This is a genomic window from Tahibacter aquaticus (assembly GCF_004363655.1).
In the GTDB taxonomy this organism is placed as follows: domain Bacteria; phylum Pseudomonadota; class Gammaproteobacteria; order Xanthomonadales; family Rhodanobacteraceae; genus Tahibacter; species Tahibacter aquaticus.
This window is the reverse complement of the sequence record NZ_SNZH01000004.1, coordinates 1-55,951: the sequence shown is the minus strand read 5'-3', so window position 1 is coordinate 55,951 and position 55,951 is coordinate 1. Positions and strand designations below refer to the sequence as shown.

Below are 55,951 nucleotides of genomic sequence, written 5' to 3'. Positions count from 1 at the left end.
CGGATCTCCCGATGCAATCGCTATCTGCAGTACGTAGTGAGCGTGAAGGTCATTGTCCCGAACATCTCCGGCAAAATACGCTGCGCCGGAACCGATCCACATGGTGCCGCTCCACCGCCTCGACATGGTTCCCCCCAAGGGTCGGCTGGTAGCCCATCCTGGCAAGCGCTCACGGTTCGCGCGATGACCTGAACATTACAAACGTGTCATTTTCGCGAGCGCTGTCCGTTTTACCAATCACCTTTATGCGAGACGTGCACGACGATTTCGCGGACGCGCTTCCGCTACATGCAAGCGCCGCCGATGGTCGAGTGCGAGCATCGGAACGACGAAACCACAGGAGCCACGTCATGGAGTTGACATCTGAACAAGTGCATTGGCTCGGCGGCGGCGCGTTCGTTGCCGTCGCGACGCTCTCGATTGGGCAAGGCCTAGGGTTTTGGTCTACCCGCTGGATACCGTGGCTACTTCCTGCCCTGATGATCGGCTACGGGATTGAGAGCGGCGCAGACTGGTGGATTCACGGCGAAGCAAGGCCCGCGAACTACTTCATGCAGGCGTTGCAACACGTCGCCCAAGGAAGCGCCATGCTTGTCGCGGGTGTCGTTGAAGCACTGCGCCTGCGTGGCACACTCAAAGCATCCGCGTGGGGCTATGCGTTGCCGATTGCGCTCGTCGCTGTCGGCATCGGTTTCTGGTTACATTCGCAACATAACACCGGCGTCGATCCGATGGTCCTGATGGTGCAGCACCGCGCGATTGCAATCAGCCTTGTGGTGACGGCTGGCGCCCGCGCCCTTGATGTCGCTCTTGCGGCGCGCAGTCACGCTCTGACGGTCGGCTGGTGGTTGCCGCTCCTGGCGTTCGGATTGCTGATGCTCACGTACACGGAGTCGAGTATGCCAGGCATGGTGGGACACTGAGCCTGTCGCCCAGTACACCTATGTCTCCTGAACCGCGCAAGCCGGATCGCCGCCTTTCGGTGCTGACCTACGCGCAGCGCGCACACGCCGCCGGCTGGATTCTGGTGCTGCACAGCATCGTCTTGCGATTGGCAATGGGACGTAGCAGTGCTGCGTCCGACTACCTCATGGCGTCGGGCGCGGCGTGTTTCATCGTCGGCTTCGTCGTGACGGTATGGCCGTGGCTACGGGGGGGATGGGGAAGTACCGTAGCCCAGTTTTTTCATATTGTTCTGCACGCGATCATTCTGGTGATTTCTGTCATCGTCGCGTGCACCCGCCGTCAAGGCGGCCCACGACACGCGCGAAGCGGCGAAAAAGTACGCCAAGAAGAGGGGCGGCGACGCTGCCAAGGCCGAACACGAGCATTGATGGACCAAGCCGTGAGCGGCTTGCCCGCCGACGGACTACGCTTTTCTAGCAAGGTTAAGTAGTGGATCAAGAGGCGTGTTGACGGTTCCAGCAGAGCGCATGCCGTCAGTGTCGTCGCGCCTCGGCGCAACCTCTATGTACTTCTTTTCCCTATTAGGTACGCACCCACAGGACTCGCACAGTCACCACGTCGGGCGGCTTGGTGACCGGCGAACGAGTTCCGTTGCTTACTTTGTGTAGCCCCGCAACAACTCGACGATCGTCGCGGTTTCCCGGATACGCACGGCTTCGTCCCGCTCGGCCACAACGTGCTCCGCAAGATGGCCGGTCAATACCTCCATCATCAGGCTATGCATTGCGCCTTTCGCAGCGGCGATCTGGATCAGTACCGCCGAGCAGTCGGCATCGGCTTGCAGTGCCTGCTCCAGCGCAGCGACTTGGCCGGCGACGCGCCGGACACGGCTGAGGAGCTTCTTTTTGTCTCGATTGACATGTGCCATGGGTCGGTATGATATACCCTAGGGGGGTATATTGCTAAGGGCACACCAATGAACCTGGATTCCCTTGCCGCGTCCCGGCGGCATTCCCACGCCTTCAACGACGGCAATCCTATTGCGGAGCACAACACGCGGCGGGCGATGGCTCTGACGCTGGTCATGATGGTGGTGGAGATCGCCGGGGGCTGGTGGTTCAACTCTATGGCCCTGCTTGCGGACGGTTGGCACATGAGTTCGCACGCGTTGGCTCTAGGACTTTCGGCGTTTGCCTACGCGTGCGCCCGGCGGTATGCGGAAGATCACCGTTTCGCCTTCGGTACGTGGAAAATCGAGATCCTCGGCGGTTACACCAGCGCGATCCTGCTGCTGGGCGTGGCTGCGCTGATGGCGGTTCAGTCCGTTGATCGGCTCTTCCACCCGAGCGCCATCCACTACCCGCAAGCGATCACCATCGCCATCGTCGGGCTTGCGGTGAACCTCCTGTGCGTCTGGTGGCTCCGCGACCATCCCGCGCACAGCCACGGCCATCACGACCATGGACATGGCCACCACCACCACGGGCACGATCTGAACCAGCGCTCTGCTTATTTGCACGTCGCAGCGGATGCGGCGACGTCGGTGCTGGCGATCGTGGCCTTGTTCGGCGGTATGTATTTCGGCGCCGTCTGGCTCGACCCGGTCATGGGTCTGGTCGGTGCGGCGCTGGTTTCGCTGTGGGCTTGGGGTCTGATCCGCGATTCCAGTCGGATCTTGCTGGACGCTGAAATGGATGCTCCGGTTGTCGCAGAGATTCGTGAGGCGATCGAGGGAGGCGAGGTTCCAGCCCGTATCAGCGACCTCCATGTCTGGCAGGTTGGCCGAGGCAAGTTTGCCTGTGCAGCGGAAGTGGTGACGCCATCGGCTGTCGATTCGGATCACTTTCGTCGGGCGATCTGCGTCCACGAAGAAATCGTGCATGCGACCATCGAGGTGCGGAATGCGCCCATCGGTGCAGTGGCGGCGTGACGTCGGTGCGGACTGATTCGACCGGTCGAAGCGGGAGGTATTGTTGCGTTGTGGGGGGCGTCACCCGCGCAACGTTGCCGGCGAAGCAGTGCATTGTTCGACCGTACCACTGTTCCATCTTTTCCGCGGCACTTTGCTGATTTGCGCACTGGGTTCGTGCCCTCAGGTGCGAAGCCGTAGGCTCGGCGCGAGTGCGGCTCGGCGCTCCGTGCTGATGAAGGCAGCGGAATTGAAACGGGGCATTGAGACCAATGGTGAAGAAATCGAGCGCGCTTACGGCAACGTGGGGCGGGAAAAGGGGGGGCGCTGAGCCGCATTGAAGTCGGCAGCGTGAACGAACTTCTGGGTACCATTCAAAAAAAGCGAACGAAATGAACGCTGAAGTACCGATCCTCTTGCACATCGAAGCGCACGGAACACACCAGGGTGTCGAAACCGCGGACGGTGGCATAGCGACGTGGCTTGCACCACGTGATCCCTTGCGCACCTCAACGCGGCTTGCGTTGGAAACCTCTGTCCATGGTGGCTGTCTTGAGTTACAGCACGTAAAGTGGCGGTCTCAGTCGCCGAATTGCCTCACTATGAGAGACGAGGGCGGCGTGGCGGAGCGCCGATCGGTTTCCGCTTTTGAAGGTGCGATCGCACCCCCTGAGCCTCTCGCCAAGCCCTGAGTTGTGGCATGCGCTCGATCACTGGTGCAGGGAGGTTGGCCGCCGCTTGATCTCGCTCAGCCTCGTCCACGTGCAGCGCCAGTGCGTCCAAAACGGCGATGCAAAACAGTGTGGATATGTCGTCGAGCTTATCACCACCTGCCGCAGCACGAGCTCGCGCGTCACGAAACACTGACAACGCGTCACTCACTGGAATGAGTTCTGCCACCATCTGTTGATTTCCGCTAGCAGCCGCCCACCGTAGCGCTTCGCTGTTCTTGGATCGCGGATCACTGACAGGGATCAGCTCTCGAACGATTTCGAGATGGTCTTGTAGGGCGGCCCAGCGCAGGGCTGCGCTATTGTCGGCTTTGGGATTGGTGAAAGGGATCAGCTCACGCACAACATCAAGGTGCCCGGCCTTCACGGCGGCGCTCAATGCTTCACTATTCTTGCCTCTGGGATTGCTGACCGGGATCAGTGTGCGCACGACCTCTACATGGCCTGCAACCGCCGCTAGTTTCAAGGCCATGCTGTCGTCGGCTCTCGGATAACTTACCGGAATGAGTAAGCGCACGACTTCCAGATGTCCCTCCTCGGCGGCTCTGCACAGTGCGGCGCAATTGTTGGTAGCGGCTTTCTTCGGGTCGCCCGCCAGAAGCAGGGCACGCACGGCATCACTGTCGCCGCGTTCGGCCGCTGCGATCAGATCGTGGTAGTTGTCGGGCGTCGATGCTATTTTCTTACCCATATCTCACCGGTACGTTTAGCTCTAACTCCCATCAAAACAGATTCCTGGCGCTTCGCAAGTGAACTGCCGGTAGCTGCTTCGCGTCGGCCGACAAGGACCGGTCACGCTTATCCAACGGCCGATCCAGGCATTGTCAGGAGCTGCTCCCAGCTGTTTGAGACCTTCGGACCAGATGTTGAGCTCTACGGCCCGACCCTTCCAGGGTGCGAAGTTGATGAACAGGTAGGGAGTGCCGCGCTTCGTCCGGTTCTTGCTCACTTCGACGACGAGTTCGCTCTTGTCGCCGACGTAGGCAAGACATCCGTCGAAATCGCGAGTGTCAAGGTAAGTGGACGCCCACCCCATCTACTGCCGCTGCTCCGACGCGTCAATGCTCGCCTCTCCACATGTAGAGGTGCTAGGTATGGCCACACAGAAGGCAACTGCTGCGACAACGCGGCGATGGAGAACTGGGACCACAGCTTCAAAGGTCGAAGCGAACGGCGAGCACCCAGCGCCACGCGAGCAGGCCAAGTCGCACGTGTTCGAGTACATCCGCCAATAGGGAGCGGACTTGCTCGGCTTCCATGTTTCCATCATAATAGAATGATGGAAACGAAGTTCGCCCTCAAAGCCCTGGCCGCGCTGGCCCAGGAAACCCGCCTGACCATCTTTCGCCACCTCGTCGAGGCAGGGCCAGAGGGGATTCATGCGGGCGCCATCGCTGAAGCCCTGGGCTTGCCAGGAGCGACGTTATCGTTCCATCTCAAAGAGTTGCATCACGCGGAGCTGGTCGACAGTCGGCAGGAAGGCCGATTCGTCCGCTATACCGCCAATCTGACGACGGTGCAGGCGATGGTTGGGTATCTGACCGAAACCTGCTGTGGCGGCAAGCCCGAAATGTGCGTGCCGGTCGCGGTGCCGCTGCCGATGCCCACCGTCAAGCGCAAACCAGGACGTCCGCAATGAATGCTGCCCTGTCACCACGGGTCTACCGGGTTCTGTTTCTGTGCACTGGCAACTCGGCACGCAGCATCCTGGCCGAGGTGCTGACGCGCCAAATCGGACACGGTCGCTTCGAGGCGTTCAGTGCGGGCAGTCAACCCCGGGGCGAGGTCCATCCGATGGTGCTGGAGCTGCTGCGCGGCGTTGGACTGCCGATCGAAGGGCTGCGCAGCAAGGGCTGGAATGAGTTCGCAGCGCCCGATGTGCCGCCGATGGATTTCATCATCACGGTGTGCGACCGGGCGGCTGGTGAAGTCTGCCCGGCCTGGCCCGGACATCCGGTTACGGCGCACTGGAGCATTCCCGATCCGGCGCTGACCGATGGTGCGAACAAGGCAGCTTTCCGGGAAGTGATGTTCCTCTTGCAGCAGCGCATCTCGCTGCTGACCGAACTGAAGCCGGAATCACTGGATCGCCTGGCGCTGCGCACGCGGCTGGAAGGCTTGCTCCCGGATGCCGACCGTGTAGCTGACGGTGACGCGCCGGCTTAATAACGCTTTTTCCTTCCTGGTCGAGAAACACCATGGCGATTCGTGTAGGCATCAACGGCTTCGGCCGCATGGGACGGCTGACCCTGCGGGCCGCGTGGGGCAATCCCGATCTGGCGTTTGTGCACATCAATGACCCGGCGGGCGATCCCGCAACCCTGGCTCATCTCCTGAACTTCGATTCGATTCATGGCCGTTGGGTGCATGAAGCGCAAGCAGAAGGCAGTGCCCTCGTCGTGGACGGGCAGCGTATTCCGGTCACCCGCAACAAGGCGATTGGCGAAACCGACTGGTCAGGATGCGACGTGGTCATTGAAGCGTCGGGCAAGTTCCGCAAGACAGAGCTGCTGCGTCCCTATCTCGACAAGGGCGTAAAACGCGTTGTGGTGACGGCACCGGTGAAAGAACCCGGTGTTCTCGATTGCGTCGTTGGCGTCAATCACGACCGCTTTGATCCGGCCATCCATCGCATCGTTACGGCGGCATCCTGCACGACCAACTGCCTGGCCCCCGTAGTGAAGGTCATTCACGAGAATCTGCGCATCCGGCACGGCAGTCTGACGACCATTCATAGTCTGACCAACACTCAGGTTATCGTCGATGCACCGCACAAGGACCTGCGCCGCGCGCGCGCCTGCGGTTCGAGCCTGATACCGACATCAACGGGTTCGGCGACTGCGATTGCCGAAATCTTCCCTGAGCTGAAAGGTCGCTTGAACGGACATGCTGTGCGTGTGCCGTTGACCAACGCTTCGTTGACTGATTGCGTGTTTGAAGTCAAACGGGCAACCACCGTGGAAGAAGTGAACCGTCTGTTGAAGGCGGCGGCCGACGGTCCGCTGCAGGGCATCCTCGGCTATGAAGAGCGTCCCTTGGTATCGATCGACTACCAAGGCGATCCGCGATCCAGCATCGTTGATGCGTTGTCCACAATGGTCGTTAACGGTACGCATGTGAAGATTTACGCGTGGTATGACAATGAATGGGGCTATGTGAACCGCACGGCTGAGCTGGTTCGCCTCGTCGGCATGGCCGATCTGTAGTCCGATGGAAGGATTTCGTTCGGTGGCGGCACGCCAGTATTTCCTGATCACGGGAAACTACTGGGCATTTACGTTGACCGATGGCGCCCTGCGCATGCTGGTGGTGCTGCATTTTCATCAGCTGGGCTACACACCACTGCAGGTCGCGCTGCTGTTCCTGTTCTACGAAATTTTCGGTGTAGTCACGAACCTAGTCGGCGGCTGGCTCGGTGCCCGCATCGGCCTCAATCGCACGATGAACCTGGGCCTGGTGTTGCAGGTCATTGCGCTGGGTATGCTCACCCTGCCTGCTGCGGCACTGACCGTGCCATGGGTGATGGCCGCCCAGGCGCTATCCGGCATCGCCAAGGATCTGAACAAGATGAGCGCCAAGAGCAGTATCAAGCTGCTCGTCGCTGGCGATCAGCCTGGCGCGCTCTATCGTTGGATCGCTGCATTGACCGGCTCCAAGAATGCGCTGAAGGGCATTGGCTTTTTCCTTGGCGGTGCACTACTGAGCACACTGGGCTTTCGCGTAGCCGTCGCCAGCATGGCCGTAGGCCTGTTGCTCGTGTGGTTAGCCAGCCTGCTCCTGTTGCAGCGCGATCTCGGAAAAGCCAAGAACAAGCCGAAGTTCCGTGACCTGTTCTCCAAGAGTCGTGCGGTAAACGTTCTGTCGGCGGCACGGCTGTTCCTGTTTGGGGCGCGCGATGTTTGGTTTGTTGTTGCGCTGCCGGTGTTTCTGGCGACCGTGTTGCAGTGGAGTGACTGGGCCGTCGGAGCATTCCTCGCCAGCTGGGTGATCGGCTACGGCATCGTGCAATCGCTGGCACCCTATTTCACCGGTCGACGTAGTGGCGGTAGTCCTGGTGGAGGCAGCGCGTTTGGATGGGCCGTGGCGTTGGCGGCGATACCGGCGATGATGGCGCTATTGCTTGGCAGCAACGCTGATCCAACCCATGTGCTGGTGGTCGGCTTGGCTGTCTTCGGCATCTTGTTCGCCGTCAACTCGTCGCTGCACAGCTATCTCATCGTCAGCTATGCCTCGGAAGACGGCGTATCACTTGATGTCGGCTTCTACTACATGGCCAATGCATTGGGGCGCCTGTTCGGCACGGTGCTCTCCGGCGCGGTCTTCCAAGCAAGCGGCTTGACGGCCTGCCTGTGGATCTCCGCTGGCTTCGTCGCTGCATCGGCATTGATTTCGCTCGCCCTGCCGAAGCACCACGCAACCATCACCGCTGCGCCTGCTGCAAGTGATGTGGACGGCTAGCCAGGCACGGCGAGCGCATCAGCGCAGATGCGCAATCAGCTCAGGCTCGGCGGCAACAGGGAGTATTCAGCAGGATGCTTACGCGGCGCACAAACTGCTGACCTGTGCCTGAGAACGGATAACGCCACTGGGCGGCAAGCCGTGGCGGCACGCTGCTGCCGTGCCACAGCCCTACACCGTCATCCGCCACGCCATGGCCTGGATTCCGGCGAGTGCCGAAGATCCAGTCCCAGAGCAGCAACGTCGCACCGTAGTTGCCGGTGGCCAGGCGAGGATCGCGGGCATGGTGCCACCGGTGCAGCTCGGCCATGCTGAACACGGCATTGAGTGGTCCCAGGCGGAAGTCGACATTGGCGTGACTGACCACCCCGTGCACATTGTGGAGAACGGCGGCGGTGAACAGGATCGGCGGTGGTGCACCGAACAAAGCGAGCGGCAACAAGGTCAATGCTGCTGTCAGGAAGGCGTTCAGCGGATGAAACCGGGCGAAGTTCAGGGCATGCAGGCGCTCAGGTGCGTGATGGATGGCATGCACACGCCAGAGAAAGCCTGCCGATTCATGGCTGGCTCGATGGTAGAGATAGGGCAGGGCATCACCGATGGCCAGAGCCAGGAAAACTTGACCCAAGACCGGCCATGCGTCGGGCCACGGCGACGCGCTCGCGTCCAGTCCAAATCCGAACAACGGCAGGAGGCCGAGGGCGAGCGCCCACACGGCGCCTTCAGCGACGCTCACGAAGGCTGATGTCGTGCCCAGGTAAACAAGATCTTCAGCAGTGCCTGGTCCCCTGTTCCATTGCTGGGCGTAGGGGATGACGCGTTCGAGCCCGACGGTGAGTACCAGCACGGAGACGATCAGGAGCGGCATGAGCCAAGTGACGGCGTCGGCGGAGTAGGCTGTCCAGGCAACGATGCCTGCACCACCAAACAGCAGGGGAAAGGCGGCGACGCGCGGCAGGTTTCTCAGGAATGCGTGCATGGAGGGTTTCTGGATAGGTAGTCGAACGGGATCACGCCGAGCTGCTCGCAGTGAGGTGGTGATGGCGTGACAGCCGATAGGCCAGCGGACAACACGCGAGCAGGACCAGGGAAAGGATCAGAAACACGGCATTGCTGCCGACGAAACCGGATGAACTGGCCACCACGAAAGGGCCGCAAGCACGGGCAAAACCCTGCGCCTGGGCAATCGCACCGTTGGCGCGCCCTGCCGACTCCACTCCGAAAATGAACGGAGCGATCCACGGTCTGGCCAGCGTGTGCAGACCGGCACCGACACCGAAGATCGCTACACCAAGAAAAGCGCTTGTCAGCGTGTCGGCAATGCCCAGTAGTGCCAATCCGAGCACCTGGAGTACTAGCGGCATCACCAGCAGCACACGGGGCGATAGTGCGAGATGGCCGCCACGCCACAGCCACAGACGGCCGGGCAGCTGCATCACGCCCAGTGCCGCCAGCACCCACGCTGCGTGCTCAAGCGAGTGGCCATGCTTGACCATATGCGGAACGACCAGGGTCGTCAGTGCCATGCCGGCAAAGGTGGCAACCACGAAGGGCGTACCTGCCCAGCGCAACAAGGCGCGATCTGGAGGACTGGGTGACGGCGAAAGAGGAGTCACCTCACGGCGATCCACTGTTCTCAGGTGGGGCAGGGCGAACCCTTCCAGGCAGAGCGTCATCAGCAGCCAGACGACGGCCAATGCCTGCAATGTGGTGCGCCAGCCCAGATACGTCACACCTGCTCCAGTGAGCGGCAGGAACAGCGTGCTCGCGAGGCCGCCCAGAACGGTCACCACCGCCAAGGCACGCATGCGGACGCCGGCATTGGCGTGAGCGCGCGTTACCAGGCCAAACGCCGTCTCGTAGAGAACCAGCGCCATGCAGACACCGAGGCCCACCCAGACGGCATACAGCGCCGCTAGGCTCTCTACCTGAGACCAGACCAGTAGCAACCCTGCAGCGGTGAATGCGCCACCCCGTAGCAGGGCGATTCCCTGTCCCTTGTCGAGCCGGCGGCCGACGGTGGTAGCCAGCAATGCACTGACCGTGAGACCCAACGAGAAGGCACCGGCAATCGCCGCATCGCTCGTTCCCAATGCCTCACGCAGGGGAACCATCAGGACCGAGAAGGCGTAATACAGGATGCCCCAATAGACACACTGGGCCGCGCCCAACACCGCAATCGCGGAGGGGCGCGGCTCGCTCATGCGCGTGCGCCGCCGCAGCAGGAGGATTTGGCTGGGGCAGCAACCGCCACCACGGGCGTGGGTGCTGTGGTGGGGCCGCAGCCACAGCCACCCCGGCCTTCGGCCTTGGCTTCAGCGTCAGCGACGCAGCAGGCAGCTGCTTCAGCAGGAGCAGGACCACCACAGCAGCTTGCGCTGGTGGAGACAGATGTCGTGTCGTCGGCAAACTGCGTGTTGCACACGCCGGTTTCCGGCAGCACCAGCTCCACGCGCCGAGCGGCTTCCCAGTCTCCGGCCAGCGCCGCCGCGACGGAACGCACTTGCTCGTAGCCCGTCATCAGCAAGAATGTGGGCGCGCGGCCGTAGCTCTTCATGCCGACAATGTAGAGGTTCGAATCGGCGTGCTGGAGTTCGATCGCACCATGCGGCCGGACGGTGCCGCAACTGTGTAGGTTTGGATCGATCAACGGTGCGAGCGCCACCGGTGCTTGCGTGCCGAGATCCAGATCAAGCCGGATCTCGCCGAACAGGCTCAGGTCGGGGCGAAAGCCGGTGGCGCCAATCAGCTCGTCCACTGGTGGCAGCACCGTAGTGTCACTGTAGGCCACCCATCCAGCCTCCGCGCGCTCAATACGGTCGATGTGGATATTCGTGTGCACCGTGATGCGGCCTTGTTCGACCAACCGCGCAATGCGGAGCCCCAGCCTGCCACGTTCTTGCAGCTGATCGTTTTCACCACCACCGAGCACGCGTTGCAGCGAAGGACGCCGCACGGCCCAATGGACTTCCATCCCGGCGGTGGTTTCAGCGAGGCGTGCCAGATCGGTCAGCACATTGAAGGCGGAATGACCACTGCCAATGACCAGTATCCGTTTGCCGACATAGCGCGCCCTGTCGGCGCCCAGTACATCGGGGATGCCGTAGAAAATATGCGCGGCGGCGGATTGTTCACCGAGCGCTGGAATGCCTGCAGCACCGAGTGGGTTGGGTGAGGCGAAAGTGCCGGAAGCGTCGATGACGGCTTGCGCCAGCACCTCCTGCTCTTGGTCGTCTTGCAGATAGCGAATCACGAAGGGCGTGGTGTCACGCTGCGCGTTCTTCATGCGATCACGCCGCTGTCGGGTGACGCTGCTCACCCTTGTGTTCAGGCGGATGTGCGGTGATAACTCTGGCGTGGTGCCCAGGGGTTCCAGGTAGCGTTCGACGACTTCACCGCCCGTGGGGAAACGCGCCGGATCGGGTGGCTGCCAGCCGTTCGCGGCCAGGAGTTCCGCGCAGCGCGCATCGATGTTGTATTCCCATGGCGAGAACATGCGCACATGTCCCCATTGCCGCATACCGGCACCCACCTGGGTGCCTGCTTCCAGCACCAAGGGTGTGAGACCTCGGGCGCGCAAGTGAGCGGCAGCGGCCAATCCGATGGGACCGGCACCAATTATGACGACGGGCAATGAGTTGGACATGAGGCACCTCACGGAGTGGTGGGCAGGCGGGCGTTAGTGCCGGCCAGGTTTTCGGGGATCAGGCGTTCGACAATCACGACATCGAGCCATTGGCCATCGAGCTGGCCGTGCTTTTCATACAGGCCGACTTCGCGGAAACCGCAGGCGCGGCAAAGTGCAAGACTTGCCGTGTTGAACGGAAAGACACGCGATAGGACTTTCCAGAATCCGGCTTCACGGGCTGCATTGAGCAGGCTATCGAGCAACATGCGTCCGATGCCGTGTCCACGAGCATCGGTATCGATGTAGATCGAAAACTCCGCGATGCCGGCGTAGCAGGCGCGTGATCGATAGCTGCTCAGGCCAGCCCAGCCGACGACGCTGTCAGCAGCATCGGCAGCGACGAGAAGCGGGTGGCGCGTATCGGCAATGCGCGGCAACACATCATCGACCGTGCGTAGCTCAGTCTCGAAGGTTGCACTTCGTCCGGTGATGCCCTGGTTGTAGATCGCCGTAATTGCTGGGGCGTCGGCCGCAATAGCGTATCGAGTGGAGAGGGGTGTGGGCATAGTGTTGTTAGTGACAACTATTTGGGCAAATAAAAAGATCAGCTGCAGCCGGAGGTGCTGCACGCGGACGCACCGCTACCCACACTGATGCCGGAGACGAATCGGGCTTCAGCGGCCTTGGCGAGGCGTCGGATTACGTCGGTGACACTGGCCCGAACCGCAGGGTCCAGTTCGGCCAGCATTTCCGCCTGCTGCGCGACGAGTCCACGGTTGATGGTGTCGTAGAGTGATCGGCCACTGCGGGTGATGCGTAGGGAAACGGCCCGAGCGTCCTGATCATCGGGACGCCGCTCCACATAGCCTTTACGCTCGAGCGCATCGATCACTCGCGTGGTCGTGCTCTTGTCCAACAGCATTTGCGCTGCCAGGGCTTGGCTGCGCATCGGGCCGTGTTCGGCCAGGGCCTCCAGCGCATAGCACTGGGTTACCGAGATGTCGAAGCAACAGATCCGATCCCGATCCCGAAACTGATACACCCGCACCAGATCGGCGAGCACTGCGTTGAGCGCCTCGGCGTCAGCCTGCAGGCGTTCGGATTCGGAGGCATCAGCGGTTTTCAGTTTCCGTTGCATGTAACAACTATATCGCGTCGACCGATTATTGCAAGTAGCAACTAAATGGGCGACTTGAGCAGGGCGGCTTGTGCGTTGGCAGGCAGGGATGCTTCGGACCGGGAGCGCGGCCGTTTGAAGGATTTCCCAATTGCTTTCAATGGCCTGTACTGGTTAGCCTCTCGTCTCGCACTGCTGTCGGAAGCCGTGCGGCCGCCAGTGGTTAACGACCTGCGCTCCTGGCGGTGGACCCGGGTCGCCTGTGGAGACACAGGCGATCTCCCATCCATTCCGACGCGGGTCTACCGTCAGGAGACTCGTCTTGGACACGGAGCAGCAACGCCGCTCGCTACGTCTGTTGGAACACCACCTGCTGGCCTACCTGCTGCGCTGCGCGCGAGTGCAAGCCGACCTCGATCTGACCGAGGCTGCCTCACGTTGGGGCCAAACTCGTGAACGTCTCGAGGCGGTAGAAGCGGGGACTGACCCGCCGGACTGGTGGGACGTCAGGTCCCTCCTTGCCGTTTACGGGTTGAGCTTTCCCGCATTCTCCGACGAATATGACCGGCGGTTGGCGGTCGCGGGGACACCGCTGCCGAATCTGTCGCTTCAGTAAGCACTTACTTCCCGCGAGAGCGCTTCCTAACGGGCTTTCCAGCCACTTTCGCCATTGATTTTGCCTCCGCAGCGCCACGCGTCGTCGTCGTGCGCGTGGCGGCTTTCTTGGCGGGCTTGCCGACAAGCCGCGTCAAGGCGGGGCCTTCGACAGCCCATCGCTGATCGAACTGGTTTGCCAGGTCGGCTGCGGCGATCCCACATGCCGTGCACCAATCCCTGATCTGGATGAAGTCCTGCCTGACTTTGCCTAACTCAAACGCAGAAACGTATGCCTGCGGTACGCCCAAGCGTTCCGCCAGCGTGATCTGGCTTAGGTCGGCGGCTATCCGGGTCTCGCGCAGCAGCGTGCGGAACAGCAGAAATTCGGGCTTATGGATCGACTTCATGGCGTCGGCCTGAGGGTTTTTCCCTAGCGTAACCAACGCTTTTTCACTAGCGAAACTTTCAGTACACAAATAATATGTACTTCGCTCATGTCGGAATCCGACACCGCCTGGGCGCCATCCCTTCTGATCGAGGAATCTCCTATGACACGGTGCCTTCCGGCGGCCGCGACCGCGCTCGCCTTTCTATTCGTAATGACCGCGTTTTCTGCGCCTGTTGGCAGCTCAGGAACGGTCGACCAGCTGACCGCTATCCCGAGCTTTCGTCCGGATCGCGTGCGTGCCTTCGCCGTCGAGAGTGACCGTAGCGTGGTCGTGCGGGAGGCGCGTGAACGTTTCTTGCGGCTGACGTTCGCTGCTCCGTGCCCAAAGTTGATCGGCGCGCAGCGACTGGCTTTCCAGATCGGGCCAGGACTCGTCGCAGCAGTCGAGGACGGCACCTTGGTGCCCATCGTTCGCAACTCGGCGCCTGGCGTGATTTCGGCGGCCACACCGCATGCGCATGCCGTCGTCATCGGGTTGGACGGTAGAACGATTTGCCGGTTGTTGGGCGTCACTGAGGTTGATCGGTCTCTGTTTGACGCGGCGGCGGCTGTCCATGGTCGACGCGACAACCGACACGGCCGTGATGGGCATTCCGCTGGCTGATCGGAAACACCTATGTACTTCGAGATTCAACGCATCGTCAGTCTGGCCGCAGAGGCGGCCTCACCGCACCAGGTGGGTTTCGACCCCGAGTTTCGGCTCCGGCAGGAACTGAAGCGGGTTGTTCGCGACGTGCCGGATGAAGCCATTCCCGCTGAACTTCGAGAAGCGGTGCTTACGGGCAGCGTCGTTGGACAGCAGGCCGCCGAATGGCTACCTGCACTGCGCCAATGGCTCGAGCAGGAGTGTCGACGCACGGGCGTCTGAGCTCTTTCCTCCATCAAACGGTCGTGGACACGCGCGACCGTTTTTCAGTGGGCGCGGATGCGCCCCCTTTTTTCGCGTCTGCAGTCGAGTTCGCCGACAGGGCAGGAGCGATCGGTGCGCGCCACTGTGCGGCCATCACTGCGACCGTTGACGCCGATAGTCCGTGATCCGCTGTCATCCCAATTGGCGCGTAGTAGCTGATACTGACTGACTGAACTTCGAGCCGGGTAATCGATGTATCGACGCCATTACACCGTGCGCTATAACCCAGAGCGCACCGAGTGGGAACTGTTTCGAGGTGCATCCGATCGGCAGGCATCTGACGTCGTGGCGAGCTATGCCACGCAGGAAGCTGCGATCGCAGGGTGCGAGTCCATCTGCTCGCAAATCGTGGCGGCGGGGATGGCGGCCTATCTGCATATCGAGGCGGAAGACGGTACCGTGGTGGCGGAGCGCACGTTCAGCCCGGAGCTGTCAGCGTAGGTAAAGCGGGATTTGTCCGGGTTGCTTGGTCTGCACTGCGCGGACCTTGTTCGAAGCAGAAAGTGTTCTACAGGGTGCGCCTAAGCCGCCGCACGCGGTCCCCAGAGCACGATCGCCGCCCCGATCAGGCACAACGTTGCACCGGTGAGATCCCAGCGATCAGGGCGTACCCCTTCGACGGTCCACAGCCAGGCCAGGGATGCGGCCATGTATACGCCGCCGTAAGCCGCGTAGGCCCGGCCAGCAGCGTTGCTTTCCACCAGGGTGAGCAGATAGGCAAACGCCGCCAAGGACAGCAGGGCTGGCAGCAGCCACCAGCCAGTCCGGCCTTGCCGCAACCACATCCAGAAGCCAAAACATCCGGCGATTTCTGCCAGGGCGGCGCCGATGTAGATCAAGACGGTGTTCAGACGATTTTCCTCACGCGGCGAGTTCGTATAGCCGTGAGCCTGGAAGACATCCGCGCTCTCCTTGCGTCCCTGGCGGGACGTCAGCGTCCCTTCTCGGTCACGCCACGCGCACAAAGCGGCAATAGACGAAGGACTGAGTGTTGCCGTTGGGCGTGGTGTGCGCATCGGCCGCCTGTGCTTCCAGGCGAAAGGCCTGGCCAAACACCTGTGCCAAGCCAGTCGCATCGTAGCGAACAACCTCCAGGCCGCTGCAGCGGGTGGGGCCATCGGGTGCAAAGGTGGCGATTACCAGATGGCCGCCTGGCTTGAGTGCGGCGGTGACTTGGCGCACGTAGCTGGCGCGGTCCGCCTCATCCGTCAGGAAGTGGAAAACGGCACGGTCATGCCATAGGTCGATGCTGTGCGAGTCGAACGAAACCGTGCGCACGTCAGCCGATATCCATTTCACGGCGGAAGCCGACTCGCCAAGCCGGTCACGGGCTTGCTGCAGTGCCGCCTCGGCCAGATCCAGCACTGACAGATTTTGGTACCCCTGCGCAACTAGATCGTCCACCAAGGTCGAGGCGCCGCCCCCGACGTCCAGGATGCGAGCATGGTGATCAGGCGATGCGGCTTGGATGAAGCTCAGCGAACGTTCCAAATGCGGACGATACCAGCTGACTTCATCAGATGGACGCGTGCGGTATACCTGCTCCCAATGATCGGAAGTGTCCGCTGTATTGGTAGAAGCGGGAGTCGAGGTGCTGGTCATGCGCGCGGCTTCCCTTTCCAAGAATGACGCAGAGTATGGTAAACCCGGCCGCACGTCGCACTGACCCGCGTGACCTCAGGGTTAAGGGAATCGGGATCACTGGGGTTTGCATCTCGCCGACCCGCAGAAGCGGTTGGCATATACGGCTGGAAATCTTTGCCTGCCGGTCGAGTCGAACAACTCGAGGTAGATCCAGCGCGAAGCGCATAGACCGTCTTCCCGACAAGAGAAAAGCGATAACGCCAACACCAACACAGTGACAGCTATTCGCGCGTCGCCCGTCGGGGAATCACACCGTGCGGTTACCGAAAGCCTATGTCGGCGGAATCAATCTAGATTTTGGCTTGGCCGACCGCATGACGGTGGGGAGTGACTGCGGATTTGGACGGGGCGATAGCTTCCAGGATCCTGCAGTCGCGCACCGTTCCGCCATGGCAGGACGTGAGCATAGCTTCCAGCTCATGCCGCAGTGCCGTGAGATCGGCAATCTTGCGATCGATGCTCAGGAGATGCTCGTGCGTGAGCTGGTCCACCCGGCCGCAATCTTGCTCGTGATGCGGTGTCATCTCCAGCATTTCCCGTACCTGCTCGATGGAAAACCCGAGCTCGCGGGCACGGCGAATAAAGCCCAGGCGGCGCACTTCGTTCGGGCCATAGGTGCGGTAGTTGCCCTCCGTCCGGGATGGCTTGGCGACCAAGCCTATTTTCTCGTAGTAGCGGATGTTGTCCGCCGGCATGCCCGAGGCGGTAGCCGCCTGGCCAATGGTCTGTCGTTCGTTCATCTCTTGACCCTGGAGTAACTCCAGGGTTTATAAGGGCGGCCTGCTCCCCCAGTCAACGCAGCCCATCATGTTTCCCTCGAGACGCTTCCTTCTCGCCCACAGATCTGCGCGTCGTACGCCAGGGTATCCACCGGTGCTGGCCGAGCACATGCGAAATTCAAGGTCTGTGAGGCTGGGCGTGTCTCATGGGTGACGATTGCTGCAACAAGAAAGGCGAAGCGCTCGCCAAGCTGGCTGCACAGGCTGAGCAGCGGCGGGTGCTGATCATCGTGCTGGTCATCAACGCCGTCATGTTTTTCGCCGAGTTCTCTGCGGGCTTGGTCGCGCGATCATCGGCACTTCAGGCCGACGCTGTGGACATGCTCGGTGACGCCGTGGTCTACGGTCTGAGCCTGTTTGCCCTGGGGCGCGGCCAACGTTGGGAGGCCGGCGCAGCACTGGCTAAGGGTGGACTCATCCTGGTGTTCTTTGCCGTTATCGTCATCGACATTGCGCTGAAGCTCGTTCACGGCGTGCCGCCGTCGACGCACCTCATGCTGATATTCGGTTCGCTGGCACTGGTTGCGAACCTGACTTGCCTGGCACTGCTGTGGCGCTTCCGCGCGCTGAACGTCAACATGAGCAGCACGTTCGAATGCTCGCGCAATGACGTGATCGCTAACCTCGGTGTGCTCGTGGCGGCCGGCGCGGTGGCATGGTTTGGCGCTGGCTGGCCGGACATCGTGGTTGGCCTCGCCATCGCATTGCTGTTCTTGCGCTCGGCGATTCGCGTGATCCGTTCGGCGTGGCCCGAGTTCCGTGCGTGACGGTCGTGCTTGAAACCACCGGTGACGATCCCTTGCGCCGTGTCGCGTAAAGTCGTGCGTTGCTGACCGTCGGAGCATCGACAATGAGGCTGCAGCGAACCCCACTGTCTATCTTCGCTGCGCTCGCTTTTACACTGCCGGTGCCGGCGGTGGGCTACGTATACTCGGTGCACTGGTCGCAGGCATTTTCCTCATCGGTTACGGCAGCGGTTTTCTCTTCTGGTGGTTTCGTCCCACGGATACACCGTTTGCCTCGATCCGCGCACCGTACTGGCTGACGCTGGCGGCGTTCGTCCTGCACAAGGTTGAGGAAAACCGCGCTGGGTTCTTCGAAACCCTTTCCCGGGAAATCACCGGCATCCCGGTGCCCGAAACCACGCCGCTGTTGTTCTTGCTACTGCTCGTGATTCCGCAGGTGCCTGGCTGTTGGTGCCCTGGCTAATAAACCGGCGGCATCCCTCGGGAGCCTATCTCGCCTACACGTTCTTCGCCTCGATGGCGGTGAGTGAGCTCGCCCATTTCGTGGTTCCTCTGCTGACCCGGCACGCTTACGGGTATTTCCCGGGCATGGCGACGGTGTTCTTCCTTGCGCCATTGGACGCTTGGGGTCTCTGCCGGCTGTGGTCTTCAGTGCCTAGCCGCGCTACCCGGTAGAACCGCTGGCCGTCCTTCGTTCGGGTTGGCCAGCTTGTTGGCTCCCGGAGGGTGAAATCGGCCGTAATTCCACGGTAAGTGCGCCTGGACGACAGTCGGTGCGCGAAGGCAGAACGCAGGAACGCCTCACGCGTTGCGTGCTATGCATCGCGCTATGCCGGCGTCAGTTCCATCGTGGTGGCCCGTGCCCCCCGATCACAGAAAAATGAGAGGTCGCTATGGAAGTGCTTTGGGATGAACTCGCCGCCGGATTTCCCGATGCGCGACAGCTAGCGCATGTGGTCATCCGTCTGATTGCCGCTGCACTGCTGGGCGCTGCAGTGGGATGGGAGCGGAAAAGCATGGGTAAGTCGGCGGGTTTGCGAACCCATATGCTGGTTTGCCTGGGAACGGCCCTGTTCGTCGTCGCCTGCCAGGGTAGCGGCATGTCGTCAGACGGTATTTCCCGTGTCGTGCAGGGACTGACGACAGGCATCGGCTTCATCGGTGGCGGTGCCATCCTCAAGCTGGCCGCCGAGCGCGAAATCCACGGCCTCACCACAGCTGCCGGTATCTGGATGACGGCGGCCATCGGGGTGACGGTGGGATTGGGCGCGCTTGGTCTGGCTCTGCTGGCGACGACCATCACTGTCCTGACGCTGGCGGCTATCCGCCTTGCACCGTCGGAACGGCGCTCGAATGGGGATACCGATCTGCAGTCGTGATGGGGAACAGAAAGCGAGGCATTCCCCCCGAGGTCGTTGGCCAGATTCGTTGCTCTATTCCTGCGGAAAGAGAGTAGTGGTCTCGTCGAACGCTGACGCCGTTGTCATCGCCAGCGTTTGCGCGTCCCAGATTTCGATCCAGCGGGACCGGAATGGCTGAACCAGCAGAGCCGCCTTCTCGTCGGCGGGTTCCGTGCGCGCCGGGTAGCGCACGATGACGCCATCAGGGTTGGCCTTGGCCCAGGCACCAATATCGTGCGCTTCGATTTCCACCAATGGACGGTTGAGACGCGCGACAAAGTGGAACTGGGCTTCGTAGCGGCCGACGTTGGCGATAGGGCGACCTTCTGCTTCGGCACGTGCGAGCACGGCAGCGGCCGGGCGCAAGTCGAAGTGGTGGAACAGGGAACGGGCGAACACGGTGTGCACGAGCGCGACGCCGAGCAGGACGCAAACCGCGATGCGTTGCAGCTCGTGCCGGGGGTCACCCAGCAGACACACCGCGCCAAGCGCCAGGAATCCGGCAGCAAACCAGGGCGCGGTGGCATACGTATCGGCAACCCAGTGGGGCGCGTTTGCCGCGTGGGCGCGCCAGACGGGCAGTGCGGCTAGCAGTAGTGCAATGCCTATCAAGACAGTAGCGATCGGCCAGGCGCGCCAGCGCCGCCCGTTGCCGAGCATGCGGGATTGCTGCCGGCGCAGGGCGGCCGCGAGCAACATCGCCATACCCGGCACCAGGGGTAGCAGGTAGTAGACCTGCTTGCCAGAAATCAGACAGAACACCACAAACGTCGGAAGGACCCAGCTGACGGCAAATCGCTCATTGTCGGTCATCGGGCCGCGTGCGGTGGCGAGGGCGTGCCAGACACGTGGCCAGGTTGCCCAAGGCAGCATCAGGACGAGCAGCATCGGCAGATACCAGAACACCGGGCGAGCGTGGTCGAAGCTGGCCACGACCCGACCGGCGGTCTGAAGGAAGAACAGTTCGCGGCGATAGTCCTCGCCACCGACAAAGCCTGCCGGAACTGCCCAGGCCAGCAGGAGGGCGATGCCCCCGGCGATGGCCAGCAGCCCGCCGCTATACCAGTGCCGGCGGTTGCTTCGGGCGGCTTCGCTCCACCATGGTCCCAGCAGCCATGGGAACACTACGTGCAGCAGCATCACCGGCCCCTTGGTCAGCAGGCCGGCACCGATAGCCAAGGCAAACCAATGCCAGCGTGGTCGCCCGGTCAGGGCGCACAAGGCGGCCGCGACGCACAGTGCCAGCAGCACCTCATACATGATCTGCAGGCTGAACAAAAAGGGATAGGGAAGGGCGATGAGCAGCCACGGCACGAGCGACGCGGCTGAGGGTTTGCCGATGTTGGCAGCCTGTGCCAGCCGCGCGCTCGTGAACAGCCAAGCTGCAGCGATGAGCACTTGCAGGATGCGCGGCCAGACGTCGTTGACACCGAACGCCGCCCAGCCAGCGTGGATCAGCCAGAACAGCAATGGAACCTTGTGGCTGTAGGGCGCGCCATTCGTATGTGGCACGAGAAATGTGCCCTGATTCCACATTTCCCAGGCGACACCGAGCGTGCGCGTGGAGTACAGCGGCAGTGGGCCGTGCTGGAAGATGGCCCAGAGCAAGGCGCATACCCACAGAACCAGCCAAGCCGGTGGAGAAAAGCGAAAGAGAGCCGGTTGCATGCTGCACGCGTAGGCTGGAGCACCGCAGTGTAGGCAGGGCACAACTTACAGCTGACTTACTAGGTCATTTCACGATGCAGTTTCTGCTGTTCTGAAGGACCAGTACCGCGATTGCCGCTACAGCGACGGGCGTGTAGTGGCAGCGCTGCGCGATTGGGCCGACCAGCCGACAACGGTGTAGGCGCTGAAAGAAGGGCAGCGGCTGGCCAAATCACCATCCAGCGGCGGCCAAACGGAGCCACCAGGAGTGCTCCGGCGCGCAACGCCGTGGCATCGGCGTGTTCCGGATACTGCACGATCAGCCCAGAGGTGTGTGCGCGTGCCCAGACCAGCACGTCGGTCTCAGTGATTTCGGCGACCGGCTCAGTCAGGTGTGCGTAAAAATGCAGCTCGCCTTGGTAGCGGCCGATGCGTGCGATGGGCTGCCCTGCGGCCGCCGCACGCGCAATCAGTGTCGCAGCGGGCTCAGGATCGAACGCAGCGGCAAACAGCCTGGCGAACAGACCGTAGCCGAGCGCCAGCACGAGCAGCGAGACGGTCGCCGTAGTGCGCAGCTGTGCACCCAGCGCGTGCGGGACGCTCAGCAGCAGACCTGCCAGGATCGCCAGCACCAAGGTGATTCCTGCGCTCCAGGACGCGAGTAGGTGGATCCACGGCGGTGCATCCGCACGAGCGGCCAGCCACGGCACGCCCCAGCCAACCAAAATGGCCACCATCAGCATCAGGCAGGCAAATGGCCAGGGTCCCCAGAACCGCGAGGGAGGCGCGCCGGTGGCTTCGTGCGCGCGCAGTGCACCGATGAGCACGATTCCGGCCATTGGCAGAATCGCGAGAACGCTGCCGAAGCTCGCGCGGGGCACCCACAGTGCCAGCACCAGGCCCGACGCAACCACGGTGAGCGCGAAGCGGCTTGCGTCGTCGAATGGCCTCCGCCAGGCGAATACGGCGCGCCACAGGCGCGGCCACAGCGCCCACGGCAACAGCAGCGCGGCCAACAGGGCGAGCGCCGCAGGCTGTGTCAGTGCCTCGAAGATCTCCAGGATCGAACGCAGCGGTTCGATCGCCATCAATCGGACGCGGTAGGCCGCACCGCCGACGGTGCCCGCGAAACTCGCCCACGTCAGGAAGATCACGATGGCGGTGAGCGTGGACAGGCGTGCGCGGCGATACCAGCGGCGGCGGTCCTCCCGTGCCGATGCGCTCCACCACGGCCCGAGGAGCAGCGGTAGCGCCACAAAGCCCAGCATCAACGGACCGGCGGTCAGGAGCCCGGCAGCTAGGGAAAGCGTGAAGCCCAACCACGCGGGCCGACCGCTGAGTGCCAACAAGGCGGCGACGACACACACGGCGGTCAGCAGGTCGTTGCTGATCTGGAGTGCTGCCACCAGTGGTAGGGCGCCGGCGATGAGCAGCCACGGAACCCCATCGTGTTTTTCGAGTGGTGCCCACTGCCGGGCCAGGGCCGCACCCAGGCCTAGCCAGATGGCGCCCAAAACCGCTTGAAGCAGCCGGGGCCACGCGTCATTGACCCCACTCAGCGTCCAGCCAGCGTGGATCAGCCAGTAAATCAGCGGCATGACGTTGGGATCGGGTTGCCCGTTGTGTAGCGGTACCCAATACTGTTCGTGGTTCCACATGTCCCAGGCGGTGCCCAGGACGCGCACCGATGCCCAGTCAGCGGGGCGGTGCTGGAACGCCGAAACCAGGACGACGCCGAGCCACAGCGCCATCCACACCGGTGGGAATGGGCGAGGAAAAAATGGCACGGAATGCGGGGCGGGAGACACCCGCGAGTCTAGGCGGATCGCGGCTTACAGCCGGCTTACGCGGGGCTTCACACGAATGACGCCTGATTCCGGGAAGCTAACATCACGTTGCGGAATGCAGAGCGGGGGCACGCATGTCCAGTCAGCTGCTGAATCAGCACATCGACGCATTGGCGTCGCATCAGGTCGACGCGTTGACCGCCGCAGCGGCCTGGCTCGCGCACGAGGGCATCGAGCACGTGCGGACGGAAATGTCGGGCATTCTGGGCCTCAAGTATCTGCCCAGCATGGCCGCGTGCGAGGCGGTGCGCCAAGGGCTGGTGACTACCGCGCACGAGCAAACCACACTGCTTCATTCAGCGCGCTTTTACGAGGCGCAGACAGCAATGTTTGCCGCTGAAGCCACGCGCTACACCAATATCATCGCTCGCGCAGATTTTTCCACGATGGTGCGTTTTGGTGATGCATCGGTGCATGAGTTGAGCGAAGGGCTGCACGATCTTCTCCTGGATGCGCTGGCCATGCTCGAGCAGGCCGGGCATGCGCTGTTGGAATGTCCGGCGTCTACGGCGTATGGAGCAGCGGTTTCGACATGCCTTTTGAGATCTACAAGGCAGCTGAGCAAGTCACCTACGGCAAGTTCTCGCTGCTGACGCACATCGATCGTGCACCATTCGTTGGTATTGCCTTGCTACGCGTGGCGATCGAAACGCGCTTACGCGAGGCCTTTCACGTCCACGCCTACGAAGATTCCAGGAACCACAGTATCCAGCCCATCAGCATCTCGGAGCTGCTGGAGGCGATCGGCCTGCATTGTCCGTCGGCCGTCTTCGCCGTGGACCGGCACGACATCGCCAAGATCTATCGTTGGACCAACTTCTACCTCCACGCCGGCCGTCGCGACTTCAGCTGGACGCCGGGTTTTGCGCTTCAATACGTGCGAACTTTCATATCCGGCCGACCCAAACCCGATAAAAGCTGGTCTATCAACAACGGAATTTTGGTGCCGCGCACGGAATGGGAGGCAGTGCAGCAACACTTCGTGACGAGGGCGCGTCCTGGGCAGACGTTTCCGGTAGCGCCTGCCGAGGCGGCCGCCTGCGCCATCGTGTAGCGGCCAGCCACGGCGACTCAATTTCTCGCGGCCGACGATGGGATAGCCGCATGGCGCAGCGCGAGTTCCTCCAGTCCGCCGCGTTCCTGACGCGAACACCGATACAGCACGGTCTTGCTGGTGCGCCCGACGTCGTCGCAGCGCACCCCGTCCGGCCACGGCCACGCGGTCTTGCGGCTGTCCTTGACGGCAACGTAGAACGAACCCTGGCGCGGCAACCCGGCGGCATCATCCGCCGTCCGCGCGTGGCCAGCGCTGTAGAACTCACCGGCGAAAGAACGCTTCGGTGTGTAGTAAAGCGGATCGGGCGCGCCTTCTCGACGCTGTTCCCACAGAGCAACCACGCTTCGCTGGTTCTCGCCGCGCTCAAGCAATCGCCCGTCGGCTACGACCACGAGCAGGCCGAGTGGGAACACCAGTGCGAGCCCGGCGTGCCAGCGGGGCTGCTGCGCCTCGGCACACAGCGCATGCGCCAGCAGCAGGCTCGCGGCGGGTAGGGCGGGCAGGGCGTAGGTCCACAGCACGTTGCCGGCGAGCGTAAAGAACGCCGGGGTCGTCAGCGCGACGGCGGCAAGGAACAGGGTGCAATCGCGGTTTCGTGCAAGCGCGTGTCGGCGCGTGTAGAGCAATGGCAGCAGCAGAGACCAGGGCAGCAGGGCACCGAGGAGAAACAGCCAGATCATCCCGTGTGGCTGCGCGTGCGCCGTGCCGTAGCGATCGCCTGCCCAGTTGCTGACCAGAAACCGGTTCCAGTGTTCGCCCACAAAAAAGTAGTCGAGAAAGCCTGGGGTGTGTAGTTCTGCCAGCACATACCAGGGAACGGCAATAAGCAGGACGATGCTGATGCCTGTAAACCACGGCAGATGCCGCCAAGCAATCCAACGCCGCGTGACGAGCGTCCAGCTCACGGCGGGAACACCGCATAGGAGGAAAACCAAAGGGCCCTTGGCGAGCAGGCCCAGTCCGAGTCCGACGAAGCCCCACAGTGCACCACGTCGATCGCCGTGAGCGACGCCACGCCAGAAGCCGTAGCAGGCCAGCCACGTGGAGAAGTTCAACGCCGGGTCGGTGAGGACCACGCCGCTGGCCACCACGCCAAGCAGGCTGCTGGAAAAAATCACTGAGGCCAGGACTCCGGCGCGCGCGTTGCCCTCTTCCTTGGCCATGCGGATCATCATCAGGCAGGTGGCGACATGCAGCAGCCAAGCCGGTAGTCGAGCTGCGAACTCGTTGATGCCCAACACCAGCATGCTCGTTGCTTGGGTCCAGAAGGCCAACGGGGGCTTGCCCCAGAACGGCACGCCGGTTGCGAACCACGGTGTGACCCAGCCCCCATCCGTGGCCATGCCCCGCGCCATCTCCGCATAGCGTGCTTCAGAGGGATCCAGTAGCGGATACAGGCCCAACGTGGCCAGCCGAAGCAGCAGTACGACCGTGAGCAAGACAACCAGCACCGTAAGCGTGCGGTCGGCGCGCAGCGCGCTTGCAAGGCCGGGTCCTCCCGCTGATGCCGGGTTGTCCAGAAAGATGCTTCGAGAAAGCGGCACGGCGGCGAACCCTGGCCTGCGCCAGGTGCGCAGTGGGCGCGCATTCTCAAGAGGCCCCGCTTTCGTCCGACTTACGGCAATCGTGATGCGGTGAAAGATGGGCCTTCAAAGACAGATCCAAACTTCGGCACACCTGCGCCAGCCGATCAGTAGTTGCGCACGCGTCTGGGTTTGTGTGCCAAATCGTTAAGTCGACTTGTAAGTTCGATGTAAGTTGGTATGTGTGAACGCACGCGCACGAGAACGCCGCATCAAACGCAACAACATAACGACTTCATTCGCTTACACATTTTGTGATTGTCTAACGGCGTATTCGCAGGCTACAGTTCAAACATGCCCACCCTGTCATCCACCGTGCTCAGTCGTCTGCGACGCCACCTGCGCGTCGTGGCACTGCTGTTCGTTGGCCTGATGGTGATGAAAACGGGCTTCGCTGCAGCATGCGCGGCCGACTCGCTTGTGGTTCTGCCGGCCATCGTCGCATCCGTGCCGGATGCAGGCACAGCAGCCGATGAGCCTCAGACTACGATAGCGGGCAAGGCCACCAGTGTTGCCGAGGCTGCTTCCGAAAGCTGCTGGCATGCGGGTGCAGGCGGTTGCCACTGCGCTTGCGTCCACGTGACGCCGCTCCAGCTGCAGTCGTTGGATTTGCCTACGGTGGCTGCTTCTTCTTTCCGCTTCACTGTTGCGCCCGCTGCCGTCCGTGTGGCCCCGCGCGACGATCATCTGCGTCCCCCCATCGCCTGATTTCTCCTTCGCCGGGCTTGTGCCTGGCCTGACCGGGTGACCGCAATCGTGCATTGACGCCACGCTCTTCCTGAGCGAGCGCCCTGCAGCGTGCTTTCCGTGGTTCATCCGACCGACACCCTGCGTTGTGTCAGCGGTCTTGCGTGCTTCGCACCGGGACCGCCGGAGAAATCTCTTCATGAAGGCCATTTTTGCCTACATCGCCCGCGACAGCGTCGCGGCGGTGGTCGATGCAGTGCGTTCGTTGCGGCTGCGCGATGTCAGCGTGGTGGAAATCCGAGCAGCCCTGTGGCCCGTCGTTGGCGACGAGCGGTTTCATCTGCCGCAACTCGGCGGTGCCAGCGTTGCCGACGCCAAGCTGGAAATTCTCTGCGAAGACGCTGAGCTTTCCGCCGTCGTCAATGCCATCCATCGCGTTGTGCACGGCCGCAACCTCGGCAACGGCAGTGTGTATGTCCTGCCCGTCGATGTGCTGCGCGCAACTGTGCCCGGTGAACCACCGCCGATCGCGCACGTCCCGTAAATCCAGCCCTTTTCTGCATTTCTGTCGCAAGGAATTTCCATGTCCGCTGATTCTTCCGCGCCGTCCAAAACGGCCGAACACCACGCCGACGACGGTCACGATCACGGGCACGCGCACGGCTCGGCGAACTACGCCGAACTCGTGGCTTCGGTGCTGGCCGGAGTCTTGCTGCTCGCGGGCTGGTTGGTCGACCAGTTCACCGGCGAGGGCGGCCGCGTTGCCTGGTTGCTCTTCGTCGGCGCCTACATCTCTGGTGGATTTTTCGCCGTCCGGGAAGCCTGGGAAAACCTGCGCGCCCGGAAGCTGCAGATCGATGCCTTGATGCTGGTGGCGGCGGCCGGCGCGGCGGTGCTGGGCCAGTGGGCCGAGGGTGCACTGCTGCTGTTCCTGTTTTCGCTGGGCCACGCGCTCGAGAGCTACGCCATGGGCCGCGCACGCCGCGCCATCGAGGCGCTTGGCGAGCTGCGCCCGGAAAAGGCGCTGGTGCGGAGGGGTTCGCAGCTGTTCGAATCGCCGGTAGAGGAAATCCAGGTCGGCGATATCGTTGTGGTCAAGCCAGACGAGCGCATTGCCGTCGACGGCTTCGTGATTCTCGGTGAGAGCAGCATCGACCAGTCGGCGATAACTGGTGAAAGTGTGCCGGTGGACAAGCAGCCGGTGGCCAGCCGCGAGGACGCTCGGCGCAGCGGCGATGCCCTTTCCGCAGAGCACCGGGTATTCGCCGGCACGATCAACCGTGAGCGCGTCATCGAAGTCGAGACGACGCGGCGCAGCGATCAGAGCACGCTGGCTCGCGTGGTGGAGCTGGTGCGTTCAGCGCAGGCGCAGAAGTCGCCGACGCAGCTCTTCACTGATCGCTTCCAGCGCTACTTCGTGCCCGCCGTGCTCGGCCTAGCGGTGCTGCTGATGTTTGCCTGGGTCGTTATCGACGAACCGTTCAGCGCGTCGTTCTACCGCGCCATGGCAGTGCTGGTGGCAGCCAGCCCGTGTGCGCTGGCCATTTCTACACCCAGTGCGGTGCTCAGCGGTGTAGCGCGCGCCGCGCGCGGCGGCGTGCTGATCAAAGGCGGCGGCCCTCTGGAACGCCTTGGTGTGTTGCATGCGCTCGCGTTCGACAAGACCGGCACGCTGACCGAAGGCAAACCCCAGGTCACCGATGTGGTGGCAGCCGAAGGCAGCAGCGAGCGTGAACTGCTGCGCATCGCAGTAGCCGTAGAGCGCCTCAGCGACCACCCACTGGCGGCTGCGGTGGTGCGTGATGGCATGCAGCGCTTGCCAGAGACACCGATTCCGACCGCCACCAGTCTGGAAAGCCTCACCGGTCGCGGCCTGCAGGCCGAAGTGGAGGGCAAGACGGTTCACTTGGGCAAGAAGGTACTTTTCAGCGAAATAGAAGGTCCAGGCCTTCCGGTGTCGCTGGCTGCCCGCATCGAGGCCCTGGAGGGCGAAGGCCGCACCGTCTTCGCGCTGCGCCACGGTGACCGCTACCTGGGGGCCATCGGCTTGATGGACACGCCGCGTGCGGCTGCACGCGACGCCATCGAGCGGCTGCGCGCACTGGGCATGACGAGCATGGTGATGCTGTCAGGCGACAACCAGCGCGTGGCCGATGCCGTCGCGGCCAGTGTCGGCCTGGAGCGCGCAGTGGGCGACCTGATGCCCGAAGACAAGGTTGCCGAGATCCAGAAGCTGCGTGCCTCAGGCGAAGTGGCGATGGTCGGCGATGGCGTCAATGACGCACCGGCGCTGGCTGCTGCATCGGTGGGCATCGCCATGGGCGCTGCCGGTTCGGATGTGGCGCTGGAAACCGCCGACGTAGCCCTGATGGCCGACCGGCTCGAACACCTGCCGTTCGTCATCGGCCTGAGCCGCCAGTCGCGCTGGATCATCCGGCAGAACCTCTGGGCTAGCCTCGGCATGGTCGCTTTCCTCATTCCCGCGACGATTTTCGGCATGTCGATGGGCGTCGCCGTGCTGTTCCACGAAGGCTCGACGTTGCTGGTTGTCGCCAACGCCCTGCGCTTGCTCGCCTTCCGCGAACGCGCCCCCTCATGAGTTCACCGGGCTGCGCCAGGCGCAGTCCGTTACCCCTTTTCAACCTTGCCGTGGAGTCGTCATGTTTTCCCGAATTGCCTTGCGACGGTTTGTCGCCGTCGTGGCCTTGTCGTTGGCCGCCGTCACACCCGCTCTGGCCCAGGAATCGGGCCTGACCTTGCGCGATGCGCTGGAGCGCACGCTCAAGTCCAACCCAGATCTGTCCGCCTACCAATACGTCCTGAAAGCGCAAGACGGCCGCATCACGCAGTCGGGCCTGAAGCCGAATCCGACGCTATCCGCGTCGTTGGAAAACGTGCTGGGCACGGGCGAAGTGCGTTCGTTCAAGTCGGCCGAGCTGAGTCTGTCGCTGAGCCAGCTGATCGAACTGGGTGGGTTGCGCGACAGGCGTGTTGCGGTAAGCCGTGGCGAACGTGAAGTGCTGGAGATTGAGGGCCACGTGCGGCGCCTGGATGTGGTTGCTGAAACCGCGCGCCGCTTCGTCGCCGTAGTCAGCCAGCAAGAACAGCACGCCTTGACACATCAGGCGGTGGAGCTGGCCGAGCGCACCTCGGCAGCGGTGGATCGCCGCGTCAAGGCGGCGAAGTCGCCGCTGGCCGAACAGGAGCGCGCCGTCGTAGCCCTGGAGCGTGCCCGCAACGATGACGCCCACGCCGAGCACGAACTGAAGACGGCGCGCTATGAACTCGCAGCGTCGTGGGGCGCGACGGAGCCGGATTTCGAGACCATTTCCGCCGATCTCTACGCGCTGCCCACCATCGGTGAATATCCCTCGTTACTGGCAGACCTCGAGAACACACCGGATTTCACGCGCTATCTGAGCGAAGCGCGTCTGCGCGATTCGGAGATCACGCTAGCCATCGCCAATCGCCGCCCAGGCATCGAGGTCGGCGTGGGCCTGCGCCGTCTGCAGGCCAGCGGCGACACCGCACTGATGTTTTCCGTCGGCATGCCACTGGCCGTCTACAACCGCAACCAGGGCGTGATCGCCGAAGCCGAAGCGCGGCGCTCGGGCGCCGAAGCGAATCGCAGTGCCGCGCTGGTGAGGGCGCGCACTGGGTTGTTCGGCTACTACCAGGAGCTGCTGGATCGCCGCCGCGAAGTCGAAGCCCTGTCCGCGCGCGCGCTCCCCAGTGCCGAATCGGCCCTGAAAAATACCGAATACGCCTACGAGCGCGGCCGCTACGGCTACCTCGAGTTCGTCGATGCGCAGCGTGAGCTGCTGGCCGTCAAGCGTGACCTCATCGCCTCGGCCACCCAATACCACCTCACCCTGATCGAGATCGAGCGCCTGACGGGCACCGGTCTGAGCACCTCAAGGACCCTCCCATGAAGTCACTGCTGCGTTCCATCCCCGTGCTGCTGCTCGCGTTGAGTCTGGCGGCCTGCGGGAGTTCCGAGAAAGCCCCGCCGGCGGCGCACACTGACGAAAAAGGCCACGCGCACGATGATGCCAAGGGGCACGACAAGGGCGAAGCCCACGCGGAAACCGAAGGGCACAGTGAAGGCGATCGCCACGAAAGCGGCGAGTCGGGCGAGCACGGTGAAGGCGGCCACGCCGAAGCCATCAAGCTCACGCCGGAAGCCCGCAAAGCGGCCAACCTCACTGTCGCACCGGCGGGACCGGCGACCTTGGTTGAAAGTGTGCCGCTTTACGGTGTGGTCAAGCCCAATGCGGAGCGCATGCGCAGCGTGACCGCCCGCTTCCCGGGCGTGGTGCGCAGCGTTGCCGTGAAGGTAGGCGACAGTGTGCGGCAGGGCCAGGCTCTGGCCTCGGTGGAAAGCAACGAAAGCCTGCAGGTCTATACCACCACCAGCCCTCTGGCCGGTGTCGTCACCGAGCGGCTCACGAATCCCGGCGAGCAGGCCGAGGCTGCACCGCTGTTCACCGTGGCCGACCTCAGCACGGTGTGGGTGGAGCTGTCGTTGTTTCCGCGCGACCGCGCCCGCGTGAAGCTGGGCCAGGACGTGCGCGTGCAGGCCACCGACGGCGGCCTGAGTGGTGACGGCAAGATCGTCTTCGTCTCGCCGCTGGGCACCGGGGCAACGCAAACCATCACCGCGCGCGTGCTGCTGGACAACCTGGAAGGCCAGTGGGCGCCGGGACTCTACGTGCGCGCCGAAGTCGCGGTGGGCAAGACCGACGTGCCGTTGGCCGTGCCCGTCGCCGCGCTGCAGGAACTTGATGAGGGCGGCCTGTCCGTATTCGTGGACGATGCCGATGGCCTGGAACCCAGACCCGTAAAGACCGGCCGCAACGATGGCCGCTTTGTTGAAATTATCGAAGGCATTTCAGCTGGCGATGCGGTTGTCGGCGAAGGCAGCTTTGTGCTGAAGGCCGAGCAGGGCAAGGGGGGCGCAGAACATGGCCACTGACCCGATTTGGTGTGAACTGCCCCAAAGGATGCCGCGCTCATGATCGACGCCATCCTCCGTATGTCCATCGCGCGGCGCGGACTGGTCCTGGTGCTGATGCTGGGCTTCATCGCCCTGGGCGTCTACCACTACGGCAAGCTGCCCATCGACGCGGTGCCCGACATCACCAACGTCCAGGTGCAGATCAACACGCAAGCCGACGGCTACACCCCGCTCGAGGTCGAGCAGCGCATCACGGTGCCGATCGAGACGGCCATCACCGGCCTGCCGCACCTGAGCTACCGCCGCTCGCTGTCGCGCTACGGCCTGTCGCAGGTCACCGTCGTGTTCGACGACGGCACCGACATCTACTTTGCGCGCAACCTCGTCAACGAACGCTTGCAGCAGGCGCGCAGCCGCTTGCCTGAAGGCATTGAACCCGCAATGGGTCCGATTGCCACCGGCCTGGGCGAAATCTTCCTCTACACGGTCGAAGCCGACGCCTCGGCACGCCAGCCCGACGGCAAAGCCTGGGATCCGATCGCGTTGCGCAGCCTGCAGGACTGGGTGATCCGCCCGCAGCTGCTGCAGGTGCCGGGCGTCACTGAGATCAACAGCATCGGTGGCTGGGCTAAGCAGTATCACGTCATGCCTGATCCGGCGCGGCTACTCGCTTACGGCCTTACCTTCGACCAAGTGGCCGAAGCCATTGAGCGCAACAACGCTAACCAGGGCGCGGGCTACATCGAGCGCAACAAGGAACAACTGCTGGTGCGTGTGCCGGGTCAGGTGCGCACGGCCGACGATCTCATGAGGATCGTGGTCGCTACGCGCGACGGCGTGCCCATCACGGTGGGCACCATCGGTGAGGTCGGCATCGGCAAGGAGCTGCGCACCGGTGCGGCTACGCGCGATGGCCACGAGACCGTGCTGGGCACCGCCATCATGCTCATCGGTGCCAACAGCCGCACGGTGTCGCAGGCCGTATCCAGACAGCTCGACATCGTCAACGACAGCCTGCCCGAGGGCGTCAAGGCGGTGCCGGTCTACGACCGCACCGTGCTCGTGGACAAGGCGATGGCGACGGTGCAGAAGAACCTCGTCGAGGGCGCGTTGCTGGTCGTCGTGGTCCTGTTTCTGCTGCTGGGCAACCTGCGCGCGGCATTGCTTACCGCACTGGTCATCCCGATCGCCATGCTGATGACGATCTCCGGCATGGTGGAAACCGGCGTGTCGGCCAACCTCATGAGTCTGGGCGCGCTCGATTTTGGCCTCATCGTCGATGGCGCGGTCATCATCGTCGAGAACTGCCTGCGCCGATTGTCGGAGGCCAGCCGCGACGAAGGGGAAATGTCGCTGTCCGACCGCCTGCAGCTGGTCTACGAGGCCACCGCCGAGGTCATCCGCCCCAGCCTGTTCGGTATCGGCATCATCACAGCGGTCTACCTGCCCATCTTCGCGCTGCAAGGCGTGGAAGGGAAAATGTTCCACCCGATGGCGCAGACCGTGGTGATGGCGTTGGTCGCCGCGCTGTTCCTGTCGATGACGCTGATTCCTGCAGGTGTGGCCCTGCTGTTCCGTGGCCCGGTCAAGGAGCACGAGAGTGTCTTCCTGCGCGTCATCCGCCGCGCCTACGAACCGTTGCTGGCGGTGGCCCTGCGCGCCCGCTGGATCTTCGCCGCCGGTGCAATGGCGCTGGTGGTGGTCTGCGGCTTACTGGCCTCGCGCATGGGCACCGAGTTCGTGCCCAACCTCAATGAAGGCGATCTGGCGGTGCAGGCGCTGCGCATTCCGGCCACGGGCCTTACCCAGTCGGTCGAGTTCCAGAAACAGATCGAACAGCGCCTGATGGCATTCCCGGAAGTGCTGACGACGTTTGCACGCACCGGCACGGCGGAAGTCGCCACGGACGCGATGCCGCCGAACATTTCGGACGGCTACGTCATGCTCAAACCGCATGACCAATGGCCCGATCCAAACAAGACCAAGGCCGAGCTGACGGTGGAGATCCAAGAGGCACTGGAACAGCTGCCCGGCAATGCCTACGAGATGAGTCAGCCCATCCAGCTGCGCTTCAACGAGCTGATCTCCGGCGTGCGCTCGGATTTCGCCATCAAGGTCTACGGCGACGACCTGGAGCAACTGCTGGCGACCGGTAATGCCATCGCTGCGGTGCTGAAGAACGTGCCTGGCAGTGCTGACCTGCGCGTCGAACAGGCCACCGGCTTGCCGGTGCTGTCGGTGGAGCCCAAGCGCGAAGTCCTGGCACGGCTGGGCATCGCACTGGCCGATGTGCAGTCCGTGGTGGCCACGGCCATCGGCGGGCGAGAGGTCGGCCAGGTGTTCGAAGGCGATGCGCGCTACGCCATCCAGATGCGCCTGAACGAAGCCAGCCGCGAAGACCTGCGCGTGCTGGAGCGGCTCCCGGTCCCTGTGCCTGCCGGTGGCTATGTGCCGCTGGCTGAGGTGGCGGATCTGCAGATCGCGCCCGGCCCCAACCAGGTCAGCCGCGAGAACGGCAAGCGCCGCCTGGTGGTCACGGCCAACGTGCGCGGACGTGACCTGGGCGGTTTCGTCGCCGAAGCGCAGCAGGTGATCCGCAGCCAGGTGAAGCTGCCCACCGGCGTTTGGCTCGGCTACGGCGGTACCTTCGAGCAGCTCCAGTCGGCCAGTCAGCGCCTGATGATCGTGGTGCCGGTCACGCTGATCCTCATCCTCGGGTTGTTGGTGCTGGCCTTCGGATCAGTGCGCGATGCCCTGGTCATCTTCAGCGGTGTGCCGCTGGCGCTCACCGGTGGCGTGTTGGCGCTATGGCTGCGCGACATCCCCCTGTCCATCTCGGCCGGTGTCGGCTTCATCGCGCTATCGGGTGTGGCCGTGCTTAACGGCCTCGTCATGGTCAGCTTCATCCGCAGCCTGATGCAGGCAGGCAGGGGACTGGACGATGCGATCGTTGAGGGTGCGCTAACGCGATTGCGACCCGTGTTGATGACCGCACTGGTGGCGTCACTGGGTTTCGTGCCGATGGCGCTCAATACGGGCACCGGTGCCGAAGTGCAGCGGCCGCTGGCCACCGTCGTCATCGGCGGCATCGTCTCCTCGACCTTGCTGACGCTGCTGGTGCTGCCTGGCCTGTTCCGCATCGCGCACCGCCGCGAAGCGCGGCGCGAGCCGCAGAGCGACGACGCGCCGGCGCACGCCTGACATCCGTTGCAGTCGCGGCCATCGGGTCGCGACTGCAGCCCCGCCTTTGGCCCGTCCGCGCTGCGGACGCCCCTTCAGACTCACTCGGTTAATGGCATGCGGATCCTGCTTGTCCAAGATGACGCGCGGCTCGCCCACCTCGTGGAAGAGACCTTGGCGCGCGCGCAGTTCCAAACCGACGCGTTCGCGACGATCGCTCAAGGTGGTTACGCACTGAGCCTTCAGCACTACAGCGGCGTGATCCTCGACCGTCGATTGCCCGACGGCGACGGCCTGTCACTGGTTCGCCGCTGGCGCAGTGCGGGCAATCCGATTCCGTGCCTGGTGCTCACCGGCGGTGATGCCGTACACGAGCGCATCGAAGGGCTGGCGGCCGGCGCGGACGATTGCCTCACCAAGCCGTTTGCGCCCGATGAGCTGCTGGCACGCATGCGGGCCTTGCTGCGTCGTCCGCCGCAGCTGGCGCAACGCCTCCATGTGGTGGGCGAGCTGGTTATTGATGTGGACGTCATGACGGCAACTCTGGCAGGCCGTCGCCTCGCACTCACTGCGCGCGAGTTCCATGTGCTGCGGCTACTGGCCGAGGCGCATGGCCAGTTAGTGACCCGGCAGCGCTTGTTCGACCAGGTCTACGGGCATTGCTCCGACGTGGGCAAGGGCGGCCTGGATGTCACATTGCACCGCTTGCGCCGCAAGCTCAGTGCGGCCGAGGCCAACGTGTTCGTCGCCAACCAGCCCAACGTGGGCTACCGCCTGAGCACCCATCCCCATGCGTAGTCTTGAACGCCCGCAATACGGCGCAGCCGACGTTCTCGCAGCCGGAGACGTCAGTCCGCGCCTAGGGGGTAGGCCATGAACGTGCCAGCGAAAACAGCCTGGCGTGGTGATCTGCTGATCGGGCCGGGTTGGGCGCGGTTTGTTGGGCGGGCGGGGCCTGCACCTTCGCTAGCGTGCGCGTCGACGCGCATCGCGGTAGCGATGTGCAGCTGGATTGGTGTGTCCTGCGGGGATACCGCCGCGCCCCGCCGCGTTCCCGGGGTTGTCGTCGCGCCCGACGCGGACCTGGCCGTCGATCCGGTCCGACTGTATGCACAGGTGATTTTCATGGATGTGCGATTCGAGATCACGCATCGCATCGTTACCCAACGAACCAACAGCGTCGATGCGATTGGGCGGGAACGCGCGGGTCATTGGCGTCGTGCGATCTACAGCCTTGCACGGGACGACGATGTGGCGCGCGTCGTGCGAACGCTGCTGCCGAACCAAGGCAGCAGTGGGGATGAATCAGCGGCTTCGTCGGAGAAGGAGACTGCAGAAGCGCTTCGCGAATGGGATCGCGCTGCCGATGTCGCTGCCGCCTGCCGGCGTGGCGCCACACTGAGTAGCGCAGTGCGCGGCAGTGGCTTTACTTCGATGCGCCAATGCCAGGCCACATTTTTGCGGTTGTTCGGATTGACGCCAGCGTTGTTGCTGGGTTTGGCCGGCCAGAGTGAGGGGTAATGCGGTGATTGGTGCGAGGACGATCCCGGGTGGCGTTGAGCGATGACGATTTTTCGCATCGAACGCACGGGTTCCAAAACAGCGCCGCGCCTCACAGTGTCGAGCAGCGAACACGTGATCCTGATCTTCGCCGTCGAAAGCGGCCAAGGACTTGGGGGCTACCGCTTGACGTGTCCGGAAAGCGGGCAGCGGCGCACCATGGAGTTCGACACAGCGCAGTTCGCGGAGGCCGGTGGCCGCGTGGCAGTGCCGCTGCGGTTCTATCGGACCGGTGAGCATTGCCTGGCGGCCGATGTCGTCTGCATCGGTGCGCGCGCCGGTTCCATGATCAAGCTGACGATGGGGCCGGTCGAAATCTACCGCTGCTATGCGAGCGCCAAGGGCGCAAGCAAAGGTATCGGGACAGCTGCAGCTTTCATCCTCGACGTGGTGTGAGCACCGCTGCATCGACGCCCTTAACGCGCTTGTAAGTCCCACGTATGCCCTCCGCCAGCAGACTGAGTTCTTCATCGTGCAAACGGTGCAGATGAGGCGGAGCTATGCCGCGCCGCACGTCGATGGCGGAGCGTGGGCGAAAGGGGAGTGACGCCCGGTGTTGAACGAAAAGCAGCTGCAGCGATGGTTTCAGCGAAGGAAGCAAAGCATGGCGATCGAGCGGGATGAACGCGTGGGGTCGCGGGCCGCAAACCTGATAGAACTCCACCGCAGCGAAGAACTGTGCCTGACGCTCGCCATCGAATGCGGTCCTGCGGTAGCCGGCTACCGGCGGACACGCGTCGCAACAGTCGAGCGAACCATGGAAGAGTTCAACGATGAGACATTTGCTGCATCGGGCGGTCGCATTGTGATTTGGCTACGTTTCCCGCGCCCGGGCTACTACGCCTTGTCGGCCGATGTAGTCTGTCCCGTAGGGCGAGCCGGCTCAATGCTCAAACTCAGTCCCGCAATACGGAACTCTGCAGGATTTTTTCCAGTGCAAAGGCCAACCCGAAGACCACAGGCGTGGTTCTCAACGTGCGGATTCTAGTGTCTTAAGCCGCACGGTCGAAGACGGCTCACGCGTGGTCAAAGGTTTCCTCCGTCGTTGTATCTCCCGGCGCCGCACGTTCCAGCTCCAAGGTGGCGTGATGCACGTCGAAGCGTCCCTTGAGCCGCGCACGCACGGTGGCCAGCAGTGCGGAATCGGCAATCTCCGTCGTGCCGTCACGCACGACGTGAGCGGTCAGAAGAGCTTTACCCGACGACACTGCCCAGACATGCAGATCGTGGACAGCAACTACGCCTGGGATGGTCCGCACTTCGGCTTCGATGTTCTCCAGAGCCATCCCCGACGGCACACCTTCCAGCAGCACATTGAGGCTGTCTTTCAGGAGCACCCAGGTTCTCGGCAACACCCAGAAACCGATCAGCACCGCGATGATCGGATCAATGAGCGTCCAGCCGGTGAACTGGATCACCGCGCCGGCCACCAGCACGCCGACCGAGCCGAGCATGTCGCTCCACACTTCAAGGTAGGCGCCTTTGACGTTGAGGCTTTTCTCGCTGCCGGCCTGGAGCAGCCGCATCGAGATGAGGTTGACGATGAGGCCCAGCGCTGCGATCACCATCATCGCCGTTGACTGGACCGGTGCTGGTGTGCGGAAGCGATCCACGGCTTCCCACAGGATGTAGAGGGCGACCAGGAAGAGCAGCACGGCGTTGAAGGCGGCGGCCAGGATTTCGAAGCGGGCATAACCAAACGTTCGCCGCCGGTCCGCCGCGCGCTTGCCGATGCGGATGGCAAGCAGCGCGATCGCCAACGCAGCCACATCAGTGAACATGTGCGCGGCATCCGACAGCAGCGCCAGGCTGTTGGTGACGATGCCACCGATGACCTCTGCGATCAGGAACGTCCCTGTCAGCACGAGCGCGATGCGCAGCGACCGTTCGGGCGCGGTCGTAATTCCGTGATCGTCAGAGTCGTCTTTGCTCGCAGTGTTCATTTGCACTCCGTGTCTTGAGCAAGGCTCTGCAGCCGTTCCAGCCGCAGCCAGCGATAGATGGCCAACTGTTGCGCCCGCTCTTGCCGTCTGACAGATGGGCCGCGAAAATCGACTAACAGACACCGTGCTTGCGAGCGCATTGCCGCCACGGCCAGGAGCAGACCATGAACCAGACCATCGCGCAGGCTTTTTCGAACGAATGGCAGGCAGCGAAGATCGCTAGAAAGGCGGGAGAGCTGGATCAAGCTTTCGCGCACCTTGAGCGTGCGCACATTCTTGGTCAGCGCCACACATGGCTGCATGTGCGCAGTCATGTCGGCATGCTGGGCATTGCGTGGCAGCGGCGGGAGGTCCGCGAAATAATCGGCCAGCTGACCCGAATCGTCGCGGCAGGGGCCTTCTCCTGCATCTGGATTCCCGAGGGAAACACGGGTGGGGCTAACGTCAGTGCCACGCAGCCGATGGTCATTCCGGACGATCTCCGCGCGATTCTTGATGCCGATCGGCGTTGATCGGTAATTCCGTAAATCGGATCCCCCCGCATCCTGCGCGGCTTCGATTTACATTGGACTTACTGATGCGTTAATTCGGTGCGACTCGGGGCGCGTGAATGCCTCCGGCGGCTGATGATCGCCTGTATACCGCTGCAGCCGATTCAGGCTGACTTTGCTTCGAGGCCATGCCGGACGGAAAACGTTCGCTGCCAGTTCGAAGCAACAGGCTCTGAAGCCCACGCAGCCTTCAAGTTCACGCCTTCTGCAATTCCTGAGTCCTCTGGAAGTAGGCTTGCGTAAGACAGTCGTATGCGTGCGTTCCTCCGGTAACGCACGAGAAAAGAAGGCTTCGCCGCCTTGCTTCTTCAGCTGAGTCACCTAGCTCACCGCTCTTGAACAGTTTGTCGAGGTACTCGGCAGACCGCAGGCCCAGCAGTCGGACAAAGTGATCGTCGTCAGGATTCCCACCGAAACCCCGTCTCACCGAGTTCAATGTACGACAAATCGCTTGCACGTCAGCCGCTTCGCTGGGATTGAGCAAGAAAGCGATCACTGCAAGAATGTGCGCGGCCAGCGTGTCTGCACCAGCAGGGAACCTCGACGACTGTGCCAACAAAATCTCGCGGAAGCAGCAAGCACCGAACCAACGCGCCGCTGCCTCACGACGTTCGTCCTTTGACACCATCAGTTCAATCAGCGTCAGTCCGATTCGATGAACGGCTGCACCCGAATCGCAACCTTCGAGAAATCTTCTAACCACTCGTGTTGTGGCTGCATCGTCTGCTTCATCATTCATTGTGTCAGTGAAGCCGTTTACTGCTGCCGCAACGTCCTCTGGCGTCAGTGGCACGCCATCTGAGTTCCATGCGGCTACCTGTAGGCGAATCAGCCGGGTGTCGGTTTTGCTCAATACGCCGACTTTCTCTGCATACGTGAGAAAGTCCCACAGTGAGTAGCAGCGTCCTGCGAGATTCCCCATCCCTTCGACGTAAACGTATGCGGCGACATCCGCTGTCAGATAGTCGTGCCGGCCGGCGACGAGTTCGGCCACGATGGCGCTGGTTTCGCGGACGGCGAAGTTCTGTGCTTCCTCGTCGAAAGATCCGGGCTGAAGAATCTGCGACTTCCTGCGTCCAATCGACACGAGAATTGCGTCCGTCAGCTCATTGGCGCCGGATCGCAGATACTCAAGACCAAGTTGACTGATGGCCTCCAACGAAACTTTAGGGATGGCTATGGCGCCCCAAAGACTAAACAACTTGTCAAACAGGTTCAGGCGCACAAAGACAGCAACCGTGGCCAAGTCGATGACGGGTGATCGGCTGACATCGCGCGACTCGATTTCTGGCGCACCGACAAGTATCTTTGACGATTGCCCGTCGTGCCTGCCGTAGAAGCAGACACTGAGAAGATCGACAACATTTGTGCAGTATGGTGCAATGCCACCGGGTCTCAGCACTAGTGGGATGAGGGAGCCAGCGCGCTCGCCGAGCTTCCGTAGTCTGTTCTGAGAAAGCACCTTGGCGTCACTGATGTCGGCGAGTTGCCTGATAGCGGCAAGCGCGTCACCGGAGCCGCCTTCGGCGCCAATGCTTCCGACTCTGAAGAACCAGGACTGCGGAAACTTCTTGGTGAAAGCGTCGATTCGTTCGTGATATTCGCTTATGCGGCTTGTCTGAACAGATTCTCCCAGGCCCAGCGACGACAGGGCAAACTGGGCGAGATAAGTTCCTTCCTCTGACTCCTCGTTACGATCGGATATTTCGCCCAGCCTGCAGACCGCTTCGAAATAGAGAGAGGGATCCAGCTTTGAATACAGAATCGCCAGGTTTCTCTGAAGCTGAAATCTGTCTTTCGGGTTCTTCGACTTGCCCAGGGCTGTCTGGATAAGCGAAACGGCGGATTTGATGTCTCCGGTTCGCAGCACAAGCTGAGAACGCAGCTTCAGGAGGTCCAGCCGGTCGGAATCCGAGAAGCTACTTAGCAGGCTTTCCGCAGCTGCAGTCTGGCCTAGTTTGTCTAGGGCGATGGCCTTGCTCAGGGCTAGGTTTTCGTCTCCAGGAAAGAGTCGCAAAGCCTGGTCGGTGAAATCAACGACCTCCTTATCTCTCTGCTCGTTGAGAAGCGCGGCGCTGTATTTCCCGCTCTCCATCTTCGTCAGTCTTCGACGCCCCTGAATGAGCTTGCCGAGAGAGAGAATCCTTTCGACGTCTTTTCGTCGTGTCGGACGAAGGTGAAGGAACAGGTTGTCCTGAATCGCTTCGTCCCCTGCACCGGCTGTGGCGGCCGTCCATAGCTCGTCCAGGTGCTCTGCAAAGGTGGCGGGATTCTTCCGCGTCAGCTCGAGGAACTTGAGTAGCGCCTTTGCGGCATCGCTACCGTTTTCAACATATGCACGAAGCCTGTTTTCCTCCGCAATCGACCCGAGTTCATAGGCGGACATCGTAGCCACAACGGCGGCCATGTCGACTAGCTTGCTATGAGGCTGGTCGATGATGTGTTCTATGCCAAGTGACACCGCTTCTTTGAAATTTCCCGCCTCTCCCGCCGCCATGATCAACCTCGCGGTGTCCTCAATGGTGCGGCCGGGCAGCTTTCGCAGGGATTCGGCTGCGGCTTCTCGCCAGCCGAGCGTTGTTGCAATCCTCGCAACTGCTTCTCGAAGCGCTCGGTTTCTGGGGCGTCGGTCAGCAAACTCATTCACCAGGTTGTAAAGTTCAGAGTCAACGCCTGTCGTCAGAGATACGACAGAAGCGCAATCCACCAGAAGTTCGGTATTGGCCGGCCAGCCATGCAGACTTGCGTCTCTCAGGGCTTCCAACGTGGTGTCTCGTAACTGCTCCACGTGCTCAATCTGAAGATCAGGGCGTCCACCGTGTTGCACGCCGTCCCGATCTCCCATGACGAGGTGGAGTAGACATCGGGCCTTCAGCAAGTTGAGGAGTCGGCGATGCTTGCTGTTTGCCGTCGAATCGATGCCTTCCTGCGCGATCGCTATGGCGGTAGTCCAGTCCTGCTGGATGGAGTGGAACATCACGCACGCCTCGCGGTGTTCGAAACCCTGCATCTGCGTGAGAATCCGTTCGGCTTCATCTCGATTTCCAGAAAGCGCATGGATCCTCACGAGTTGAAACTTGACGGCCTGGTTGTCACTGAATCTCTTCGATCGGCTGAGGGTGTCGTCGGAAACGGGTGAAGCACTCTCTGCGTTAACAATGAGCTCAGCCTCGATTTCAGCAATGAAATACTTCGCCGAATCGGGATTTGCCCGTGTTGCTGCTCGGAAATGCTCCAGTGCGAGGGGCGTATCACTGTCCAGCTGCGCGAGGACGCCAAGCTGATAGTGCAGCTCTGCCTTCGGATCATTCTCAAGTTGGTCTGGGTCTCCGATTTCGTTCGCTGTCTGCCTGGCCGCCACTGCGTTGCCATGCGATAGGTAGTCGGATATTTGCTTGATCTTCGCGGTTAGCGAATCACTCTTGGGCGACGCCCACAATGCGTCGCCAGCAAGGGCCTGATTGGTCAGCCAGCGATTGAAGTTGGTCGGAACAAGTTCGCCGAGGTTCGTGATCGCTGTCGGACTGAGTGCAGCGATCGTCCTGAGCGCCGGTATCGCGTCGGTGTTTCTCAGGTTATTGGCAATTCGATTCTGGGTCCAGAAAGCGTCCAAGTAATCAGAAATGTCAAGGCCTTTGGTCAGGGCTTGGGCCACAGGGACATGGAAAGACATTTCCTGCGGGTCGCTATTGCTGAACTCCGTTTTCCCGCCCAGTCTGTGGGCAATTTGATCGGTAATCCACGCGTAGTACATTTTTGCGCCGTCGGTTTTCTCGCCGTCCAGAACGACAAGTACCAGCATCACGGGCTGTCCGTCCTGGAAGTAGAGTTCGCAGGCTTCTTTGGTGAGTACCACTGAATAGTAGGAGTCGCCGTTCTGTCCTCTTACCTTGGCGTCCGTAGTCGATTTGAGTTGGACAGAGAACCTACCCCTGATTTCGCCAAGGCCTGTCAGCCACATCGAGACGTCGAATCCGAAGTCTCCGCCTTGCTGCGGCTCTCCCTCTTGATGCCAAGAGTCCGGATGACTCCCAGTAAAAACGCGTTTTCCAAGGCCTCCGATTTTCTGAGAAGGAGAGAGTTCAGGCCCTTTCATGACTTCACCGTGCTGTTAGGCGACATTGTGTAGCTTCGGATGCAGCCTACCATTGCATTTCGCAGTCTTGTGGCGCACTGCATGGTCCAAAAGCTTGCCGAATCGGTGCGCGATCGCTTGACTCTCCGACGTGCCACATTGCCCCTTCACCCACTGCCCCCTACCATCGTGACCATGCACTGCCGTCGCTTCCGCCGCGTTCGCGTATGGCCTGGGTCCAGACCTTCGGGCTGGATGCTGTTTGCTCGCGTCTTGATGGCGTTGATGGTCCTTCAGGCCATCAACGGGATGCCGATGCTGGTTGGCGTGTATGGGCCTGGGTCGGATCACGTCGCCGAGGCATCGTTGGGGACGCTGGCTACCCACCACGCTGCGGATGGAGTGCCGGAACACCGGCATTCGGGCGACCCGTTCCACGACCTCCTGACCATCGGGCACACGCACGCCGCCGGCGCCGTTCCACTGTTGCCGTCCTCGCCGTGGCGGCTCGTTCCGGCTGACGGGTTGGCCGAGATGCCGCGTTCCTCCGAACCGCTCCGTCCGCCGGGCGACGATCCCCGCGACTCCGTTTTTCGACCTCCCATCGCCTGAGCCGGCCCTGTTAGCGGCTTCGCGAACGCCCGACGGGCTGCGCGATCGGGTTTGAACGACTAAGCGGAAGCGGCCGCGCCGTCAGTCGGCGCGCGCCCGGGAGGTTTCGATGATCGATGTGCTCAAACACGCCACGTTCCGGCGGCTATTTCTGGCTCAAGTGCTCGCGCTGGTCGGCACCGGCCTGGCGACGGTGGCGCTCGCGCTGCTGGCCTACGACCTGGCCGGTGCCCAGGCCGGTGCCGTTCTCGGCACCGCGCTGGCCATCAAGATGACGGTATACATTCTACTTGCGCCGTTGGCTGGGGCGACCGTGCCACCCCACTGGCGAAAGCGCGCCCTGATCGCATTGGATCTCGCACGCGCCGCTGCGGCCGTGGCGCTGCCGTTCGTGAACGACATCTGGCAGATCTACCTGGTGATCGCCTTGCTGCAGTCGGCATCGGCCTGCTTCACCCCGCTATTCCAAGCCACCATCCCGAAAGTGCTGCCCGACGAACGTGACTACACGCGGGCGCTGTCGCTGTCGCGCCTGGCCTACGACCTGGAAAGCCTGCTCAGCCCGGCCTTGGCGGCGGCGCTGCTGACCGTGGTGAACTTCCATGGCCTGTTTGCCGGCACCTCGCTGGGCTTCCTCGCGTCGGCGGCCCTGGTGCTCGGCACGACGTTTCCGGTGGCGGCTGCGGCTGCGCAAGCGGGAAGCCCCTATGCGCGGGCGCTGCGGGGCATCCGCACCTACGTCCGCACGCCCCGGCTGCGCGGCCTGCTGGCCCTGAACCTGGTCGCTGCAGCGGGCGGTGCCATGGTGTTCGTCAATACCGTGGTCCTGGTGCGCACAGTACTCGGCGGCGGCGAGCGCCAAGTGGCCTGGGCGTTGGCGGCCTTCGGTGCGGGCTCGATGGCTGTAGCGCTGGTCCTGCCCAAGCTTCTGGATCGCCTGAGCGACCGGCGCATCATGCTGACGGCGGCCCTGGCCATGGCCCTCGTGCTGGCGGGCCTGACCGCCGCTTGGCAAGCCGGTCTCGCGGGCGGCTGGCTAGCCATCGGGCTGACGTGGCCGTTGCTCGGCGGGGCGTACGCCGCGCTGGTCACGCCTGGGGGCAGGTTGCTGCGGCGCTCGGCGCAGCAGAGCGACCTGCCGTTCCTGTTCGCCGCACAGTTCTCGCTGTCCCACATCTGCTGGCTGGTGGCCTACCTGCTGGCCGGCTGGGTGGGTGCACGCTTTGGACTTGGGACGGCCCTCGGGGCGCTGGCCGTGCTGGCTGCGGTAGGACTGCTCCTGGCCTGGCGCGCTTGGCCGGCCCACGATCCCGTTGTGGTGCCGCACCGGCACGAGGGGTTGCCGGAAGACGATCCGCATTGGGCGGAGCACGGTCGCACCACCCGTGGGGGGCATGCGCACGCCTTCGTCATCGACGCCCAGCACGAACGCTGGCCGCGCTGAGAAATCTCCGCCCAGGCCCAGCCTGCGGCGGAGGGCCGGCATTGATAGAGGTCGCGGCGGTAGCGGTCTTCTTCGATCAGCTGGCGCAGGCCAGCCACCGATGCAGCGAACGTGTGCCGCGAAAGAACTCCTGGCCGCGCGTGCGGGCGGCGGCGACTAGGGCTCTGGTGTAGGGATCAAGGTAACGCGTTTGCGTGGGCGGACTGCCCCGACCGCCGCCGCCACGCACTGCATTGGCTCCGGGCACGGGCGGCGCATTCGGCGAGAACGTCGCGCGCACGCTGTCGGTGGGGCTGGCCGACAGCGCGAGGCTGACCAGCCGGTGATCGGGCATCTGCCGCCGCGCTTCAGCCGCCAGCTGGGCCAGGGGCAGGGCGGGGGTGGCACGGGTTTCGACCGTGCGCACCTCGCGGTTGATCCAGGCCTGGATTAGTCCCTCGAAAGACAGCAGCGCACCGGTCGCCCCGACGATGCCGAGGACCACACCGGCCGTAATGCCGAGGAGCCAATGGGTCTGGAACAGGATTTTCTTCAGCACCGCAGCCACCCCTGGTCAAAACGGCGCCATACGTCCTGAGAACGATTCTCGCTTCAAGTCGGTCCGCCTGAGGGCCGGGCAGGGGTGCGGCGTTCCGTCTCAGGTGACTTCCAGCGATTGCGGCCGCTGCTGGCCGTCCCCTAAGATGAATGGACCATGCCCTCATCCCGTCGCCACTCCCGCACGTTCAAGGTCCGCCGTAACGCGGTGACCTTCGCGTTGGCGTGGCTGGCTCTGCTGGGACTGCTGGTGCAAAACGTGGTGGCCTCTCACGGTCACGTGCATCGTCACGCGGTGGCTGGGCTGGCTGTTTCGATGGCCGACACCGGCGAGCACGACGACGATCACGTTGACGGGCATGCCCACGAAGCCGTGGCGTCTTCCGGTGCCGACGAGCACGGTCACCGTCACAGCGGCGATCCCGAGACCGATCTGCAGAACCTCGGCCATACCCACACCGGTGGCGCTTCTCCCGGTATGCCGCCGACGTGGTCGTTCCAGGGGGCTGCGCCCGAAGTGCTGTTGCTCGCCTTGCCGGCCAACGAGCAGCCGCCCCGCGACAGCCACCCCGACACGCCGTTCCGCCCTCCCATCGCCTGATCCCTGACGTCCAGGGCCGTTTCCCTAACGGCCGTCCGGTCCGTGCGTTTGCACGGCTCGTTTTCTTCGTCAGAGGATTTCCTCGTGTCCCGTTTCCTATTCGCCGGACTTGCTTTACTGGCAGGCCCGATGCTGGCCGCTGCGGCGACCGAGCCGCGCGCGCCCGTGGCGCCGATGGCTGCGTCTCAAACCTACCCCCAACTCACCCTCGCCGACGCGATCCAGCGCGTATTGCAGGACAACCCGGCCCTGCGGGCCGCCGGCTTCTCCCTGCGGGCGCAGGACGCCCGCCGCGATCAAGCCAACCTCAAGCCGGCCTGGCACGGCACTGTTGAAGCGGAAAACTTCCTCGGCACCGGCCGCGTCAGCGGCACCAGCGGGCTGGAAGCCACGCTGCGCCTGGGCACCGTCATCGAGCGGGGCGGCAAGCGTGAGCGCCGCGTCGATCAGGTCGATGCCGACAAGGCACTACTGATGGCCGACCAGGACGTGTCCCGTCTGGACTTGCTGGCCGAAGTCGCCCGGCGCTACATCGAGGTGGCGGCCGACCAGGAGGCGCTGGCACTGACCCGCCAAGCTACGGCTCTGGCCAACCGCAGCGGCGAACTGGTCGAGCAGCGCGTGCGCGCGGCCAAGGCCGGCGAAGCCGAAGCCGGCAAGGCCCGCATCCTCGTGGCGCGAGCGACCATCGCCGAAGAACACGCCGAGCACGAGCTCAAGAGTTCACGTGTGGCATTGGCGGCCACCTGGAACGCACGCGAACCCGAGTTCAGCCGGGCCGAATCCGCGTTCTTCGACCTGCCCGAACCCGAGTCCCTGGACCGCCTGATCGAGGCGCTGGAGCGCAATCCGGATCTGGCGCGCTACGCCTCGGCGCGCCGTGTCGAAGAAGCCCGGCTGGCACTGGCCCGAGCCGCTCGCAAGCCCGATCTGACCTTCAACGCCGGTGTGCGTCGGTTGCAGGCGAGCAGCGATCAAGCCTTTGTGTTCAGCCTGTCGGTGCCGTTCGGCAGTGCGGCCCGCGCCGCACCGTATGAGCGCGAGGCGGAGTTTCGCCGCGACGCCGTCGATGCGGATGCTGAAGCGGCACGGGCGGACCTCTATCGCACGATGTATGCGCTCTACCAGGAGCTGCTGCACGCCCGCACTCAAGTCGCCTCGCTGCGCGAGAAGGTCATTCCGGAAGCCGAGCGCACGCTGAAGGCCACTGAAAAAGGCTTCGGTGCCGGCCGCTATTCCTACCTCGAACTGGTGGACGCCCAGCAGCAGCTGCTGATCGTGCGCAGCGAAGCCGTATCGGCCGCCAGCAACTATCACCTGTTGTTCGTCGAACTTGAGCGGTTGGCCGGCCGAAGCCTCGGCGTCACCGCTACGGAGGTCACCCCATGACGGTTTCCCATCGCGGTGTCGTGGCCACGCTGGCCACGTGGTTTTTCTTTGCTGCCCTGCTGCTGTGCGGTGGTGCCATAGCCGAAGGCGAAAAGCCGGCGGCGTCGGACGACTACGAGCGCGGCCCCCATCGCGGCCGCATGCTACGTGAAGGCGACTTCGCCATTGAGGTCACCATCTTCGAGACCGGCGTCCCGCCGCAATTCCGCCTCTACGCCTACGAGAAAGACAAGCCCATCGATCCGGCCCAGGTGCAGGTGACCGTCGAACTCACCCGCCTGGGTGGCCAAGTGGACCGCTTCACCTTCAAAGCCGAAGGCGATCACCTCACCGGCAGCGCCCGCGTGATCGAGCCGCATTCGTTCGACGTCAAGGTGTCGGCGAGTTACGGTGGCAAGTCGCACCAGTGGAGCTACGACTCCTACGAAGGCCGCACGCGCATCGAACCGGCGGTGGCTGAAGCCGCCGGCATCAAGACCGAACTGACCGGTCCGGCCACGATCCGCGACGAGCTCCATCTCATGGGCGTGGTCGCCATTGACGAGAACCGCCAGGCGCGCGTGAGAGCTCGTTTCCCAGGGCTGGTGCGTGAAGTGCGTGCCGGCCTTGGCGACACAGTAACGGCGGGGCAAGCCTTGGCCACGGTGGAGAGCAACGAGAGTCTGCGCGCCTATACGGTCACCTCGCCGATCGCTGGCGTTGTCACGGCGCGAAGCACCAACGCGGGTGATGTAGCCGGGGATTCGGTGCTGTTCGAGATCACCGACCTCACCCAAGTGTGGGTGGACCTGCACGCCTTCGGCACCGGCGCGAGCAAGCTGCAGCCGGGTCAGCCGGTAACGATCCGCTCGTCCTTCGGCGAGCTGGAAGCGGAAGCCACGCTGGACCGCGTGCTGCCCATCGCCGCTGCCGGCAGCCAGAGCGTGACGGCGCGCGTGCGCCTGCCCAACGACGGGCGTTGGCGACCCGGCTTGGCGGTCAGCGCCGACGTGGTCGTAGGCACGCGGGACGTGCCGCTGGCGGTGAAAGTCGCCGGCCTGCAGCGCTTCCGTGACTTCACCGTCGTGTTCACGCAGGTCGGCGGCACCTACGAGGTGCGCATGCTGGAACTTGGCGCGCGTGACGGCGAATCGGTGGAAGTGCTCGAAGGCATCGCGCCGGGCATTCCCTACGTGACCGAGCAGAGCTTCCTCATCAAGGCCGACATCGATAAATCCGGCGCGAGCCACGACCACTGAGGACACCGCCATGCTCGAATCCCTTATTCGTGCGGCCATCCGGCACCGCTGGCTGGTCGTGCTGCTGGCGCTCGGCCTTGCCGTGCTCGGCGCGTGGAACTACACGCGCCTGCCCATCGATGCCACGCCCGACATCACCAATGTTCAAGTCCAGATCAACACCGAAGGACCGGGTTATTCGCCCCTGGAGGCCGAACAGCGCCTGACCTATCCGGTGGAAACCGCTTTGTTCGGCTTGCCGAGCCTGGAATACACGCGCTCGATCTCGCGCTACGGCCTGTCGCAGGTGACCGTGGTCTTCAAGGACGGCACCAACATCTACTTCGCGCGTCAGCTCGTCGCTGAGCGCTTGCAGCAGGTGAAAAGCCAACTGCCGCCCGGCATTGAGCCGCAGATGGGTCCCATCACGACGGGCCTGGGCGAGATCTTCATGTATACGGTGGAGGCCGACCCCGATGCGAAGCGGCCCGACGGCAAGCCCTGGAGCGAGACCGATATCCGCACCCTGCAGGACTGGGTGGTGCGGCCGCAGATGCGACACCTCGAAGGTGTCACCGAGGTCAACACCATCGGCGGCTACACGAGGCAGATCCACGTCACGCCCGATCCGGCCAAGCTCGTCGCGCTTGATCTGGATCTGCGCGACGTGCTCGATGCAGTCGCCCAGGACAACGCCAACGTGGGCGCCGGCTACATCGAACGGCTGGGCGAGCAATACCTGATCCGCGTGCCGGGCCAGGTGACGGACCTCGACGGCGTGCGCAACATCGTGGTGACCCGTCGCGACGGCCTGCCCATTCGCGTCGGCGACGTTGCCACGGTCAACGACGGCCACGAACTGCGCACGGGGGCGGCCACCGAGAACGGCCGCGAAGTCGTGCTGGGCACCGTGTTCATGCTGGTCGGTGAGAACAGCCGCGCAGTCTCGCAGCGTGCAGCGACCAAGCTGCAGGAAGTCAACAAGGGTCTGCCCGATGGCGTGAAGGCGCAAGCCATCTACGATCGGACGGCGCTCGTAGATCGCACCATCGCTACGGTGCAAAAGAGCCTGCTCGAAGGCGCATTGCTCGTCATCGTCGTGCTGTTCCTGCTGCTCGGCAACATCCGCGCGGCGCTGATCACGGCGGCGGTGATTCCGCTGGCGATGCTCATGACCATCACCGGCATGGTGCAGAACAAGATCTCGGGCAACCTCATGAGCCTGGGCGCGCTGGATTTCGGCCTCATCGTCGACGGCGCGGTCATCATCGTCGAGAACTGCCTGCGTCGATTCGGTGAGGCGCAGCACCGACTTGGGCGTTTGCTCACGCGTGACGAGCGCTTCGAACTCGCTGCGACCTCGACCACGGAAGTCATCAAGCCCAGTCTGTTCGGCGTGTTCATCATCACGGCCGTCTATCTGCCGATCTTCGCGCTCACCGGTGTGGAAGGGAAAATGTTCCATCCGATGGCCTACACCGTCGTGATCGCGCTGGTGGCCGCAATGGCCCTCTCGCTGACCCTGGTGCCCGCATCGGTGGCGTTGTTCGTAACCGGCCGCGTCGCCGAGCACGAGAACCGCGTGGTGCTGGGCATCAAGCGGGTTTATGAGCCCTTGCTGGATCTGGTGATTCGCTGGCGTCTGGCTGTTGTGGCCGGTGCCGTGGTGCTGACCGTGGCCAGTGGGTTGCTCGCGACGCGCCTGGGCTCGGAGTTCATTCCGAACCTGGATGAGGGCGACATCGCGCTGCATGCATTGCGCATTCCCGGCACCAGCCTGAGCCAGGCCATCGGCATGCAGACGGCGCTGGAAGCGCGCATCAAGCAGTTTCCCGAAGTGGACAAAGTCATTGCGAAAATCGGCACCGCCGAAGTGGCGACCGATCCGATGCCGCCGTCGGTGGCCGACACCTTCATCCTCATGAAGGACCGCAAGGACTGGCCCGACCCACGCAAACCCAAAGCGCAACTCGTGGCCGAGCTGGAGAAGGCCGTCAAGGCCATCCCCGGTAACAACTACGAGTTCACCCAACCGATCCAGATGCGCATGAACGAACTCATTGCTGGCGTGCGCAGCGATGTGGCCATCAAGGTCTATGGTGACGATCTCGATCAGTTGCTGGCATTGGGCAAGGTGGTCGAAGGCGTGGCCAAGACCGTGCCCGGCGCGGCGGACGTGAAGCTGGAACAGATCACCGGCCTGCCGGTGCTGTCCATCACGCCCAACCGCACCGCGCTGGCGCGCTACGGCGTGAAGCTGGCCGATCTGCAGCAGACCGTGTCCATCGCGCTAGGCGGCGAGAAAGCAGGGCAACTGTTCGATGGAGATCGGCGCTTCGACATCGTGGTGCGCTTGCCGGAAAACGTGCGCACCGATATCGAACGCCTGAGTGCCTTGCCGGTGCCGCTGCCCGACGACGATAGCCGCGACGAGTCCGCACCGGTGCCCACCGGCAAGCGCGTGAGCTACGTGCCACTGGGCGAGGTAGCCACCATCGAGGTGGCGTTGGGGCCGAACCAGGTCAGTCGCGAGAACGGCAAGCGCCGTGTGGTGGTGACGGCCAACGTGCGCGGGCGTGACCTCGGCGGCTTCGTCGAGGATCTGCGCGCTCAAGTTGGCGAGAAGTTGTCGTTGCCCGAAGGCTACTGGGTCCAATACGGCGGCACGTTCGAGCAGTTGATCTCGGCGAGCAATCGCCTGCAGTTGGTCGTGCCGATCGTGCTGCTGCTGATCTTCGGCCTGCTGTTCATGGCGTTTGGTTCCGGCAAGGACGCGGTCGTGGTGTTCAGCGGTGTGCCACTCGCGCTCACCGGGGGGGTGTTGGCCCTATGGCTGCGTGACATTCCGTTCTCGATCTCGGCCGGCATCGGTTTCATCGCGTTGTCCGGCGTGGCGGTCTTGAACGGTGTGGTGATGATCAGCTTCATCGCCTCGCTGCGCGCGGCCGGCGATCGCCTCGACGATGCGATCCGCGACGGTGCACTGATTCGCCTGCGCCCTGTGCTGATGACGGCACTCGTGGCCTCGCTGGGCTTCGTGCCGATGGCGCTCAACGTGGGCACCGGTGCGGAAGTGCAGCGCCCGCTCGCCACCGTTGTCATCGGCGGCATCGTTTCGTCCACCTTGCTGACATTGCTGGTGCTGCCCGCGCTCTACCGCCTGCTGCATCGCGAAGGCGACGCACTTCCTGCCGATCCGAATCCTTCCCGACCTGGAGTGACTGCATGATCCCAGCTGTTTCCCTTAGCCCTGGCGCGCTCGCGCGCCAGGGCTTTCCCGGAGGAATGAAGACGCTCGCGCGTCATGTGTTCCCCTGGCTCAGCGCCCTCGTGATGCTGCTCCTGTCGTCTGCAGCTTTCGCCCACGGCGTGGCCGGTGACGACAAGGCCTTCATCGAGAACAGCACGGGTGCGCGCATCCTGCCGTTCGTCTACCTCGGCGCCAAGCACATGGTCACCGGCTACGACCATCTGCTGTTCCTGTTTGGCGTGATCTTCTTCCTGTATCGGATGCGCGAGGTCGGTATCTACGTGACGCTGTTCGCCGTCGGCCACAGCGTCACGCTGCTCTACGGTGTGCTCAGCGGTACGCACGTCAATCCATATCTGGTGGACGCCATCATCGGTCTGTCGGTGGTCTACAAGGGCCTGGATAACCTCGGTGCGTTCCAGCGTTTCTTCGGGGTCCAGCCCAACACCAAGGCCGCCGTGCTGATTTTTGGCTTTTTCCACGGTTTCGGCTTGGCCACTAAGCTGCAGGAGTTCACGCTGTCGGGCGATGGTCTCGTGACCAACATCCTGGCTTTCAACGTCGGCGTAGAACTGGGCCAGCTCATCGCGCTCGGCGGCATCCTCATCGCCATCAGTTTCTGGCGCCGCACGCCGGCGTTTCAGCGCCAGGCCTTCGCCGCCAACGCCGTGCTCATGACCGCCGGCTTCGTCCTCATCGGCCACCAGCTTGCCGGCTACTTCACCTCCTGAGATCCGACACATGACGTTCAACACTATCCTCAATCCGCTGCCGACGCGGCGTAAACTCGTCCAGGCCACATTGATCGCGATGGCGGTCGCCGCCGTCATCCTCGTAACCACCGTGTTGCCCGCTGAGCACAACATCGATCCGACCGGCATCGGCCGCAAGCTCGGCCTGCTCGGCATGAGTGCCGGCGCCCCGCCGCCCAAGACCGTTGCACCGGCGCCCGCTGTAGCTGCGGGCGCAGCGCCTGCGGTGCCGGCTAACCTCGTCAGCAACGCGTATGTGATCCAGATCGCCACGCCGTTCCGCACGGGCGAGATGCAGGTCACGCTCGCGCCGGACCAGGGCGCCGAAATCAAGGCGCGCATGCGCAAGGGCGAGCACTACACCTTCAGTTGGTCGACCGGTGCCGGTCCGGTGGAGTTCGACATGCACGGCGAGGAAATCAACGCCGCCAAAGACGTCTTTACCAGCTACTGGCAGGCAGATGCCGCCTCCGCAGCCGGGACATTCACTGCGCCGTTCGAAGGCACGCACGGCTGGTATTGGCACAACAACGGCACCGCGCCGGTCACGGTCACCGTGACCGTGAGTGGCTTCTACAGCGAGCTGTTCCGACCCTGAGCTGACCCACGGCACCGCCCGTCCGCCGGCAGGCGGTGCTTTTTCTATAGCGGCGAGATTTCTAGGAGAAAATCATGAACACCCGTTTGCTCATTGCCGCCCTGTTGGCGGCTGCCGCTTTTCCGGCGCTCGCCCACGACCCGGCTGCTCACCGCCGCGCCGCTGCGGCACCGGCCGAATGTGCCCAGTTCCAGGGCAAGGATCCGGCCACCATCGACCTCAAGGAGCCGGCAGTGAAGGCCGCGCACGACAAGTGCGAAGCGGCCAAGAAAGCAGCAAAGGCGAAGGCCGACGAGGCGGTCAAGGCCGAGCACGAGCACTGAGCCACCTACCGCCGGGCGTGATCGCGCCCGGCGGTGACGGCTTTGGCGCAGCTCAGCCATGCACAGCATCGGTCGAAAACAGGAAATTCGTGGGATTACCACGGCAAGTCGAGCTAGCGGGGCGCATAGTGTTCGTGGCGGCAGCGGTTGCCGCCGCCACGTCTTGCCGGTTACCGCCGCAATGGCAGCGCAAAAGCGAGCAGGGCACCGATAGCCGTGCAGCTCAAGGCGACGATCCACAGCACCACGCTGGCCCGCCTGATGGGCGTGCAATGCTGAGCCAACTTCGGGTCGGCTGGACACAGCAGCCGGCGCGTGCGCCACAGCACTAGGCCCGATGCAGCGAGCATTGCAGCCGACACACCGAACACCCACGCTTGTGCGCCGACATCCAGACTAGGGCAGGCGCAGCGGACACCAGCCCAGCGAGCGCTGCCCCGGCGCCCAGTGCCACCATGACAGCTGGCTATACGCAGCAAACCACAGTGCCGCCGCGGGTCACTAAAGCCGCGAGACTCAGGCCCACGTTGCGCCGCAGTGCCGCCGAGGGCTCGACGGCCTTAGCTATGAGGCTTCGCCTCCGCTTTCATGGAACGACGGACGGAAATTCATCGCTCGCGAAACGTCTTCGATCAGCGCATTTGCGGTCGCCACCGTCAGGCACCCGACAACTGGGACCGTGCGGCCGTCCGCCTCCAACTCCAGCTGAAATGAGATCGGGACGTATGCCTCGGCATCAGCGAGATGTCGTGCTGCACCGGCGGCGGCCAGTCCACCTGCTACACCATTGCCACCGACGAAAATTCCAGTGCCCGCTGTCTGCACATTCCGGCAGATCAAACGGCGAATTCGTCGCACTTCGATGAGGCGACCGTTGCGCAATCGGATGCCGTGCAGACCCACAGAAAATGTGCCCGCAGGTGCACGGCGGCTGCGAAACTTGGACAATGAACCGGCGCGGCTGAAGACGTAGGAGCCTGCCAAAATGAAGCCCATGACGATCCCGACAATGACCGCCGGGAGCAAACCTTTGTACATCCCCGAAGCGGCGTAACCGCCCATAAATGTACCGATCGGCAGCAACAACCACGGGGCAGTGGTGCCCTTCGCGCCGACTACGTTGAACTGAGTCCAGCCATCCGCCGTGGGCGTAGCGACATACGAACTCTCATGAATGCTGGCACGGGGCCGGCTCGCGACTGCGGCGTTCATTGGCTACTCCCCTTGATGATCGTGAGCAGGACGGCGATACCAAGGCGGCCCTGGTTGCGCTGAAAGCTACGATAAACGTAGTATCGTGTACAAGCGAAAACTACGACTCTCGTAGGCTCCCGTTCAGTCTGGTCGGAGCATGCGGAAGTCGTCGCCCAAAGCAGTTTTCTGCGCACGGCTGAAAGCTGCGCGCACGGGTGCGCGCATGTCGCAGAAGGACCTCGGGATTGCAGCAGGACTGGATGAGTTCGTGGCCAGCACGCGTATTAACCGGTATGAAACCGGTGTGCATGAGCCTGACCTCGAGACGGCTGGGCGCCTCGCGCAAGCCTTGGGTGTTCCGTTGGCTTATCTGTTCGCCGATGACGATCGCCAAGCGCGTTTGCTTCTGGCCTTCGCTGCGTTGTCCAAGGGGCGACAAGATGCCTTTCTCGCCGAGATTGAGCGAGCGGTGGACACGTAGACCTCGCTATCGCAGTGCGGGGCATCCATCTCAACGTAAGCGGATGTATCGAGCGCGACCTCACAAGCTGAAGCGCACGGAAATGTTGCGGCTAGTTCCTTTGCTGCGCCGTACGTCTGCGTACGCGCGCAATCAGGCGGGTCGTCCGCGCGTAGGAACGTGAGCGTGCCTGGCAATTTTTAGCTAGCAAGTAAGAGCCTAAAAAGTCAGCATACGAGCAAGCAGTCGGCAGTGTTCCTTCGGAAGGCTAATGCTGCCGAGCTGCCACACGGACAGATGGCGTCGGCGCGGGGCAGGCCGTTCATGGTTCCAGTACGCTAGGCGCGGAACTTGCTCAGCGACTGGCGACTGTTGGCGTAGCAGTACGTTTTTGGCGAACGGGGGCTTTTTGACGTCATGGCGGGAATTTCTTGCCTCCCTGGGGAAGTCGATCGGACTATGGGTTAGCCGCGCCGACCGTTCTGGGATGGTGGCCGGCTCGGATGCCGTGATCACGTTTGGCGCGAATTCGCGTTTTACACAGAAGCAGCTACCTCGGTCAGCACCGTGCTTCGTTGCAGCGCGAGGCGGGTGACTCGCCCGTCACATACGGCGATGCACCTCGGGGTGCGAGAAGCAGCGTCGTTGCGGCAGTCAATGCGGTCGGGAGCTACAGGGGACATCATGGGAACTGCCGTGGGAACGCGATTCCGTCGTGCGCTGCTGGGCGCCTGCTGCTGGCTGCTGTCCGGCACCGCGCTGGCCCAGGCCAACAGCGTGCCGCCGCCGGGTGCCAGCTGCGTCGTCACCGCCGGCAACCGCAACGCCCCGTTGGCCGCCGACGGCAGCTACATCGTGTTCGGCATTCCCGGTTCCCTCGGCGCAATCCGCGCCCGCGCCGTTTGTTCCGACGGTTCCCTGGGCCAGAGCGCCGCCGGCTTCACCGACCCGCTGCAGGACGCCCAGGTTGAACTTGGCCCCATCCAGTTCGGCCAGTTCACACCGTCGCCGCAGGGTTTGAGCCTCAGCGCGCCGCAGCGGCAGCTCGACGCCGGCGCCGAGTCCCAGCTCAAGGCCACGGCCGTGGCTGCCGACGGCTCCGAGCACGACGTCACGCCGCGCAGCGAAGGCACGGTCTACGCCCTGTCCAGCGCGTTGCTCGCCTCGGTCACGGAAAACGGTCGCGTCACCATCCACGCCGATTTCGCCCCCGG

The 55,951-nt window shown here is 63.2% G+C and carries 55 protein-coding genes (1 of these 55 cut by a window edge); 36 read left to right on the top strand and 19 right to left on the bottom strand.

The window, feature by feature from the left end; all coding sequences use genetic code 11:
• Positions 1-102, bottom strand: partial view of a helix-turn-helix transcriptional regulator gene (locus DFR29_RS07660; RefSeq protein ID WP_166653944.1) — the beginning only. Its footprint begins 711 nt before the window's first position; 102 of the gene's 813 nt are visible here — the first part of the coding sequence; the start codon lies at positions 100-102; its stop codon lies beyond the left edge, outside the window.
• A gap of 248 nt (positions 103-350) precedes the next feature.
• Between DFR29_RS07660 and DFR29_RS07655 the strand changes: the two genes are divergently transcribed.
• Positions 351-923, top strand: a complete 573-nt coding sequence (locus DFR29_RS07655; protein WP_133817998.1) for a hypothetical protein — start codon at positions 351-353, stop codon at positions 921-923.
• Positions 924-943: 20 nt separating this feature from the next.
• Positions 944-1,396 carry a hypothetical protein gene (locus DFR29_RS07650; protein WP_133817997.1) on the top strand — a complete coding sequence of 151 codons (453 nt, stop codon included), beginning with the start codon at positions 944-946 and terminating at the stop codon, positions 1,394-1,396.
• Positions 1,397-1,561: 165 nt separating this feature from the next.
• On the opposite strand, the gene DFR29_RS07645 is transcribed toward DFR29_RS07650, so the two are convergent.
• Positions 1,562-1,834 carry a metal/formaldehyde-sensitive transcriptional repressor gene (locus tag DFR29_RS07645; RefSeq protein WP_133817996.1) on the bottom strand — a complete coding sequence of 91 codons (273 nt, stop codon included), beginning with the start codon at positions 1,832-1,834 and terminating at the stop codon, positions 1,562-1,564.
• A gap of 48 nt (positions 1,835-1,882) precedes the next feature.
• Here DFR29_RS07645 and dmeF point away from each other — a divergent pair, with 48 nt between their 5' ends.
• Positions 1,883-2,836, top strand: a complete 954-nt coding sequence (dmeF, locus tag DFR29_RS07640) for a CDF family Co(II)/Ni(II) efflux transporter DmeF (RefSeq protein WP_133817995.1) — start codon at positions 1,883-1,885, stop codon at positions 2,834-2,836.
• A 579-nt stretch (positions 2,837-3,415) separates the two neighbouring features.
• Here dmeF and DFR29_RS07635 read toward each other — a convergent pair.
• Positions 3,416-4,237, bottom strand: a complete 822-nt coding sequence (locus DFR29_RS07635; protein WP_133817994.1) for an ankyrin repeat domain-containing protein — start codon at positions 4,235-4,237, stop codon at positions 3,416-3,418.
• Between the two features lie 585 nt (positions 4,238-4,822).
• Between DFR29_RS07635 and DFR29_RS07630 the strand changes: the two genes are divergently transcribed.
• The 4 genes from DFR29_RS07630 to arsJ are packed head-to-tail and all read left to right on the top strand — an operon-like array spanning position 4,823 to position 8,004.
• Positions 4,823-5,185 (top strand): ArsR/SmtB family transcription factor, encoded by a 363-nt coding sequence (locus DFR29_RS07630; RefSeq protein ID WP_243745987.1) that lies wholly within the window; start codon positions 4,823-4,825, stop codon positions 5,183-5,185.
• Positions 5,182-5,712, top strand: a complete 531-nt coding sequence (locus DFR29_RS07625) for an arsenate reductase ArsC (protein WP_208113538.1) — start codon at positions 5,182-5,184, stop codon at positions 5,710-5,712. Before DFR29_RS07630 ends, DFR29_RS07625 begins: the two co-directional genes overlap by 4 nt.
• Positions 5,713-5,744: 32 nt before the next feature.
• Positions 5,745-6,752 carry an ArsJ-associated glyceraldehyde-3-phosphate dehydrogenase gene (locus DFR29_RS07620; protein WP_133817993.1) on the top strand — a complete coding sequence of 336 codons (1,008 nt, stop codon included), beginning with the start codon at positions 5,745-5,747 and terminating at the stop codon, positions 6,750-6,752.
• 4 nt (positions 6,753-6,756) lie between these two features.
• Positions 6,757-8,004: an organoarsenical effux MFS transporter ArsJ gene (gene arsJ / locus DFR29_RS07615; RefSeq protein ID WP_133817992.1), complete on the top strand. Its 1,248-nt coding sequence runs from the start codon at positions 6,757-6,759 to the stop codon at positions 8,002-8,004.
• A gap of 40 nt (positions 8,005-8,044) precedes the next feature.
• Here arsJ and DFR29_RS07610 read toward each other — a convergent pair whose 3' ends face one another.
• The 5 genes from DFR29_RS07610 to DFR29_RS07590 are packed head-to-tail and all read right to left on the bottom strand — an operon-like array spanning position 8,045 to position 12,770.
• Positions 8,045-8,983, bottom strand: coding sequence for a sterol desaturase family protein (locus DFR29_RS07610; RefSeq protein WP_133817991.1), 939 nt, complete (start codon positions 8,981-8,983; stop codon positions 8,045-8,047).
• Positions 8,984-9,014: 31 nt separating this feature from the next.
• Positions 9,015-10,208 (bottom strand): MFS transporter, encoded by a 1,194-nt coding sequence (locus DFR29_RS07605; RefSeq protein ID WP_133817990.1) that lies wholly within the window; start codon positions 10,206-10,208, stop codon positions 9,015-9,017.
• A complete protein-coding gene (locus tag DFR29_RS07600; protein ID WP_133817989.1) occupies positions 10,205-11,650 on the bottom strand; it encodes an NAD(P)-binding domain-containing protein in 1,446 nt (481 codons plus the stop codon). Before DFR29_RS07600 ends, DFR29_RS07605 begins: the two co-directional genes overlap by 4 nt.
• An 8-nt stretch (positions 11,651-11,658) precedes the next feature.
• Positions 11,659-12,261 carry an arsinothricin resistance N-acetyltransferase ArsN1 family A gene (locus tag DFR29_RS07595; RefSeq protein ID WP_208113537.1) on the bottom strand — a complete coding sequence of 201 codons (603 nt, stop codon included), beginning with the start codon at positions 12,259-12,261 and terminating at the stop codon, positions 11,659-11,661.
• The gene (locus DFR29_RS07590) at positions 12,237-12,770 is read right to left on the bottom strand and encodes a MarR family winged helix-turn-helix transcriptional regulator (protein WP_133817988.1); all 534 of its coding nucleotides are present in this window, start codon (positions 12,768-12,770) and stop codon (positions 12,237-12,239) included. The genes DFR29_RS07595 and DFR29_RS07590 overlap by 25 nt, the downstream gene beginning before the upstream one ends.
• A gap of 301 nt (positions 12,771-13,071) precedes the next feature.
• Here DFR29_RS07590 and DFR29_RS07585 point away from each other — a divergent pair, with 301 nt between their 5' ends.
• Positions 13,072-13,365 (top strand): helix-turn-helix domain-containing protein, encoded by a 294-nt coding sequence (locus DFR29_RS07585; RefSeq protein WP_133817987.1) that lies wholly within the window; start codon positions 13,072-13,074, stop codon positions 13,363-13,365.
• Positions 13,366-13,369: 4 nt separating this feature from the next.
• On the opposite strand, the gene DFR29_RS07580 is transcribed toward DFR29_RS07585, so the two are convergent.
• Positions 13,370-13,753, bottom strand: coding sequence for a helix-turn-helix domain-containing protein (locus DFR29_RS07580; protein ID WP_133817986.1), 384 nt, complete (start codon positions 13,751-13,753; stop codon positions 13,370-13,372).
• A gap of 87 nt (positions 13,754-13,840) precedes the next feature.
• Between DFR29_RS07580 and DFR29_RS07575 the strand changes: the two genes are divergently transcribed.
• From DFR29_RS07575 to DFR29_RS07565, 3 genes are all read left to right on the top strand, one after another.
• Positions 13,841-14,398 carry a hypothetical protein gene (locus DFR29_RS07575; protein WP_133817985.1) on the top strand — a complete coding sequence of 186 codons (558 nt, stop codon included), beginning with the start codon at positions 13,841-13,843 and terminating at the stop codon, positions 14,396-14,398.
• A 12-nt stretch (positions 14,399-14,410) separates the two neighbouring features.
• On the top strand, positions 14,411-14,662 hold the full coding sequence (locus DFR29_RS07570) for a hypothetical protein (RefSeq protein WP_133817984.1): 252 nt from the start codon (positions 14,411-14,413) through the stop codon (positions 14,660-14,662).
• 234 nt (positions 14,663-14,896) lie between these two features.
• Complete coding sequence (locus tag DFR29_RS07565) at positions 14,897-15,145, top strand: hypothetical protein (RefSeq protein ID WP_133817983.1); 249 nt, start codon at positions 14,897-14,899, stop codon at positions 15,143-15,145.
• Positions 15,146-15,225: 80 nt separating this feature from the next.
• Here DFR29_RS07565 and DFR29_RS07560 read toward each other — a convergent pair whose 3' ends face one another.
• The 3 genes from DFR29_RS07560 to DFR29_RS07550 all read right to left on the bottom strand — a co-directional run bounded on the left by DFR29_RS07560 (position 15,226) and on the right by DFR29_RS07550 (position 17,088).
• Positions 15,226-15,543, bottom strand: a complete 318-nt coding sequence (locus DFR29_RS07560; protein WP_425598826.1) for a YnfA family protein — start codon at positions 15,541-15,543, stop codon at positions 15,226-15,228.
• Positions 15,544-15,652: 109 nt separating this feature from the next.
• Positions 15,653-16,306 carry a class I SAM-dependent methyltransferase gene (locus DFR29_RS07555; protein ID WP_133817981.1) on the bottom strand — a complete coding sequence of 218 codons (654 nt, stop codon included), beginning with the start codon at positions 16,304-16,306 and terminating at the stop codon, positions 15,653-15,655.
• A gap of 332 nt (positions 16,307-16,638) precedes the next feature.
• Positions 16,639-17,088 (bottom strand): MerR family transcriptional regulator, encoded by a 450-nt coding sequence (locus DFR29_RS07550; protein WP_133817980.1) that lies wholly within the window; start codon positions 17,086-17,088, stop codon positions 16,639-16,641.
• Between the two features lie 185 nt (positions 17,089-17,273).
• Between DFR29_RS07550 and DFR29_RS07545 the strand changes: the two genes are divergently transcribed.
• Both DFR29_RS07545 and DFR29_RS07535 read left to right on the top strand, forming a co-directional pair.
• Complete coding sequence (locus tag DFR29_RS07545) at positions 17,274-17,894, top strand: cation efflux transmembrane domain-containing protein (RefSeq protein ID WP_133817979.1); 621 nt, start codon at positions 17,274-17,276, stop codon at positions 17,892-17,894.
• Positions 17,895-18,766: 872 nt separating this feature from the next.
• Positions 18,767-19,252 (top strand): MgtC/SapB family protein, encoded by a 486-nt coding sequence (locus DFR29_RS07535; protein ID WP_133817978.1) that lies wholly within the window; start codon positions 18,767-18,769, stop codon positions 19,250-19,252.
• Positions 19,253-19,306: 54 nt separating this feature from the next.
• On the opposite strand, the gene DFR29_RS07530 is transcribed toward DFR29_RS07535, so the two are convergent.
• Positions 19,307-20,881, bottom strand: a complete 1,575-nt coding sequence (locus DFR29_RS07530) for an ArnT family glycosyltransferase (RefSeq protein ID WP_243745986.1) — start codon at positions 20,879-20,881, stop codon at positions 19,307-19,309.
• A 119-nt stretch (positions 20,882-21,000) separates the two neighbouring features.
• Complete coding sequence (locus tag DFR29_RS07525; protein WP_133817976.1) at positions 21,001-22,671, bottom strand: ArnT family glycosyltransferase; 1,671 nt, start codon at positions 22,669-22,671, stop codon at positions 21,001-21,003.
• Between the two features lie 170 nt (positions 22,672-22,841).
• On the opposite strand from DFR29_RS07525, the gene DFR29_RS07520 reads away from it, so the two are divergent.
• Both DFR29_RS07520 and DFR29_RS07515 read left to right on the top strand, forming a co-directional pair.
• Positions 22,842-23,360: a hypothetical protein gene (locus DFR29_RS07520; protein ID WP_133817975.1), complete on the top strand. Its 519-nt coding sequence runs from the start codon at positions 22,842-22,844 to the stop codon at positions 23,358-23,360.
• A complete protein-coding gene (locus DFR29_RS07515) occupies positions 23,300-23,821 on the top strand; it encodes a hypothetical protein (RefSeq protein WP_133817974.1) in 522 nt (173 codons plus the stop codon). The genes DFR29_RS07520 and DFR29_RS07515 overlap by 61 nt, the downstream gene beginning before the upstream one ends.
• Positions 23,822-23,838: 17 nt before the next feature.
• On the opposite strand, the gene DFR29_RS07510 is transcribed toward DFR29_RS07515, so the two are convergent.
• Positions 23,839-25,368, bottom strand: coding sequence for an ArnT family glycosyltransferase (locus DFR29_RS07510; RefSeq protein WP_208113536.1), 1,530 nt, complete (start codon positions 25,366-25,368; stop codon positions 23,839-23,841).
• Between the two features lie 333 nt (positions 25,369-25,701).
• Here DFR29_RS07510 and DFR29_RS07505 point away from each other — a divergent pair, with 333 nt between their 5' ends.
• The 9 genes from DFR29_RS07505 to DFR29_RS07465 all read left to right on the top strand — a co-directional run bounded on the left by DFR29_RS07505 (position 25,702) and on the right by DFR29_RS07465 (position 36,187).
• On the top strand, positions 25,702-26,115 hold the full coding sequence (locus DFR29_RS07505) for a hypothetical protein (protein WP_133817973.1): 414 nt from the start codon (positions 25,702-25,704) through the stop codon (positions 26,113-26,115).
• A gap of 178 nt (positions 26,116-26,293) precedes the next feature.
• Complete coding sequence (locus DFR29_RS07500; protein WP_133817972.1) at positions 26,294-26,638, top strand: P-II family nitrogen regulator; 345 nt, start codon at positions 26,294-26,296, stop codon at positions 26,636-26,638.
• Positions 26,639-26,677: 39 nt separating this feature from the next.
• Positions 26,678-28,693, top strand: a complete 2,016-nt coding sequence (locus tag DFR29_RS07495; RefSeq protein WP_133817971.1) for a heavy metal translocating P-type ATPase — start codon at positions 26,678-26,680, stop codon at positions 28,691-28,693.
• A gap of 157 nt (positions 28,694-28,850) precedes the next feature.
• Positions 28,851-30,026 (top strand): TolC family protein, encoded by a 1,176-nt coding sequence (locus DFR29_RS07490; protein WP_208113535.1) that lies wholly within the window; start codon positions 28,851-28,853, stop codon positions 30,024-30,026.
• Between the two features lie 23 nt (positions 30,027-30,049).
• Entirely contained in the window at positions 30,050-31,069 is a 1,020-nt protein-coding gene (locus DFR29_RS07485; protein ID WP_208113534.1) for an efflux RND transporter periplasmic adaptor subunit, read from the top strand.
• A 39-nt stretch (positions 31,070-31,108) separates the two neighbouring features.
• Complete coding sequence (locus DFR29_RS07480) at positions 31,109-34,252, top strand: efflux RND transporter permease subunit (RefSeq protein WP_133817969.1); 3,144 nt, start codon at positions 31,109-31,111, stop codon at positions 34,250-34,252.
• 96 nt (positions 34,253-34,348) lie between these two features.
• Positions 34,349-35,029: a response regulator transcription factor gene (locus tag DFR29_RS07475; RefSeq protein WP_133817968.1), complete on the top strand. Its 681-nt coding sequence runs from the start codon at positions 34,349-34,351 to the stop codon at positions 35,027-35,029.
• Between the two features lie 75 nt (positions 35,030-35,104).
• The gene (locus DFR29_RS07470; protein WP_133817967.1) at positions 35,105-35,752 is read left to right on the top strand and encodes a hypothetical protein; all 648 of its coding nucleotides are present in this window, start codon (positions 35,105-35,107) and stop codon (positions 35,750-35,752) included.
• Between the two features lie 42 nt (positions 35,753-35,794).
• The gene (locus tag DFR29_RS07465; protein ID WP_133817966.1) at positions 35,795-36,187 is read left to right on the top strand and encodes a hypothetical protein; all 393 of its coding nucleotides are present in this window, start codon (positions 35,795-35,797) and stop codon (positions 36,185-36,187) included.
• 620 nt (positions 36,188-36,807) lie between these two features.
• Here the strand turns inward: DFR29_RS07465 and DFR29_RS07460 are convergent.
• Positions 36,808-37,734 (bottom strand): cation diffusion facilitator family transporter, encoded by a 927-nt coding sequence (locus tag DFR29_RS07460; RefSeq protein ID WP_133817965.1) that lies wholly within the window; start codon positions 37,732-37,734, stop codon positions 36,808-36,810.
• Between the two features lie 164 nt (positions 37,735-37,898).
• Here DFR29_RS07460 and DFR29_RS07455 point away from each other — a divergent pair, with 164 nt between their 5' ends.
• Positions 37,899-38,246, top strand: coding sequence for a DUF3703 domain-containing protein (locus DFR29_RS07455; protein WP_133817964.1), 348 nt, complete (start codon positions 37,899-37,901; stop codon positions 38,244-38,246).
• A gap of 235 nt (positions 38,247-38,481) precedes the next feature.
• Here DFR29_RS07455 and DFR29_RS07450 read toward each other — a convergent pair whose 3' ends face one another.
• Positions 38,482-42,381 carry a DUF4365 domain-containing protein gene (locus DFR29_RS07450; protein ID WP_133817963.1) on the bottom strand — a complete coding sequence of 1,300 codons (3,900 nt, stop codon included), beginning with the start codon at positions 42,379-42,381 and terminating at the stop codon, positions 38,482-38,484.
• Between the two features lie 255 nt (positions 42,382-42,636).
• Here DFR29_RS07450 and DFR29_RS07445 point away from each other — a divergent pair, with 255 nt between their 5' ends.
• Both DFR29_RS07445 and DFR29_RS07440 read left to right on the top strand, forming a co-directional pair.
• The gene (locus DFR29_RS07445; RefSeq protein ID WP_133817962.1) at positions 42,637-42,972 is read left to right on the top strand and encodes a hypothetical protein; all 336 of its coding nucleotides are present in this window, start codon (positions 42,637-42,639) and stop codon (positions 42,970-42,972) included.
• A gap of 109 nt (positions 42,973-43,081) precedes the next feature.
• Positions 43,082-44,416 (top strand): MFS transporter, encoded by a 1,335-nt coding sequence (locus DFR29_RS07440; RefSeq protein ID WP_133817961.1) that lies wholly within the window; start codon positions 43,082-43,084, stop codon positions 44,414-44,416.
• A 76-nt stretch (positions 44,417-44,492) separates the two neighbouring features.
• On the opposite strand, the gene DFR29_RS07435 is transcribed toward DFR29_RS07440, so the two are convergent.
• On the bottom strand, positions 44,493-44,954 hold the full coding sequence (locus DFR29_RS07435; RefSeq protein WP_133817960.1) for a PepSY-associated TM helix domain-containing protein: 462 nt from the start codon (positions 44,952-44,954) through the stop codon (positions 44,493-44,495).
• 156 nt (positions 44,955-45,110) lie between these two features.
• Here DFR29_RS07435 and DFR29_RS07430 point away from each other — a divergent pair, with 156 nt between their 5' ends.
• From DFR29_RS07430 to DFR29_RS07400, 7 genes are all read left to right on the top strand, one after another.
• On the top strand, positions 45,111-45,554 hold the full coding sequence (locus DFR29_RS07430) for a hypothetical protein (RefSeq protein WP_133817959.1): 444 nt from the start codon (positions 45,111-45,113) through the stop codon (positions 45,552-45,554).
• 84 nt (positions 45,555-45,638) lie between these two features.
• Positions 45,639-46,943 (top strand): TolC family protein, encoded by a 1,305-nt coding sequence (locus DFR29_RS07425; protein ID WP_133817958.1) that lies wholly within the window; start codon positions 45,639-45,641, stop codon positions 46,941-46,943.
• Complete coding sequence (locus tag DFR29_RS07420; protein WP_133817957.1) at positions 46,940-48,181, top strand: efflux RND transporter periplasmic adaptor subunit; 1,242 nt, start codon at positions 46,940-46,942, stop codon at positions 48,179-48,181. Before DFR29_RS07425 ends, DFR29_RS07420 begins: the two co-directional genes overlap by 4 nt.
• Before the next feature lie 10 nt (positions 48,182-48,191).
• Complete coding sequence (locus tag DFR29_RS07415; RefSeq protein ID WP_133817956.1) at positions 48,192-51,389, top strand: efflux RND transporter permease subunit; 3,198 nt, start codon at positions 48,192-48,194, stop codon at positions 51,387-51,389.
• Between the two features lie 56 nt (positions 51,390-51,445).
• Entirely contained in the window at positions 51,446-52,141 is a 696-nt protein-coding gene (locus tag DFR29_RS07410; RefSeq protein ID WP_133818322.1) for a HupE/UreJ family protein, read from the top strand.
• On the top strand, positions 52,119-52,760 hold the full coding sequence (locus DFR29_RS29970) for a hypothetical protein (protein ID WP_243745985.1): 642 nt from the start codon (positions 52,119-52,121) through the stop codon (positions 52,758-52,760). Before DFR29_RS07410 ends, DFR29_RS29970 begins: the two co-directional genes overlap by 23 nt.
• Positions 52,761-52,834: 74 nt before the next feature.
• On the top strand, positions 52,835-53,083 hold the full coding sequence (locus DFR29_RS07400; RefSeq protein ID WP_133817954.1) for a hypothetical protein: 249 nt from the start codon (positions 52,835-52,837) through the stop codon (positions 53,081-53,083).
• 564 nt (positions 53,084-53,647) lie between these two features.
• Here the strand turns inward: DFR29_RS07400 and DFR29_RS07390 are convergent.
• A complete protein-coding gene (locus DFR29_RS07390; protein ID WP_133817953.1) occupies positions 53,648-54,295 on the bottom strand; it encodes a hypothetical protein in 648 nt (215 codons plus the stop codon).
• A gap of 139 nt (positions 54,296-54,434) precedes the next feature.
• Between DFR29_RS07390 and DFR29_RS07385 the strand changes: the two genes are divergently transcribed.
• Complete coding sequence (locus DFR29_RS07385) at positions 54,435-54,758, top strand: helix-turn-helix domain-containing protein (RefSeq protein WP_133817952.1); 324 nt, start codon at positions 54,435-54,437, stop codon at positions 54,756-54,758.
• A gap of 675 nt (positions 54,759-55,433) precedes the next feature.
• Positions 55,434-55,951, top strand: a 518-nt coding sequence (locus DFR29_RS07380) for a hypothetical protein (protein ID WP_208113533.1), incomplete at its 3' end; no start/stop codon positions are given.

Excerpts from the sequence above, each read along its gene's own strand:
- DFR29_RS07470 (WP_133817967.1), top strand. The coding sequence starts at position 35,105 with ATGAACGTGCCAGCGAAAACAGCCTGGCGTGGTGATCTGCTGATCGGG.
- DFR29_RS07545 (WP_133817979.1), top strand. The coding sequence starts at position 17,274 with ATGGGTGACGATTGCTGCAACAAGAAAGGCGAAGCGCTCGCCAAGCTG.
- DFR29_RS07655 (WP_133817998.1), top strand. The coding sequence starts at position 351 with ATGGAGTTGACATCTGAACAAGTGCATTGGCTCGGCGGCGGCGCGTTC.
- DFR29_RS07410 (WP_133818322.1), top strand. The coding sequence starts at position 51,446 with ATGAAGACGCTCGCGCGTCATGTGTTCCCCTGGCTCAGCGCCCTCGTG.
- DFR29_RS07390 (WP_133817953.1), bottom strand. The coding sequence starts at position 54,295 with ATGAACGCCGCAGTCGCGAGCCGGCCCCGTGCCAGCATTCATGAGAGT.
- DFR29_RS07590 (WP_133817988.1), bottom strand. The coding sequence starts at position 12,770 with ATGCAACGGAAACTGAAAACCGCTGATGCCTCCGAATCCGAACGCCTG.
- DFR29_RS07580 (WP_133817986.1), bottom strand. The coding sequence starts at position 13,753 with ATGAAGTCGATCCATAAGCCCGAATTTCTGCTGTTCCGCACGCTGCTG.
- DFR29_RS07630 (WP_243745987.1), top strand. The coding sequence starts at position 4,823 with ATGATGGAAACGAAGTTCGCCCTCAAAGCCCTGGCCGCGCTGGCCCAG.
- DFR29_RS07430 (WP_133817959.1), top strand. The coding sequence starts at position 45,111 with ATGCCCTCATCCCGTCGCCACTCCCGCACGTTCAAGGTCCGCCGTAAC.
- DFR29_RS07575 (WP_133817985.1), top strand. The coding sequence starts at position 13,841 with ATGTCGGAATCCGACACCGCCTGGGCGCCATCCCTTCTGATCGAGGAA.
- DFR29_RS07440 (WP_133817961.1), top strand. The coding sequence starts at position 43,082 with ATGATCGATGTGCTCAAACACGCCACGTTCCGGCGGCTATTTCTGGCT.
- DFR29_RS07385 (WP_133817952.1), top strand. The coding sequence starts at position 54,435 with ATGCGGAAGTCGTCGCCCAAAGCAGTTTTCTGCGCACGGCTGAAAGCT.
- DFR29_RS07610 (WP_133817991.1), bottom strand. The coding sequence starts at position 8,983 with ATGCACGCATTCCTGAGAAACCTGCCGCGCGTCGCCGCCTTTCCCCTG.
- DFR29_RS07415 (WP_133817956.1), top strand. The coding sequence starts at position 48,192 with ATGCTCGAATCCCTTATTCGTGCGGCCATCCGGCACCGCTGGCTGGTC.
- DFR29_RS07495 (WP_133817971.1), top strand. The coding sequence starts at position 26,678 with ATGTCCGCTGATTCTTCCGCGCCGTCCAAAACGGCCGAACACCACGCC.
- DFR29_RS07635 (WP_133817994.1), bottom strand. The coding sequence starts at position 4,237 with ATGGGTAAGAAAATAGCATCGACGCCCGACAACTACCACGATCTGATC.
- DFR29_RS07520 (WP_133817975.1), top strand. The coding sequence starts at position 22,842 with ATGTCCAGTCAGCTGCTGAATCAGCACATCGACGCATTGGCGTCGCAT.
- DFR29_RS07525 (WP_133817976.1), bottom strand. The coding sequence starts at position 22,671 with ATGGCGCTGTGGCTCGGCGTCGTCCTGGTTTCGGCGTTCCAGCACCGC.
- DFR29_RS07465 (WP_133817966.1), top strand. The coding sequence starts at position 35,795 with ATGACGATTTTTCGCATCGAACGCACGGGTTCCAAAACAGCGCCGCGC.
- DFR29_RS07570 (WP_133817984.1), top strand. The coding sequence starts at position 14,411 with ATGTACTTCGAGATTCAACGCATCGTCAGTCTGGCCGCAGAGGCGGCC.
- DFR29_RS07460 (WP_133817965.1), bottom strand. The coding sequence starts at position 37,734 with ATGAACACTGCGAGCAAAGACGACTCTGACGATCACGGAATTACGACC.
- DFR29_RS07605 (WP_133817990.1), bottom strand. The coding sequence starts at position 10,208 with ATGAGCGAGCCGCGCCCCTCCGCGATTGCGGTGTTGGGCGCGGCCCAG.
- DFR29_RS07420 (WP_133817957.1), top strand. The coding sequence starts at position 46,940 with ATGACGGTTTCCCATCGCGGTGTCGTGGCCACGCTGGCCACGTGGTTT.
- DFR29_RS07500 (WP_133817972.1), top strand. The coding sequence starts at position 26,294 with ATGAAGGCCATTTTTGCCTACATCGCCCGCGACAGCGTCGCGGCGGTG.
- DFR29_RS07565 (WP_133817983.1), top strand. The coding sequence starts at position 14,897 with ATGTATCGACGCCATTACACCGTGCGCTATAACCCAGAGCGCACCGAG.
- DFR29_RS07645 (WP_133817996.1), bottom strand. The coding sequence starts at position 1,834 with ATGGCACATGTCAATCGAGACAAAAAGAAGCTCCTCAGCCGTGTCCGG.
- DFR29_RS07535 (WP_133817978.1), top strand. The coding sequence starts at position 18,767 with ATGGAAGTGCTTTGGGATGAACTCGCCGCCGGATTTCCCGATGCGCGA.
- DFR29_RS07515 (WP_133817974.1), top strand. The coding sequence starts at position 23,300 with ATGCCTTTTGAGATCTACAAGGCAGCTGAGCAAGTCACCTACGGCAAG.
- DFR29_RS07475 (WP_133817968.1), top strand. The coding sequence starts at position 34,349 with ATGCGGATCCTGCTTGTCCAAGATGACGCGCGGCTCGCCCACCTCGTG.
- DFR29_RS07455 (WP_133817964.1), top strand. The coding sequence starts at position 37,899 with ATGAACCAGACCATCGCGCAGGCTTTTTCGAACGAATGGCAGGCAGCG.
- DFR29_RS07550 (WP_133817980.1), bottom strand. The coding sequence starts at position 17,088 with ATGAACGAACGACAGACCATTGGCCAGGCGGCTACCGCCTCGGGCATG.
- DFR29_RS07650 (WP_133817997.1), top strand. The coding sequence starts at position 944 with ATGTCTCCTGAACCGCGCAAGCCGGATCGCCGCCTTTCGGTGCTGACC.
- dmeF (WP_133817995.1), top strand. The coding sequence starts at position 1,883 with ATGAACCTGGATTCCCTTGCCGCGTCCCGGCGGCATTCCCACGCCTTC.
- DFR29_RS07445 (WP_133817962.1), top strand. The coding sequence starts at position 42,637 with ATGGCGTTGATGGTCCTTCAGGCCATCAACGGGATGCCGATGCTGGTT.
- DFR29_RS07620 (WP_133817993.1), top strand. The coding sequence starts at position 5,745 with ATGGCGATTCGTGTAGGCATCAACGGCTTCGGCCGCATGGGACGGCTG.
- DFR29_RS07480 (WP_133817969.1), top strand. The coding sequence starts at position 31,109 with ATGATCGACGCCATCCTCCGTATGTCCATCGCGCGGCGCGGACTGGTC.
- DFR29_RS07555 (WP_133817981.1), bottom strand. The coding sequence starts at position 16,306 with ATGACCAGCACCTCGACTCCCGCTTCTACCAATACAGCGGACACTTCC.
- DFR29_RS07625 (WP_208113538.1), top strand. The coding sequence starts at position 5,182 with ATGAATGCTGCCCTGTCACCACGGGTCTACCGGGTTCTGTTTCTGTGC.
- DFR29_RS07600 (WP_133817989.1), bottom strand. The coding sequence starts at position 11,650 with ATGTCCAACTCATTGCCCGTCGTCATAATTGGTGCCGGTCCCATCGGA.
- arsJ (WP_133817992.1), top strand. The coding sequence starts at position 6,757 with ATGGAAGGATTTCGTTCGGTGGCGGCACGCCAGTATTTCCTGATCACG.
- DFR29_RS07505 (WP_133817973.1), top strand. The coding sequence starts at position 25,702 with ATGCCCACCCTGTCATCCACCGTGCTCAGTCGTCTGCGACGCCACCTG.
- DFR29_RS07400 (WP_133817954.1), top strand. The coding sequence starts at position 52,835 with ATGAACACCCGTTTGCTCATTGCCGCCCTGTTGGCGGCTGCCGCTTTT.
- DFR29_RS07450 (WP_133817963.1), bottom strand. The coding sequence starts at position 42,381 with ATGAAAGGGCCTGAACTCTCTCCTTCTCAGAAAATCGGAGGCCTTGGA.